The 54,943-nt window shown below is 72.6% G+C and carries 53 protein-coding genes (1 of these 53 cut by a window edge); 31 read left to right on the top strand and 22 right to left on the bottom strand.

Going from position 1 to position 54,943, the window contains the following annotated elements:
* Together ASG32_RS05915 and ASG32_RS05910 are read left to right on the top strand one after the other, a co-directional pair.
* A protein-coding gene (locus ASG32_RS05915; RefSeq protein ID WP_056523472.1) for a LysR family transcriptional regulator crosses the window boundary here: on the top strand, positions 1-541 show its 3' portion. Its footprint begins 350 nt before the window's first position; the window shows 541 of its 891 coding nt (coding positions 351-891); the start codon falls outside the window, past its left edge; its stop codon occupies positions 539-541.
* A gap of 99 nt (positions 542-640) precedes the next feature.
* Positions 641-1,933, top strand: a complete 1,293-nt coding sequence (locus ASG32_RS05910) for an ArgE/DapE family deacylase (RefSeq protein WP_056523469.1) — start codon at positions 641-643, stop codon at positions 1,931-1,933.
* 110 nt (positions 1,934-2,043) lie between these two features.
* On the opposite strand, the gene ASG32_RS05905 is transcribed toward ASG32_RS05910, so the two are convergent.
* A complete protein-coding gene (locus ASG32_RS05905) occupies positions 2,044-3,105 on the bottom strand; it encodes an SDR family oxidoreductase (RefSeq protein ID WP_056523467.1) in 1,062 nt (353 codons plus the stop codon).
* Positions 3,106-3,346: 241 nt separating this feature from the next.
* Positions 3,347-4,681 (bottom strand): aspartate aminotransferase family protein, encoded by a 1,335-nt coding sequence (locus tag ASG32_RS05900; RefSeq protein ID WP_056523465.1) that lies wholly within the window; start codon positions 4,679-4,681, stop codon positions 3,347-3,349.
* Between the two features lie 167 nt (positions 4,682-4,848).
* Here ASG32_RS05900 and ASG32_RS05895 point away from each other — a divergent pair, with 167 nt between their 5' ends.
* From ASG32_RS05895 to ASG32_RS05885, 3 genes are all read left to right on the top strand, one after another.
* On the top strand, positions 4,849-5,409 hold the full coding sequence (locus tag ASG32_RS05895) for a cupin domain-containing protein (RefSeq protein WP_020092415.1): 561 nt from the start codon (positions 4,849-4,851) through the stop codon (positions 5,407-5,409).
* A gap of 118 nt (positions 5,410-5,527) precedes the next feature.
* Entirely contained in the window at positions 5,528-6,847 is a 1,320-nt protein-coding gene (locus ASG32_RS05890; protein ID WP_056523463.1) for an MFS transporter, read from the top strand.
* A 68-nt stretch (positions 6,848-6,915) separates the two neighbouring features.
* Complete coding sequence (locus tag ASG32_RS05885; RefSeq protein ID WP_056523461.1) at positions 6,916-7,113, top strand: hypothetical protein; 198 nt, start codon at positions 6,916-6,918, stop codon at positions 7,111-7,113.
* Between the two features lie 39 nt (positions 7,114-7,152).
* On the opposite strand, the gene ASG32_RS05880 is transcribed toward ASG32_RS05885, so the two are convergent.
* The 3 genes from ASG32_RS05880 to ASG32_RS05870 all read right to left on the bottom strand — a co-directional run bounded on the left by ASG32_RS05880 (position 7,153) and on the right by ASG32_RS05870 (position 9,993).
* Complete coding sequence (locus tag ASG32_RS05880; protein WP_056523460.1) at positions 7,153-8,022, bottom strand: amidohydrolase family protein; 870 nt, start codon at positions 8,020-8,022, stop codon at positions 7,153-7,155.
* Between the two features lie 2 nt (positions 8,023-8,024).
* Positions 8,025-9,329 carry an MFS transporter gene (locus ASG32_RS05875; RefSeq protein WP_056523458.1) on the bottom strand — a complete coding sequence of 435 codons (1,305 nt, stop codon included), beginning with the start codon at positions 9,327-9,329 and terminating at the stop codon, positions 8,025-8,027.
* 139 nt (positions 9,330-9,468) lie between these two features.
* Entirely contained in the window at positions 9,469-9,993 is a 525-nt protein-coding gene (locus ASG32_RS05870; RefSeq protein WP_020092410.1) for a hypothetical protein, read from the bottom strand.
* 223 nt (positions 9,994-10,216) lie between these two features.
* Here ASG32_RS05870 and ASG32_RS05865 point away from each other — a divergent pair, with 223 nt between their 5' ends.
* Positions 10,217-10,966 (top strand): phosphodiester glycosidase family protein, encoded by a 750-nt coding sequence (locus tag ASG32_RS05865; protein ID WP_107351927.1) that lies wholly within the window; start codon positions 10,217-10,219, stop codon positions 10,964-10,966.
* 9 nt (positions 10,967-10,975) lie between these two features.
* Here ASG32_RS05865 and ASG32_RS05860 read toward each other — a convergent pair whose 3' ends face one another.
* Positions 10,976-12,094 (bottom strand): NADH:flavin oxidoreductase/NADH oxidase, encoded by a 1,119-nt coding sequence (locus ASG32_RS05860; RefSeq protein WP_056523456.1) that lies wholly within the window; start codon positions 12,092-12,094, stop codon positions 10,976-10,978.
* A gap of 186 nt (positions 12,095-12,280) precedes the next feature.
* Here ASG32_RS05860 and ASG32_RS05855 point away from each other — a divergent pair, with 186 nt between their 5' ends.
* Entirely contained in the window at positions 12,281-12,754 is a 474-nt protein-coding gene (locus tag ASG32_RS05855) for a hypothetical protein (protein ID WP_056523454.1), read from the top strand.
* A gap of 58 nt (positions 12,755-12,812) precedes the next feature.
* On the opposite strand, the gene ASG32_RS05850 is transcribed toward ASG32_RS05855, so the two are convergent.
* Positions 12,813-14,741, bottom strand: coding sequence for a propionyl-CoA synthetase (locus ASG32_RS05850; RefSeq protein WP_056523452.1), 1,929 nt, complete (start codon positions 14,739-14,741; stop codon positions 12,813-12,815).
* Positions 14,742-14,946: 205 nt separating this feature from the next.
* The gene (locus ASG32_RS05845; protein ID WP_012318068.1) at positions 14,947-15,129 is read right to left on the bottom strand and encodes a DUF465 domain-containing protein; all 183 of its coding nucleotides are present in this window, start codon (positions 15,127-15,129) and stop codon (positions 14,947-14,949) included.
* Between the two features lie 131 nt (positions 15,130-15,260).
* Here ASG32_RS05845 and ASG32_RS05840 point away from each other — a divergent pair, with 131 nt between their 5' ends.
* From ASG32_RS05840 to ASG32_RS05825, 4 genes are all read left to right on the top strand, one after another.
* Positions 15,261-15,521: a DUF465 domain-containing protein gene (locus tag ASG32_RS05840; protein WP_081636461.1), complete on the top strand. Its 261-nt coding sequence runs from the start codon at positions 15,261-15,263 to the stop codon at positions 15,519-15,521.
* A gap of 78 nt (positions 15,522-15,599) precedes the next feature.
* Positions 15,600-16,100: a 5-(carboxyamino)imidazole ribonucleotide mutase gene (gene purE, locus ASG32_RS05835; RefSeq protein ID WP_020092404.1), complete on the top strand. Its 501-nt coding sequence runs from the start codon at positions 15,600-15,602 to the stop codon at positions 16,098-16,100.
* Positions 16,097-17,209 (top strand): 5-(carboxyamino)imidazole ribonucleotide synthase, encoded by a 1,113-nt coding sequence (locus ASG32_RS05830; protein ID WP_056523450.1) that lies wholly within the window; start codon positions 16,097-16,099, stop codon positions 17,207-17,209. Before purE ends, ASG32_RS05830 begins: the two co-directional genes overlap by 4 nt.
* A 332-nt stretch (positions 17,210-17,541) precedes the next feature.
* Entirely contained in the window at positions 17,542-18,414 is an 873-nt protein-coding gene (locus ASG32_RS05825) for a tetratricopeptide repeat protein (RefSeq protein WP_020092402.1), read from the top strand.
* A 118-nt stretch (positions 18,415-18,532) separates the two neighbouring features.
* Here the strand turns inward: ASG32_RS05825 and ASG32_RS05820 are convergent, their stop codons facing one another.
* The 4 genes from ASG32_RS05820 to ASG32_RS05805 form a co-directional block, all read right to left on the bottom strand.
* Entirely contained in the window at positions 18,533-19,687 is a 1,155-nt protein-coding gene (locus ASG32_RS05820; protein WP_056523448.1) for an acyl-CoA dehydrogenase, read from the bottom strand.
* Positions 19,688-19,761: 74 nt separating this feature from the next.
* Entirely contained in the window at positions 19,762-20,958 is a 1,197-nt protein-coding gene (locus ASG32_RS05815) for an acyl-CoA dehydrogenase family protein (protein WP_056523446.1), read from the bottom strand.
* Positions 20,959-20,960: 2 nt separating this feature from the next.
* Positions 20,961-22,145, bottom strand: coding sequence for an acetyl-CoA C-acyltransferase (locus ASG32_RS05810; protein WP_056523445.1), 1,185 nt, complete (start codon positions 22,143-22,145; stop codon positions 20,961-20,963).
* Positions 22,146-22,159: 14 nt separating this feature from the next.
* Positions 22,160-24,229: a 3-hydroxyacyl-CoA dehydrogenase NAD-binding domain-containing protein gene (locus ASG32_RS05805; protein ID WP_056523563.1), complete on the bottom strand. Its 2,070-nt coding sequence runs from the start codon at positions 24,227-24,229 to the stop codon at positions 22,160-22,162.
* A 337-nt stretch (positions 24,230-24,566) separates the two neighbouring features.
* Between ASG32_RS05805 and ASG32_RS05800 the strand changes: the two genes are divergently transcribed.
* The 4 genes from ASG32_RS05800 to ASG32_RS05785 are packed head-to-tail and all read left to right on the top strand — an operon-like array spanning position 24,567 to position 28,427.
* Complete coding sequence (locus ASG32_RS05800) at positions 24,567-25,607, top strand: nitronate monooxygenase family protein (protein ID WP_056523443.1); 1,041 nt, start codon at positions 24,567-24,569, stop codon at positions 25,605-25,607.
* Complete coding sequence (locus ASG32_RS05795; RefSeq protein ID WP_056523441.1) at positions 25,604-26,341, top strand: enoyl-CoA hydratase-related protein; 738 nt, start codon at positions 25,604-25,606, stop codon at positions 26,339-26,341. The genes ASG32_RS05800 and ASG32_RS05795 overlap by 4 nt, the downstream gene beginning before the upstream one ends.
* Entirely contained in the window at positions 26,338-27,207 is an 870-nt protein-coding gene (locus tag ASG32_RS05790) for an IclR family transcriptional regulator (protein ID WP_244491829.1), read from the top strand. Before ASG32_RS05795 ends, ASG32_RS05790 begins: the two co-directional genes overlap by 4 nt.
* An 11-nt stretch (positions 27,208-27,218) precedes the next feature.
* Positions 27,219-28,427, top strand: a complete 1,209-nt coding sequence (locus ASG32_RS05785) for a CaiB/BaiF CoA-transferase family protein (protein WP_056523439.1) — start codon at positions 27,219-27,221, stop codon at positions 28,425-28,427.
* 31 nt (positions 28,428-28,458) lie between these two features.
* Here ASG32_RS05785 and ASG32_RS05780 read toward each other — a convergent pair whose 3' ends face one another.
* Both ASG32_RS05780 and ASG32_RS05775 read right to left on the bottom strand, forming a co-directional pair.
* Positions 28,459-28,836 carry a PH domain-containing protein gene (locus ASG32_RS05780; RefSeq protein ID WP_020092393.1) on the bottom strand — a complete coding sequence of 126 codons (378 nt, stop codon included), beginning with the start codon at positions 28,834-28,836 and terminating at the stop codon, positions 28,459-28,461.
* A 74-nt stretch (positions 28,837-28,910) separates the two neighbouring features.
* Positions 28,911-29,366 (bottom strand): Rrf2 family transcriptional regulator, encoded by a 456-nt coding sequence (locus tag ASG32_RS05775; protein ID WP_056523560.1) that lies wholly within the window; start codon positions 29,364-29,366, stop codon positions 28,911-28,913.
* A gap of 88 nt (positions 29,367-29,454) precedes the next feature.
* Between ASG32_RS05775 and ASG32_RS05770 the strand changes: the two genes are divergently transcribed.
* Positions 29,455-30,234 (top strand): class I SAM-dependent methyltransferase, encoded by a 780-nt coding sequence (locus ASG32_RS05770; RefSeq protein ID WP_056523437.1) that lies wholly within the window; start codon positions 29,455-29,457, stop codon positions 30,232-30,234.
* 27 nt (positions 30,235-30,261) lie between these two features.
* On the opposite strand, the gene ASG32_RS05765 is transcribed toward ASG32_RS05770, so the two are convergent.
* Positions 30,262-31,290, bottom strand: coding sequence for a GDP-mannose 4,6-dehydratase (locus tag ASG32_RS05765; RefSeq protein WP_056523435.1), 1,029 nt, complete (start codon positions 31,288-31,290; stop codon positions 30,262-30,264).
* Between the two features lie 26 nt (positions 31,291-31,316).
* Positions 31,317-32,555 (bottom strand): complex I NDUFA9 subunit family protein, encoded by a 1,239-nt coding sequence (locus tag ASG32_RS05760; protein ID WP_020092389.1) that lies wholly within the window; start codon positions 32,553-32,555, stop codon positions 31,317-31,319.
* Between the two features lie 271 nt (positions 32,556-32,826).
* Between ASG32_RS05760 and ASG32_RS05755 the strand changes: the two genes are divergently transcribed.
* Positions 32,827-33,009, top strand: a complete 183-nt coding sequence (locus ASG32_RS05755) for a hypothetical protein (RefSeq protein WP_020092388.1) — start codon at positions 32,827-32,829, stop codon at positions 33,007-33,009.
* Between the two features lie 9 nt (positions 33,010-33,018).
* Here the strand turns inward: ASG32_RS05755 and ASG32_RS05750 are convergent, their stop codons facing one another.
* The 3 genes from ASG32_RS05750 to ASG32_RS05740 all read right to left on the bottom strand — a co-directional run bounded on the left by ASG32_RS05750 (position 33,019) and on the right by ASG32_RS05740 (position 38,101).
* Complete coding sequence (locus ASG32_RS05750) at positions 33,019-33,960, bottom strand: MBL fold metallo-hydrolase (protein WP_020092387.1); 942 nt, start codon at positions 33,958-33,960, stop codon at positions 33,019-33,021.
* A 205-nt stretch (positions 33,961-34,165) separates the two neighbouring features.
* On the bottom strand, positions 34,166-35,359 hold the full coding sequence (locus ASG32_RS05745) for a murein L,D-transpeptidase family protein (RefSeq protein WP_056523432.1): 1,194 nt from the start codon (positions 35,357-35,359) through the stop codon (positions 34,166-34,168).
* Positions 35,360-35,515: 156 nt separating this feature from the next.
* A complete protein-coding gene (locus ASG32_RS05740) occupies positions 35,516-38,101 on the bottom strand; it encodes an ABC transporter ATP-binding protein/permease (RefSeq protein ID WP_056523430.1) in 2,586 nt (861 codons plus the stop codon).
* A gap of 354 nt (positions 38,102-38,455) precedes the next feature.
* Here ASG32_RS05740 and ASG32_RS05735 point away from each other — a divergent pair, with 354 nt between their 5' ends.
* The 14 genes from ASG32_RS05735 (at position 38,456) to ASG32_RS05670 (ending at position 52,530) form a co-directional block, all read left to right on the top strand.
* The gene (locus ASG32_RS05735; protein ID WP_020092384.1) at positions 38,456-39,115 is read left to right on the top strand and encodes a cytochrome c3 family protein; all 660 of its coding nucleotides are present in this window, start codon (positions 38,456-38,458) and stop codon (positions 39,113-39,115) included.
* Positions 39,112-42,081: a TAT-variant-translocated molybdopterin oxidoreductase gene (locus ASG32_RS05730; RefSeq protein ID WP_056523428.1), complete on the top strand. Its 2,970-nt coding sequence runs from the start codon at positions 39,112-39,114 to the stop codon at positions 42,079-42,081. Before ASG32_RS05735 ends, ASG32_RS05730 begins: the two co-directional genes overlap by 4 nt.
* Positions 42,082-42,083: 2 nt before the next feature.
* A complete protein-coding gene (locus ASG32_RS05725) occupies positions 42,084-44,081 on the top strand; it encodes a DUF3341 domain-containing protein (RefSeq protein WP_056523426.1) in 1,998 nt (665 codons plus the stop codon).
* Positions 44,078-44,644 carry a cytochrome c gene (locus ASG32_RS05720; protein WP_056523424.1) on the top strand — a complete coding sequence of 189 codons (567 nt, stop codon included), beginning with the start codon at positions 44,078-44,080 and terminating at the stop codon, positions 44,642-44,644. Before ASG32_RS05725 ends, ASG32_RS05720 begins: the two co-directional genes overlap by 4 nt.
* Positions 44,641-45,702 (top strand): hypothetical protein, encoded by a 1,062-nt coding sequence (locus ASG32_RS05715; RefSeq protein ID WP_056523422.1) that lies wholly within the window; start codon positions 44,641-44,643, stop codon positions 45,700-45,702. Before ASG32_RS05720 ends, ASG32_RS05715 begins: the two co-directional genes overlap by 4 nt.
* Positions 45,699-46,187, top strand: coding sequence for a hypothetical protein (locus tag ASG32_RS05710; protein WP_056523420.1), 489 nt, complete (start codon positions 45,699-45,701; stop codon positions 46,185-46,187). The genes ASG32_RS05715 and ASG32_RS05710 overlap by 4 nt, the downstream gene beginning before the upstream one ends.
* The gene (coxB, locus tag ASG32_RS05705; RefSeq protein ID WP_056523418.1) at positions 46,184-47,173 is read left to right on the top strand and encodes a cytochrome c oxidase subunit II; all 990 of its coding nucleotides are present in this window, start codon (positions 46,184-46,186) and stop codon (positions 47,171-47,173) included. Before ASG32_RS05710 ends, coxB begins: the two co-directional genes overlap by 4 nt.
* Positions 47,170-48,846, top strand: a complete 1,677-nt coding sequence (locus ASG32_RS05700; RefSeq protein WP_056523416.1) for a cbb3-type cytochrome c oxidase subunit I — start codon at positions 47,170-47,172, stop codon at positions 48,844-48,846. The genes coxB and ASG32_RS05700 overlap by 4 nt, the downstream gene beginning before the upstream one ends.
* Entirely contained in the window at positions 48,843-49,502 is a 660-nt protein-coding gene (locus ASG32_RS05695; RefSeq protein ID WP_056523414.1) for a cytochrome c oxidase subunit 3, read from the top strand. Before ASG32_RS05700 ends, ASG32_RS05695 begins: the two co-directional genes overlap by 4 nt.
* Position 49,503: 1 nt before the next feature.
* On the top strand, positions 49,504-49,815 hold the full coding sequence (locus ASG32_RS05690; RefSeq protein WP_020092375.1) for a hypothetical protein: 312 nt from the start codon (positions 49,504-49,506) through the stop codon (positions 49,813-49,815).
* A 78-nt stretch (positions 49,816-49,893) separates the two neighbouring features.
* Complete coding sequence (locus ASG32_RS05685; protein ID WP_020092374.1) at positions 49,894-50,679, top strand: class II glutamine amidotransferase; 786 nt, start codon at positions 49,894-49,896, stop codon at positions 50,677-50,679.
* Between the two features lie 163 nt (positions 50,680-50,842).
* Entirely contained in the window at positions 50,843-51,583 is a 741-nt protein-coding gene (locus ASG32_RS05680; protein ID WP_020092373.1) for a NepR family anti-sigma factor, read from the top strand.
* A gap of 126 nt (positions 51,584-51,709) precedes the next feature.
* Positions 51,710-52,123, top strand: coding sequence for a DUF1236 domain-containing protein (locus tag ASG32_RS05675; protein WP_020092372.1), 414 nt, complete (start codon positions 51,710-51,712; stop codon positions 52,121-52,123).
* 131 nt (positions 52,124-52,254) lie between these two features.
* Positions 52,255-52,530: a hypothetical protein gene (locus ASG32_RS05670; RefSeq protein WP_020092371.1), complete on the top strand. Its 276-nt coding sequence runs from the start codon at positions 52,255-52,257 to the stop codon at positions 52,528-52,530.
* A 4-nt stretch (positions 52,531-52,534) separates the two neighbouring features.
* On the opposite strand, the gene mscL is transcribed toward ASG32_RS05670, so the two are convergent.
* The 3 genes from mscL to ASG32_RS05655 all read right to left on the bottom strand — a co-directional run bounded on the left by mscL (position 52,535) and on the right by ASG32_RS05655 (position 54,617).
* Positions 52,535-52,954: a large conductance mechanosensitive channel protein MscL gene (mscL, locus tag ASG32_RS05665; RefSeq protein ID WP_020092370.1), complete on the bottom strand. Its 420-nt coding sequence runs from the start codon at positions 52,952-52,954 to the stop codon at positions 52,535-52,537.
* A gap of 69 nt (positions 52,955-53,023) precedes the next feature.
* Positions 53,024-53,899, bottom strand: a complete 876-nt coding sequence (locus tag ASG32_RS05660; protein ID WP_020092369.1) for a phosphatidylcholine/phosphatidylserine synthase — start codon at positions 53,897-53,899, stop codon at positions 53,024-53,026.
* A 7-nt stretch (positions 53,900-53,906) separates the two neighbouring features.
* The gene (locus ASG32_RS05655) at positions 53,907-54,617 is read right to left on the bottom strand and encodes a phosphatidylserine decarboxylase (protein WP_020092368.1); all 711 of its coding nucleotides are present in this window, start codon (positions 54,615-54,617) and stop codon (positions 53,907-53,909) included.
* Positions 54,618-54,943: the final 326 nt, after the last annotated feature.

Here is a 54,943-nt window from a genome sequence, read left to right as displayed (position 1 = left end):
GGACGTGGACATCGAGCTGGAGACCGGCCCGACCGAGCACCTGATCGCCCGGGTCCTCGACCGGAGCCTGGAGGGGGCCTTCGTGGCCGGCCCGGTCGCGCAGGCCGACCTCGTCGGGATCCCGGTCTTCACGGAGGAGCTGGTGCTGGTGGCGCACCCGGCCGTCGGCGACCTCGCGGCGCTGCTCGACCGGCTGGCCCGGGCGCGCGACGCGAAGGTGCTCGTGTTCCGGGCCGGCTGCTCGTACCGGAGGCGCCTGGAGGCGTTCCTGGCCCGCCAGGGCCTCGTGCATGTGCGACGCATGGAATTCGGGACCCTCGACGGCATCCTCGGCTGCGTGGCGGCCGGCCTGGGCGTGACCCTGGTTCCGCGGGCCGTGGCAGAGCCGGCGCACCGCGCGGGCCGGGTCTCGGTTCACCCGGTGCCCGACGGGGACGGGCACGTCCCGACGCTGCTGGTCCGCCGCGCCGACGACCGGCCGAGCGCGGCCTTCGCGCGGTTCGCCGAGCAGGTCCGGACGGCCCTCCCGGATGTGACCTAGGACCCCGGTTCCGGCACGCGCCATGCTCTCGGCAACCGCCGGTTGACAGCGGCCCAAGCCCGGGCGCTTCCTCCCGGCCGCAGACGGTTCGGAGTTTCCATGGCCCTCGACCCCACCCTCGCCGCCGAGATCGAAGCCTCCGTGGCGGAGGGCTTCGCCGATCAGGTCGCCCACACGCAGGCGCTTGTCCGGTTCGCGTCCCTGCGCGGGGAGGAGCATGCCTGCCAGGACTACGTCTTCGACCAGTTCCGCGCCCGCGGCTACGCCACAGAGCGCTTCGCCATGGATCGGGACGCCATCGCGGCCCATCCGGGCGGCTCGAAGATCGACGCGGCGCACCACTCGGACGCGCCGATCGTGGTCTGCCACCACCGGCCGAGCACCGAGACCGGGCGCTCGCTGATCCTGCAGGCCCATGTCGACGTCGTGCCGCCGGGGCCCCTTGACCTCTGGACCCATCGGCCCTTCGACCCGGTGATCCAGGGCGACTGGATGTACGGCCGCGGCGCCGGCGACATGAAGGCCGGGCACGCCGCCAACCTGTTCGCCCTCGACGCGCTCGCCCGCCTCGGCCTCCAGCCGGCGGCCTCCGTGACGGTGCAGTCGGTGGTCGAGGAGGAATCCACCGGCAACGGCGCCCTGATGACCCACCTGCGCGGCTACCGGGCCGACGCCGTGCTGATCCCCGAGCCGGAGGACGAGAAGCTCGTGCGCGCCAATACCGGCGTGCTCTGGTTCACTGTCGAGGTGCGGGGCGTCCCGGTCCACGTCCGCGAGATGGGCGCGGGCGCCAACGCCATCGACGCCACCTACCGGGTGATCGGCGCGCTGCGCGCCGTCGAGGCCCGCTGGAACGCCGAGAAGGCCGCGCACTCGCATTTCGAGACCGAGGACCACCCGATCAATCTCAACATCGGCAAGATCGAGGGCGGCGACTGGGCCTCCTCGGTCCCGGCCTGGTGCCGGATCCACTGCCGGGTGGCGCTCTACCCGGGCGTCACCGCCGCGCAGGCCGCTGCCGAGATCGAGGCCGCGGTGGCGGGCTTCTCCCGCACCGACCCGTTCCTGGCCAACAGCCCGCCACGGGTGGTGTTCAACGGCTTCTTCGCCGAGGGTTACGTGCTGGAGGAAGGCTCGGAGGCCGAGGCCGTGCTCGGCCGCGCCCACGAGCGGGCGATCGGGTCGCCGCTCCAGAGCTTCATGACGGCGGGCTACCTCGATACCCGCGTCCACGCTCTCTACGATCGGGTGCCGGCCCTCTGCTACGGCCCGACCTCTCAGAACATCCACGGCTTCGACGAGCGGGTCAGCCTCGCCTCGGTGAAGCGGATCACGACCACCATGGCGCTGTTCGTGGCCGAGTGGTGCGGGACGGAGCGGAAGGCGGGGTGAGCCGCCGTCCTTGCGAGCGCAGCGAAGCAATCCAGGGTAGCGCTGCGCTCACGGGCGTCGTGCATCCCTGGGTCGCTTCGCTGCGCTCGCGATGACGGTGGTGTCCTCCGTCAGGGGATCAGCCGGTCCGCGCGGAGCTGGGCGAACAGGTCGTAGAACGCGTCGTCGGTCGGCTGGTAGGTCGTGAAGCCGAGGCGGCGGCTCTTGCTCATGTCGGTGACGACCTCGATCGGCCGGCCGAGATCGGCATCCGTGTGCCAGGGCGAGGCCAGCTTGGTGAGATCCGGCTCGGCGAGGCCGTAGCGCGCCGCGATCTCGGCCCAGGCCGAGCCGTCCTGCGCCATCCGGGGCTCGAGCGGCCGGTGCGTGCCGTCGAACGGCACCGCCTCGATCCCGAACCAGGCGGCGATCCGGCCCCACATCCAGCTCCAGCGGAAGACGTCGCCGTTCACGACGTTGAACGCCTCGTTGGCGGCCCTCGGCTCCGTCGATGCCCAGAGCAGCTGGCGGGCGAGGAGCCGCGCGTCGGTCATGTCGGTCAGGCCGTTCCACTGCGCGGCCGAGCCCGGGAAGACGAACGGGCGTCCCAGCTCCCGGCACAGGGTGGCGTAGCAGGCGAGCGTCGTGCCCATGTTCATGGCGTTGCCCACCGCCTTACCGATGATCGTGTGCGGGCGGTGGACGCTCCAGGTGAAGCCGTCGCGGGCGGCGGCCGCGAACACGGCGTCCTCCTGCGCGTAGTAGAAGTTCTCGATGTCGAGGCGGCCCTGGTCCTCGCGGAACGGCGTCTGCGGCAGGGTGCCTTTGCCGTAGGCCTCGAACGGGCCGAGATAGTGCTTCAGCCCGGTCACCAGGGCGACGTGGCGGACGCTCTTCTTCGGCCGGAGCGCGTCGAGCAGGTTCTCGACCATCGCCCGGTTGACGCGGATCATCTCCGCCTCGGTCGGGCGCCGCTGCCAGGTCGCCAGGAACACGTGGCTCGGGGCGAGGTCGGAGAGCGCCTCCTCCAGGGAGGCCGGATCCTGCAGGTCGCCCGCCACCGGCGCGACGCCGTCCTGCTGCACCGGGTGACGGGCGAGGCCCGCGACCATCCAGCCTTCCTGGGTCAGCAGCGCCGCGGTGGCGCTGCCGACAATCCCGCTGGCGCCGACGATCAGGGCGGTGTTCGACATGGAAACCCTCGTGCCCGGCCCAAATCCGGGTCCGGGGCAGATGGGCACAGGCGGTGTCGCTACAACCCCGCCGGGCAGCGGGGACGAATGTGCGGCGCGCAAGGGTTGTGTGATCGCGTCGCCATCTCCGTCATCGCGAGCGCAGCGAAGCGACCCAGGGCGGCGCGACACCAGCAAGCGTGGCGCTATCCTGGATTGCTTCGCTCCGCTCGCAAAGACGGTGGGGCAGCCGAGAAAGCTCTCAGGCGACCCGGTCGATCGCCGCGCCCAGGATGTCGACGATCTCGCCGATCTGGCCGCGCTCGATGATCAGCGGCGGCGACAGGGCGATGATGTCGCCGGTCACCCGGGTGAGCAGGCCGCGCTCGAAGCAGTCCACGAACACGTCGTAGGCGCGCTTGCCCGGCGCGTCCGGCCGCGGCGCCAGCTCGACGCCGGCGACGAGCCCGATGGTGCGGATGTCGATGACGCCCTTGCGCCCGCGCAGATCGTGGATCGCCGCCGCCCAGTCGTCGGCGATGTCGGCGACGCGGGTGAGCAGACCCTCCTCCCGGTAGATGTCGAGCGTCGCGAGGCCGGCCGCGCAGGCGATCGGGTGCCCGGAATAGGTGTAGCCGTGGAACAGCTCGATCCCGTCCGGGCCCTGCATCAGCGCGTCGTGGACCGCGCGGCTCGCGAAGACCGCCCCCATCGGTACCGTGCCGTTGGTCAGGCCCTTGGCGCTGGTCACGAGGTCCGGGACGACGCCGAAGAAGTCGGTCGCGAACGGCGCGCCGAGGCGGCCGAACCCGGAAATCACCTCGTCGAAGATCAGCAGGATGCCGTGCTTGGTGCAGATCTCGCGCAGGCGCTCCAGGTAGCCCTTCGGCGGGATCAGCACGCCCGTGGATCCCGCCACCGGCTCGACGATGCAGGCCGCGATGGTCTCGGCGCCGTGCAGCGCCACCAGCCGCTCCAGATCCTCGGCGAGCTCCGCCCCGTGCTCGGGCTGACCCTTCACGAAGGCGTTGCGGGCCGGGTCGTGGGTGTGGCGCAGGTGGTCGGTGCCGTTGAGCTGCGGGAAGACCCGGCGGTTCGACACGATGCCGCCGACCGACAGGCCGCCGAAGCCGACGCCGTGATAGCCGCGCTCGCGCCCGATCAGCCGGGTGCGGGTGCCCTGCCCGATCGCCCGCTGGTAGGCGAGCGCGATCTTGAGGGCGGTGTCGACCGATTCCGAGCCGGAATTGGTGAAGAACACCCGGTCGAGGCGCTTGTCGGGACCGCCCGGGGCGATCTCGGCCAGCCGCTCGGCGAATTCGAAGGCGACGGGGTGGCCCATCTGGAAGGTCGGGGCGAAGTCGAGGGTCGCGAGCTGCCGCTCCACGGCGGCCGCGATGCCCCGCCGCCCGTGGCCGGCGTTGACGCACCAGAGGCCCGCGGAGCCGTCGAGGACCTTGCGGCCGTCGTCGGCGGTGTAGTGCATGCCCTCGGCCGACACGAGCAGGCGCGGCGCTGCCTTGAACTGGCGGTTGGCCGTGAACGGCATCCAGAAGGCGTCCATCGCGGGCGTGTTGCGGAGCGGATGATCGGTCATGGGGCGGTTCTCCGGGGCAGGCGGCGCGGCTCGGGCGGCGGGACCAGGGGACACCTTCGCCGATCGGGCAACAAGTCCTTTTCTGGTCGCCGCCAACCCCTTGCAGGACCGGGGCCACGGGTGGCACCGTTGCGGGATCCGCAACACCTGAAACGGGCCAGAGCCGGATGAGCATCGATGTCGGCGCGCGCCTGCGCTTCGTGCGCGCCCGCCACGGCCTGTCGCAGCGGACCCTCGCCAAGCGCGCCGGCGTGACCAACTCGGCGATCTCGCTGATCGAGGCCAACCGGGTGAACCCGTCGGTGGGCGCCCTGAAGCGGATCCTCGACGGGGTGCCGATCGGCATGGCCGAGTTCTTCGCCCTGGAGCCGGAGCCGGAGCGCAAGGCGTTCTTCGCCGCCGAGGACCTCACCGAGATCGGCCGCCGTGCCGCCAAGGGGGCGATCTCGTACCGTCAGGTCGGCGACAGCCTGTTCGGGCGCAAGCTCCAGATCCTCAAGGAGCGCTACGAGCCGGGCGCCGATACCGGCCGGGTGCCGCTCTCCCACGAGGGCGAGGAGGGCGGCATCGTGCTCTCCGGGCGACTGGAGGTCACAGTGGATGCCGAGCGCCGGATCCTCGGCCCCGGCGACGCCTACAGCTTCGACAGCCGCCGCCCGCACCGATTCCGCTGCGTCGGGCCCAACCCCTGCGAGGTGGTGAGCGCCTGCACGCCGCCGAGCTTCTGAGACGGAGCCCGGCTGCGGCGGATGAAACGCCCGCCCTGTCGCGTGCAGGCGTTGCGGTCGGCCGGCAGACTGGCGCATGCAGGGCGGCGTTTGAATTCATAATGCCGCGCGAGGATCGATGGCCGTCACCACCGCCGCCCCGGCCGCCGGGCCCGGACAGAACCAGTCGGCGCGCGCGGCGCTGGCGGCCTTCGTGGGCACCACGATCGAGTGGTACGATTTCTTCATCTACGGCACGGCGGCGGCCCTGGTGTTCGGGCCGCTCTTCTTCACGACCGAATCCCCCTACATCGCGACGCTCTCGGCCTTCGGGACCTTCGCGGTCGGCTTCCTCGCCCGGCCGCTGGGCGGTCTGATCTTCGGGCATCTCGGCGACCGGTTCGGGCGCAAGCGCGCCCTGGTGGCGACGCTCGTGATGATGGGCATCGCGACCTCCGGCATCGGCCTGCTGCCGACCTACGCGTCGATCGGGATCTGGGCGCCGGTGATGCTGGTGGTCCTGCGGTTGATCCAGGGTCTCGCGGTCGGCGGCGAGTGGGGCGGCGCGGTGCTGATGGCCGCCGAGCACGCGCCGGCCGGGCGCAACACCTTCTTCGCCTCCTTCGCGCAGCTCGGCAGCCCGGCCGGGCAGATCCTGTCGCTGCTGGCCTTCCGGCTCGCGGGCCTCCTCGACAAGGAGAGCTTCCTAACCTGGGGCTGGCGTGTGCCGTTCCTCGTCAGCATCCTGCTGCTCGGCGTCGGGCTCGCGATCCGCCTCGGCGTCGCGGAATCCCCGGCCTTCGAGAAGGCCCGGGCCGCCGGCGGGCCGCCGCCGGCGCCGGTGCGCGAGGTACTGACGACCTGCCTGAAGCCGGTGCTGCTGGCGGCGGGGGCCAACACCTTCGCGATCGCCTCGGTCTACCTGTTCAACACCTTCATGATCGCGTTCACCACGCAGTATCTCGGCATCGCGCGGGCGACGATCCTCGACGCCCTGCTGATCGCCGCCGTGGTCCAGCTGGTGATGACCCCGGTGGGCGCCCGGATCGCCGAGCTGATCCGCAACGAGCGGCTGTTCCTCCAGGGGACGCTGGTCTGGGCGATGCTGGCCCCCTACCCGCTGTTCTGGCTGGTCGAGACCAAGTCTGTGCCGCTGATCGTGCTGGGTCTCGCCCTCAACGTGGTCGGCAGCGCGACCTTCTACGCGGTGATCGCCGGCTACCTCGCGGGCGCGTTCCCGACGCGGGTGCGCTACACGGCGATCTCCATCGCGTACCAATTCTGCGGGGCGCTCGCCGGCGGCTTGACGCCGATCGTCGGCACCGTGCTGGCTGAGCGCTTCCAGGGCCACTGGTGGCCGATCGCGGTGTTCGGCACGGCGCTGGCCGGCGTGTCGTTCCTGTGCGTCACGGCGATCGGCGGCTACCGGGCGCGGCAGCGGGGTTTCCTCGACGGGTGAGCGCGACCGGTCAAAGGCGCCGGATCCGGGTAACGCGGGATTCAGACCGGTGGTCCAGGATCGGCGGCATGGATTCGATCGCCGCAGCCGCCGTCCAGATGCTGGGTTCGTCCCAGAACCAGCAGATCGGCATCGCCGTCGCCAAGCAGCAGCTCTCCGCCGACAAGGCGGTCGCCGGGCTGGTGGCGGACAGCGCCGCCCAGGCGGCGAGCGTCGGCCCGCCGGCCCCTCCCGGACAGGGCCAGAGCGTCGACCTGCGGGTGTGACGGCGGCGCCCCGCGCGCCCGCCGCCCATCGGTCCGCCCTTACCCGAAGCCGTAGAGCCGCCGCGGGTTGTCGACGAACACCATCCGGCGCCGGTCCGCGTCCGGCACCCAGTCGGCCATCAGGTCGAGGAGCTCCCGCGTCCGCGGCGGCCCGCCCCAGGCGGCCACGTGCGGCCAGTCCGAGCCCCAGAGGCAGCGGTCCGGCGCGGCGTCGTTGAGCGCCCGGGCGAAGGGGATCGTGTCGGCGTAGGGGGGGCCGGTGACGGAGTCCCGGAAGGCGCCCGAGAGCTTCACCCAGTTGCCGTCGGCGACGAGGCCGAGCAGTGCCCGGAACCCCGGATGGTCCACGCCCGCCGAGGTCGGCATGTGGCCCATATGGTCGAAAACCAGCGGCACGGGCAGCCGCGCCAGGCGGCCGGCGATCGGCGGCAACTCGCGGGCATCGAGCAGGAACTGGAGGTGCCAGCCCATCTCGCGGGCGAGCGCCCCGTAGGACTCGACCGCGTCGAGCCCGACCCCGCCGCCGAACAGGACGTTGAGGCGCAGGCCGACCACGCCGGCCTCTTTCAGCGCGGCGAGCTCGGCGTCGGGCAGGCCGAGCGGGATCACCGCGACGCCGCGCAGGCGCCGCCGGTGGGCGCGCAGCGTCTCGACCATCAGCCGGTTGTCGGTGCCGTGCACGCTGACCTGGATCAGCACGCCGTTGGCCATGCCGGTCCCGTCGAGCATCGCCAGATACCGCTCGGCCGGCGCCGCCGGGGGCGTGTAGCTGCGGTCCGCCACCAGGGGATAGTCCGGCGGCAGGCCGATGACGTGGGCGTGCGTGTCGACCGCGCCCTCCGGCACGGCGTAGCGGGTTGGGCCTTCCGGATGCGGGTCCGGGGCGGGGCAGTCTCGGATCTCGGGCATGATCAGGAATCCGCGTGGAGGACCTTGCCGCGCGTCTCGGGCAGCGCGAAGGCCGCCAGGAAGAAGATCCCGTAGGCGACGGCCGCGAAGATCGCGATGGCCGAGGCGAGACCGGCGCGCTCCGCGAGGTAGCCGACCAGCGCCGGGAACAGGGCGCCGATGCCGCGGCCGAAATTGTAGCAGAACCCCTGCCCCGAGCCGCGCAGGCGGGTCGGGTACAGCTCGGTCAGGAAGGCGCCCATGCCGGAGAAGTAGCCGGAGGCGAAGAAGCCCAGCGGGAAGCCCAGCACCCAGAGCACGCCGTTCGAGAGCGGGATCTGCGTGTAGGCGACGATCACCGCGATGGCGCCCAGTGAGAAGATCAGGAAGAGCGGCCGCCGGCCGAGCCGGTCGGCGAGCCACGCGCCCACGAGGTAGCCGGTGAACGAGCCGATGATCAGGGCCGCGAGGTAGCCGGTGGAGGACACGATCGACAGGTGGCGCTCGGTGGTCAGGAAGCGCGGCACCCAGGTGGTGATCGCGTAGTAGCCGCCCTGGCAGCCCGCCGCCGCCAGGGAGGCGAGCAGGGTGGTCTTGAGGATCGGCCCGGAGAAGATCTCCCAGATCTGCGGCCGGTCGCCCGTGGCGGCGGCCCGGGCACGGGATTCGGCGGCGACCTCCGGCTCCTTCACGTAGCGGCGCAGGTAGAACACCAGCAGCGCCGGCAGCGCGCCCACCGCGAACATCCAGCGCCACGCGGTCTCGGGCGGCAGAAGCGAGAACAGCACCGCCTGCGACAGGACCGCGAGGCCCCAGCCGATCGCCCAGCCGGACTGGACCGAGCCCACCGCCCGGCCGCGATACTCGGCCCGGATCGTCTCGCCGATCAGCACGGCGCCGGCCGCCCACTCGCCGCCGAAGCCGAGGCCGAGGAGCGCGCGGGCGACGAGGAGCTGCTCGAAGTTCTGCACGAAGGCGCAGAGCAGGGAGAACAGCGAGAACCAGAGGATCGTGATCTGCAGCGTCAGCACCCGGCCGATGCGGTCGGCGACGAAGCCCGCGAGCCAGCCGCCGAGCGCCGAGGCCAGCAGCGTCACCGTGGCGGCGAGCCCGGCTGTGCCGGCATCGACGTGCCACAGGGCCATGATCGTCCCGATCACCAGCGGGTAGATCATGAAGTCCATGCCGTCGAGGCACCAGCCGGCGGCGCACGCCCAGAAGGTGTGCCGCTCCGGTGGCGTCATCGATCGGTAGAAAGCGGTGAGGCTGGCGTCGCGGATCTCGACCGCGTCCACGCCCGTGGGCCCCTGCCCGGTTGCTGAACTCATCACCGCCTCCCGCCGCCCGATACCAGTATCAGCGTCCCAGGCAGAGCTGTCCAACGATGCGGCGGGTCACGCAAGGAACCGGAAAGGAAAAGGCCGCCCGGAGGCGGCCTGTCCCGTTCTTTTCACGCTCGATCGACGCTCAGTAGCAGCGCTCGACCAGAACCCGCCGGTAGCCGTAGGGAGTCCAGCGCACCCGCGGGACCGTGTAACAGCCGCCGCCGTAGCCGTAATCGTAGGCCGCCGGGGCGTAGTAGCCGCCGTAGCCGTAACCCGGATAGCCGTAGCCACCGTAGCCGCCGTAGAGGCCGCCGGCCGCGAGGCCGAGCCCGACACCGAGGCCCAGGCCGCCGAGCCCGTAGCCGTACCCGCCGCGGTAGCCGTACCCGCCGCGCCAGCCGTAGCCCCGGCCGTAGAAGCCGCGGCCGTAGCCGAAGCCGCCCGGACGGAAGCCGACGCCCCGGAAGCCGCCGCCGAAGCCGCCGTTGCGGAACCCGCCGAAGCCGCCGCCGCGGAAGCCGCCGCCGAACCCGCCACCGTGGAAGCCGCCGCCGAAACCGCCGCCATGGAAGCCGCCGCCGCCGAAGCCGCGCGCGTCCGCGCTGGCCGGCGCCAAGGCCAGAGCACCCGCCGCCAGCAGGGCCGAGCCGAGCACTGCACCCTTCATCACGTCATCTCCGTGGAAACACGCCCTCTGCGGCTAAGAACGCTCGAACCGGTAAAACGGTCCAGCCCCGGCCGCGGCGCGCGGTCGCGAGACGCACCCGGCCGCGTCCGGACCCATCCGGGCGCGGCTCGGACACGAAATTCGCCGCTTTCCAGGGCGAAGGGCGGCCCGAACGAGCTTCGCCGTCCCCGACTCGCCGTCCCCGAGCTGCCTGGAACGAATGATGATGCTGCGCCCGGCTCACGCCCTCTTGATCACGCTGCTCGCCCTCGCGGCCCCGGCCCGGGCGGCCGCCCCGGCCGCGACGGAGCCCTGCCGGGCGGTCGAGGCGCAGGGTGAGACCTTCACGGTCTGCACCATCGACCTCCGGAAGCAGCGGCTGCGGCTGTTCTGGCTCCAGGACGACGGCAAGCCCTACGGCGCCCTCGGCACCCTCGCCGAGAAGCAGGGCGGTCGCCTCGCCTTCGCGATGAACGCCGGCATGTACGACAAGGACCAGGCGCCGGTCGGCCTCTACGTCGAGAACGGGCAAGAGCTGAAGCGCGTCTCCACGGCGGACGGGCCGGGCAATTTCCACCTGAAGCCCAACGGGATCTTCTGGCTGAAGGGTGAGCGCGCCGGGGTGGTCGACACGTCCCGCTACCTGCGGGCGAAGATCCGGCCGGATTTCGCCACGCAGTCCGGGCCGATGCTGGTGATCGACGGCCAGATCCACCCGAAGATCGCCGCCGACGGGCCGAGCCAGAAGATCCGGAACGGCGTCGGCGTGCCCGGCGACGGGCACGTGGCGATCTTCGCGATCTCCGAGCGCCCGGTGACCTTCGGCGCCTTCGCGCGGCTGTTCCGCGACGATCTCGGCTGCCGCAACGCCCTGTTCCTCGACGGCTCGGTCTCCAGCCTCTACGCGCCGAACCTCGGCCGCACCGACATCAGCCGCCCTCTCGGGCCGCTGGTCGGCGCGCTGCCGCGGTGAGGGCGGCCCTCAGCGCTGGCCGAAGGCCGTGTCCTTGAACAGGTCCTTGTACTCCCGCGGCTGCGAGCGCCAGTACTGCTTGGGCGCCCGCACCCGGGCACCGAGCTCGGCCGCCGCGTGCCAGGGCCAGCGCGGATCGTACAGCATGGCGCGGGCGAGCGAGATCGCGTCCGCCCGGCCCTCCTGCAGGATCGTCTCCGCCTGGTGCGCCTCGGTGATCAGCCCGACCGCGATGGTGGTGAGGCCCGTCTCGGCCTTGATCCGCTCCGCGTAGGGCACCTGGTAGCCCGGCCCGAGCTTGATCGCCTGCTTGGGCGAGACGCCGCCCGTGGAGACGTGGATCGCCGGCGATCCCGCCCGCTTGAGCGCCTGGGCCAGCTCCACCGTCTCGTCGAGATCCCAGCCGTCCTCGACCCAGTCGGTGGCCGAGACCCGCAGCCAGACCGGGCTGCCGGCGGGCACGACATCCCGCACCGCGTCGTAGACCTCCAGGGGGAAGCGCATGCGGTTGGCGAGGCTGCCGCCGTATTCATCTGTCCGCTTGTTGGCGATCGGCGACAGGAACTGGTGCAGCAGGTAGCCGTGGGCGCCGTGCAGCTCGACGGCCTCGATACCGAGGCGCACGGCCCGCTTGGCGGTGGCCACGAACTGGTCGCGGACGCGCTTCAGGTCGGCGGCGTCGAGGGCGTGGGGCGGGACCTCGCCCTCCCCGTGCGCGACCGCCGAGGGCGCCTCGGTGCGCCAGCCGTAGGCGTGCTCCGGCGCGATCTGCTGGCCGCCGGCCCAGGGGGCCTCGCTGGACGCCTTGCGCCCGGCATGGGCGATCTGGATGCAGACCGGGATCGGCGCGTACTCGCGCACGGCGTCGAGCACCCGGCCCAGCGCCCGCTCGCAGCCGTCGTTGTAGAGGCCGAGATCCCAGGCGGTGATCCGCGCCTCCGGGGAGACCGCGGTGGCCTCCAGGGTCAGCAGGCCGGCCCCCGACATGGCGAGCTGGCCGAGATGCATCATGTGCCAGTCGGTCGCCTCGCCGTCCCGCGCCGAGTACTGGCACATCGGCGCGACGAGGATGCGGTTCTCGAGCGTGAGCGCGTCGAGTGTCAGCGGTTCGAACAGGCGAGCGGTCATCGGCAACTCCTGGTGGAGGGTTCACTCTGGCCCAGGACGGGCGCGGCGGCCAGTGCGGTGCGGCAGAGCACCTCTGCGGGCGGGCGTTGCGGAACTTGCGGATGTGGCCGTCCGTTTCCTGGCCTGTCGCCGCATCGCGGCAATCGACGCGAACCGCCTGAGGGGGCGAGATCGCCCGAGGTCCAGATGATGCTCACCAGACTCGCCGTCCCGCTCGCCCTGGCCGCCGGCTGCGCCGCCCTCGCGGGCACCGCCCAGGCCCAGCCCGCCGCCTTCGGCGGCCCCAAGATGCTGATCCACGGGAATTACTGCGGACCGGGCAACAACGCGCCGCTCCCGCCGATCGACGCCCTCGATGCCGCCTGCGCCCGCCACGACGCCTGTACGCCGAACGGCGGCCTGCCTTCGGAGGCCTGCAATCTCCGCCTGCAACAGGAGGCCGCGCTGATCTCCCGCGACCCCCGTCAGCCGGACGATGTCCGGTCCCTCGCCGGCCTCGTGGCCGCCACCGCGACGCTGATCCCCTCCGAGCCGAACGCCCGGCGCGTGCCGGCCTCGGTCACCACCGGTCCGACCGCGGGCACCTACGCGCCCGCCCTGACGCGGCCGGCGCCGACGGTCGATATCGACACCGACGACGACGGCGCCGACGCGGATTGAGGCGGATTGAGGCGGGCCGCGACCGCCCGTCGACGCGCCGCCAGCGCGGTCCGGCACCCTACCGGGCCGCGCCGATCCCCCGATCCTTCAGGCTGTCGCCGATCTCGTCGAGGGCCGCCGCGTCGTCGATCGTCGCCGGCATCGTCCACGGCTCGTGATCGGCGATGTGCTTCATCGTGGCCCGCAGGATCTTGCCCGACCGGGTCTTGGGCAGCCGCGGCACGGTCAGCGCCAGCTTGAAGGCGGCCACCGGGCCGATCTCGTCCCGCACCTTGGCGACGAGTTCCCGCTCGATCGTCTCGGTCGGCCGGGCGACGCCGGCCTTCAGCACCACGAACCCGCAGGGCACCTCTCCCTTCAGCGCGTCGCGGATGCCGATGACCGCGCATTCCGCCACGTCCGGGTGGCTCGCCAGCACCGCCTCCATGCCGCCGGTGGACAGACGGTGGCCCGCGACGTTGATGATGTCGTCGGTCCGTCCCAGGACCGTGATGTAGCCGTCGGCGTCGATCACCCCGGCATCCGACGTGTCGTAGTAGCCCGGGAAGGTGGCGAGGTAGCTCGACCCCATCCGGTCGTCCGAGCCCCAGAGGGTCGGCAGGCAGCCGGGCGGCAGGGGCAGGCGGATCGCGATCGTGCCCATGGTCCCCGCCGGAACCGGCTTCCCGCCCTCGTCCAGGACTTCGACCCGGTAGCCCGGCATCGGCACGCAGGTGCTGCCGTGCTTCACCGGCAGGAGGCCGAGGCCCATCGGGTTGCCGGCGATCGGCCAGCCGGTCTCGGTCTGCCACCAGTGGTCGACGACCGGTCGGCCCAGTACGCGCTCGGCCCAGGCGACCGAGTCGGGATCGGCGCGCTCGCCCGCCAGGAACAGGCTGCGGAAGGCCGAGAGGTCGTGATCGGCGATCCGGGCACCCTTCGAATCCTCCTTCTTGATCGCCCGCAGGGCCGTCGGCGCGGTGAACAGGCAGACCACCCCGTACTCGGCGACCACCCGCCAGAAGGCGCCGGCATCGGGCGTGCCGACGGGTTTCCCCTCGTAGAGGACCGTGGTGCAGCCGTGCAGGAGCGGCGCGTAGACGATGTAGGAGTGGCCGACGACCCAGCCGATGTCGGAGGCGCAGAAGTAGGTCTCGCCGGGCTGGACGCCGTAGAGGTTCGGCATCGACCAGGCCAGGGCGACGAGGTAGCCGCCGGTATCGCGGACCACGCCCTTCGGCTTCCCGGTCGTGCCGGAGGTGTAGAGGACGTAGAGCGGGTCGGTGGCGGCGACCGGCACGCACGCCGCGCTCCGCCCCGCCGCCCGGGCGGCCGCGACGGTCTCACCCCAGTCGCGATCCCGGTCCGCGACGAGGGTCGCGGGCCCTTGCGGGCGCTGGAGGATCAGGCAGGCCTCCGGCTTGTGCCGCGAGGCCGCGATCGCCGCGTCGAGGAGCGGCTTGTAGGCGACCACGCGGTTCGGCTCGATCCCGCAGGAGGCGGCGAGCACCACCTTCGGCGCCGCGTCCTCGATCCGCACCGCCAGCTCGTTGGCCGCGAAGCCGCCGAACACCACCGAGTGGACCGCGCCGAGCCGGGCGCAGGCCAGCATGCCGAACAGCGCCTCGGGCACCATCGGCATGTACAGGATCACCCGGTCGCCCTTGCCGACGCCGAGGTCGGCCAGCACGGCGGCCAGCACCGCCACCTCGTCGCGCAGCGCCCGGTAGGTGATGCTGCGCTTGGTCCCGGTCACGGGCGAGTCGTAGCGGATCGCCAGCTGATCCGCCCGACCCCCGTCCGCGTGGCGGTCGACCGCGTTGTGGCAGGCGTTCAGGGTGCCGTCCGGGAACCAGCGTCCGTAGGGGCCGGAATCCGGCGCGAAGGCCCGCTCCGGCGCCCGCGCCCAGTCGAGGGCCCGCGCCGCACCGAGCCAGAACGCCTCGGGGTCGCGGCAGGCCGATTCGTAGATCTCCGGGTAGCGGCCCGGCAGGCTGGCTCTCGTCATCGGTTGGGCGTTTCCTCGCGGACCGCTCTCCGGCGGCGGGCCGCAGAGTAGCCCATTCTCGCGCGCACGGGAGTGGCCACGGGAGGGAGTGGCCACGGGCGTGACGGCCGCGGCTCGGTGCCCCCCATGAGAAAACCGCCGCACCGGGGCTCCCGATGCGGCGGTCGTCAGCGTGAATTCGCTATCAGATTGGACGTCTCAGGCGTCAGTGCAACGTGTCGTTGCCCGCCTGAAGCTTGTTGATCTCGTCCTTGAGGAGGAGTTTCCGTCGCTTCAGCTCGGCGATGTGGAGGTCGTTCGCCGAAGGTCTGTGGATCGCTTCCTGAATCTCGCGCTCGAGGGCTTCGTGCTTCCGGGCGAGTTGGTTCAGATGCGTCTGCAGCGACATGAGTCGAATCTCCTGTCATCGTTTCGACACAACGAGATTGGCACAGGATGCCGGACCTGTCGAAGCGTTTTCTGCTGCTAAGTCTGATGATTGCTTACCGCGCCGCCTTGTCCGGCGCCGGAGCGTGACGCATGCTCTCAGGCGACGAACGGTCTTCGGGTTCTCAGGTGACGATGGCGGACGAGGCGGGTGAGGGTGCGCAGTCGGACCTCCTGGGCGAACTGGCGCGGCTGCGCGAGGAGCACCGGGATCTCGACAGCGCCATCGAGGCGCTGGAGCGCAGCGTTGCCGGGGACCAGCTCCAGATCCAGCGCCTGAAGAAGCGCAAGCTCACGCTGCGCGACCGCATCTATCACATCGAGGACGCGCTCACGCCGGACATCATCGCCTGATGCCGGTGGACGCCCTCCGGCCCCGCCTTGCCGCAGGCCCGCGCCGCCTGTAAGCGCCCTCTTTTGCCGGGATCAACGATGGCGTCGCCTCCTCCGGTCGCGATCATCATGGGCAGCCAGTCCGACTGGGCGACCATGCGTCATGCCGCCGAGACGCTCGACGCGCTCGGCGTACCGTACGACGCGCGCATCGTGTCGGCCCACCGCACGCCGGACCGGCTCGTCGCCTTCGCCAAGGGCGCGGTCGCGGCCGGCCTCAAGGTGGTGATCGCCGGTGCGGGCGGCGCCGCGCACCTGCCCGGCATGGCGGCCGCGATGACCCGCCTGCCGGTCTTCGGCGTGCCGGTGGAGTCGAAGGCCCTCTCCGGCCAGGACAGCCTGCTCTCCATCGTCCAGATGCCGGCCGGCATCCCGGTGGGGACCCTGGCGATCGGCCGGGCCGGGGCGGTGAACGCGGCCCTGCTCGCCGCCGCCGTCCTGGCGTTGACCGACCCGGACTTGGCGGAGCGCCTGGAGGCGTGGCGCGCGGCCCAGAGCGCCTCGGTGGCCGAACGGCCGGTGACGGAAGAGAACGCGTGACGGACAAGATCCTCGGCCCCGGCTCCATCCTCGGCATCGTCGGTGGGGGCCAGCTCGGGCGCATGATCGCGCTCGCGGCGGCCGATTACGGCCTCAAGGCGCATGTCTACGCGCCCGACGCGGACAGCCCCGCCTTCGACGTGGCCGCCCGGACCACCTGCGCGGCCTACGACGACGCCGCGGCGCTGGCGGATTTCGCCCGCGGCGTCGACGTCGTGACCTACGAGTTCGAGAACATCCCGCACGCCACCGCCGACGTCCTCGCCCGGCACGCCGCCCTGCACCCGAACGCGCGCGCGCTCTCGACCACGCAGGACCGGCTCTCCGAGAAGGAGTTCATCAACGGCCTGGGCATCCCGACAGCGCCGTTCCGGGCGGTGGACACGCCCGACGACCTCGACCGGGCGATCGAGGTGATCGGCCTGCCGGCCGTGCTCAAGACCCGCCGCTTCGGCTACGACGGCAAGGGGCAGCGCATGCTCCGCGAGCGGGCCGAGGGCGACCGCAACGCCCTGTTCGCCGAGTTCGGCGGCGCGCCGCTGATCCTGGAGGGCTTCGTGCCGTTCGAGCGCGAGGTCTCGGTGGTGGGCGCGCGCGGGCGCGACGGCAGCTTCGCGGCCTACGACCTCTGCGAGAACGAGCACCGCGACCACATCCTCGCACTGACCCGGGTGCCGGCGCCCGGCGTGTCCGCCGAGACGGGCCGCGCCGCCGTCGAGATCGCCCGGCGCATCGCCGACGCCCTCGACTATGTCGGCGTGCTCGCCGTCGAGATGTTCCTCGTCCGCGAGGACGGGGCGGAGCGGCTCGTGGTCAACGAGATCGCGCCCCGGGTGCACAATTCCGGCCACTGGACCAGCGAGGGCGCGCTGACCTCGCAGTTCGCCCAGCACGTCCGGGCCGTCTGCGGCTGGCCGCTGGGCGATGCGGGCCGGGTCGGCGGCCTGCCGGTCGAGATGCGCAACCTGATCGGCGCCCAGGCCGACGACTGGCACGCCCTGCTGGCCGAGCCCGGCGCCCACCTGCACCTGTACGGCAAGGGCGAGGCGCGCCCCGGCCGCAAGATGGGCCACGTCACGCGCCTCGGGCCGGGCCCGAACGGATCCTGAGGCTTCGAGGGCACACCCGCGTCGCCGCGTGATCGCCGGAGGGCCGTCCGCGGCCCCGCGGAACGGTCGAGCCATACCTTCGCCACATCCCGCCGCTTCCACGACAGTGTGGTCGGTTCCGAATGCTGTCGCTCGAGCCCGCCCGCACCGCTTGGTCCCGCCGGGACCGGCGGGGGCCGGATCACGACGCGGCGCTTCTTAAGCCGGCCTTCACCGTGATGCGCGACGGTGCCCCGAATTCGGGCGTGCCCGGCGCTCGGCGCGGGCTCTTGGACTGTGAGGGGCGGGGCGGGCGCGCGCGGAGCGGGCGACGCCTCGGGGAGAGTGGGGCAATGAACGTACGCAACCGGCTGGGACGGAAGACGGCACTGATCGGCGCGGCCTTGGTCTCGGCTGCCGGCCTCGCGGGCTGCGAGACCGTCGGCAGCGCGGCCGGCCCGCGGCAATACGCGGTCCTGGAGAAGGACACGACCGGCGCCACGAACGTCAACATCGCCTCCCTGACCGAGGTCGTGCAGCGCAACCCGAACGACGCGGCGGCCTACAACACCCGCGGCGCCGCCTACGCCCGCGCCGGCCAGTTCAACGACGCCATCGGCGACTTCACCAAGGCGATCCAGCTCGATCCGAACTCCGCCTCCGCCTACAACAACCGCGCCCTGGCGAACCGCCAGATCGGCCGCGACGGCCCGGCGCTGCAGGACTTTTCCAAGGCGATCGGGATCGATCCGAATTACGGGCCGGCCTATATCGGCCGGGCCAATGTCGAGCGCGCGCAGGGCAACCTCGACCAGGCGCTGAACGACCTCAACGTCGCGATCCGCCTGAGCCCCGAATCCGCGCAGGCGTACCATGCCCGCGGCCTCGTGAAGCAGAAGCAGGGCCAGGACACACAGGCGATCGCCGATTTCGACGCCGCCATCGACCGCGACCCGTTCGTGGCCGCGCCCTACGCGGCCCGCGGCCAGAGCCTGATCGCGACCAATCAGTACGCGAAGGCGATCGAGGACTACAACGCCGCGCTCAACGTGAACGCCAAGGACGCCACGTCCTGGGCCTATCGGGGCCTCGCCTACGAGAAGCAGGGCCAGCGCAAGGAGGCGATGGAGAACTACCAGCGCGCCTCGACGATCGACCCCAACAACACCGTCGCGCGGGCCGGTCTCGGCCGCGTCCAGGGCGGGGTCGGCACGCTGTTCAACTGACCGCTCCGTCATCGCGCGCGGAGCGAGGCGGCCCGGGGTTGGCGCAACGTTCTCAAGCGTAGCGCCCTCTGGATTGCTGCGCTCCGCCCGCAACGACAGTGTCGGCGCCCGAACCGGACTACGCCGCCAGCAGCCCGTTCTCGTCCTGCGTGATCCGGCGCAGGTGGTGGGCGGTGTCGCCGAGCTGGTACTCGATCATGGCGAGCCGCTTGAAGTGGTGGGCGCCGATATACTCAAGCGTCATGCCGATGCCGCCGTGGAGCTGCACCGCCTCCTGGCCGACGTAGCGGCAGGCCTTGTTGATCTGCACCTTCACGGCCGAGAGGGCCGCGGCCCGCGCGCGCGGCTCGGGTGTGTCCACCATCATGGCGGCGTAGAGCGCCATGGAGCGGGCCTGCTCCAGCTGGATCAGCATGTCGACGGCCCGGTGCTGCAGCGCCTGGAACGAGCCGACGCTGACGCCGAACTGCTTGCGGGTCTTCAGGTACTCCACCGTGAGCTTGTGGAGCGCGTCCATGGAGCCGACCGCCTCGGCGGCGAGCGCCGCGATCCCGTGCTCCACCACCCGCTCCAGGAGCGGCAGGCCGCCCTCCGGGTCGCCGAGCGCGGCGTCGGCCGGGAGCGTCACGTCTGAGAAGGACACCTCGGCGGCCCGGCCGCCGTCCTGGGTCGGGTAGGCCTCGATGGCGACGCCGGGGGCGTCGGTCGGGACGAGGAACAGGCCGATCCCGCTCGGGTCGCGCCGCTCGCCCGAGACGCGGGCCGAGACCACCATCAGGCCGGCCGCGTCGGCGTTGGGCACGACGCTCTTCGCCCCGCTCAGCACGTAGCCGTCGCCGCTGCGACGGGCGATCGTCGCCACGTCGGCGAGGTCGTAGCGGGACTGGCGCTCGGTGTGGGCGAGGGTCAGGCGCAGGTCGCCGGCGACGAGCCCCGGGACGAGGCGCTCCCGCTGCGCGGCGCTGCCGCCGAGCCGCAGGGCCGTCGAGCCCAGCACGAGGCTCGCGAGCAGGGGCTCGACCACGAGGTTGCGGCCCACCGCCTCCATGACCAGCATGGTCTCGACCGGGCCGCCGCCGAGGCCGCCTTCGTCCTCGGAGAAGGGCAGGCCGGCGACGCCGAGTTCCGCGAAGGCCGCCCAGCCGTCCTCGGGGAAGCCGAGGGGCGCCTTCAGCCGCGCCTGCCGGCTCTCCAGCGACGGGTAGAGGTCGGCGGCCAGCCGCTCGACGCTGTCGCGCAGGAGCGACTGGTCCTCGTTTAGGTCGAAATCCATGGTGTTCCCTCGCGGATGTCGTCGGAGGCGCCCGGAACCTCAGGATGAGGGGGAGGACGGGGCGAGGCGACCGCTCACAACCCCAGGATGCCCTTGGCGATGACGTTGTGCTGGATCTCGTTCGAGCCGCCGTAGATCGAGACCTTGCGGTTGTTGAAGTAGCTCGGCGCCGCCGCGTCGACCCAGTCGAAGCCGCCGGGCAGGTTGTTGGCCCCGGCCCCGCGCGCGGGCGCCGCCAGGGCGAAGGGCCCGGCGAGCTCCACCAGCAGCTCGGTCGCCGCCTGCTGGAGCTGCGAGCCGCGGATCTTGAGCAGCGACGAGGCCGGGTCCGGCTCCACCGAATCCGCCCTTCCCTGCTTGGCCGCCACCCGCATCTGGGTGATCTCCAGGGCCTTCAGCTCGACCTCGACCTCCGCGACGCGGGCGCGGAAGGCGGGATCGTCCCACATCGTGCCGGACCCGGCCGGCATCTCGCGGGCCAGCCGCTTGATGCGGGCGATCCGCTCCTTGGTCAGCCCGATCCGGGCGATGCCGGTGCGCTCGTTGGCGAGCAGGAACTTCGCGTAGTCCCAGCCCCGGTTCTCCTCGCCGACGAGGTTCTCCACGGGCACGCGCACGGCGTCGAAGAAGACCTCGTTGACCTCGTGCCGCCCCTCCAGCGTCAGGATCGGCCGCACGGTGATCCCGGGCGTCGTCATGTCGATGAGCAGGAAGGAGATGCCGCGCTGCTTCTTGGCCTCGAATTCGGTGCGCACCAGGCAGAAGATCCAGTCGGCGTGCTGGCCGAGCGTCGTCCAGGTCTTCTGGCCGTCCACGACGTAGTGGTCGCCGTCGCGCACCGCCCTGGTCTTCAGCGAGGCGAGGTCCGAGCCGGCGCCCGGCTCGGAGAAGCCCTGGCACCACCAGTCGTCGAGGTTGGCGGCGCGCGGCAGGAAGCGCGCCTTCTGGTCCTGCCGCCCGAAGGTCGCCAGCACCGGGCCGAACATGTAGCAGTTGAACTGCTGGGGTAGCGGCACCGCCGCCTGGAACAGCTCCTCGGTGTAGATGTAGCGCTGGATCGGGGTCCAATCCCGGCCGCCCCATTCCTGCGGCCAGTGCGGCACCGCCCAGCCCTTGGCGTTGAGGATCCGCTGGCTCGTGACGTAGTCCTCCTTCGAGAGGCTGCGCCCCTCCGAGACCTTTTTCCGGATCTCCGCCGGGATTTCTTCGCGGCAGAAGCTCCGGACCTCGTCGCGGAACGCGATCTCTTCCGGCGTAAAGCGGAGATCCATCGTCAGCCTCCGATCTCGAACAGGCCGGCGCAACCCTGGCCACCGGCGACGCACATGGTCACGACGGCGTAGCGCGCGCCGCGGCGGCGGCCCTCCAGCAGGGCGTGTCCGACAAGCCGCGCCCCCGACATGCCGAACGGGTGGCCGACCGCGATGGCGCCGCCGTTGACGTTGACCTTCTCGGGGTCGATCCCGAGCGTGTCCCGGCAGTAGACAGACTGGGACGCGAAGGCCTCGTTCAGCTCCCACAGGTCGATGTCGGCGACGCGCAGGCCCTGGCGCTCGAGGAGCCGCGGCACCGCGAAGACCGGGCCGATGCCCATCTCGTCCGGCCCGCAGCCCGCCGAGGCGAAGCCCCGGAAGGTGCCCAGCGGTTCGAGGCCGCGCCGCGCAGCCTCGTCGGCCGACATCAGCACGCTGGCCGAGGCCCCGTCCGAGAGCTGGCTGGCATTGCCCGCCGTGATGAAGGCCCCCTCCCCGCGCACAGGCTTGAGCTTGGCGAGACCCTCCAGATTCGTGTCCGGGCGGTTGCCCTCGTCCTTGGCGAGCCGGGTCTCGACCTCCCGGGTCTCGCCGGTGGCCTTGTCGGTCACCGCCATGACGGCGGACATCGGGACGATCTCGTCGTCGAACAGCCCGCGCGCCTGGGCATCGGCCGTGCGGCGCTGGCTCTCCAGGGCGAAGTGGTCCTGCGCCTCCCGGGAGATCCGATAGCGCTCCGCCACGATGTCGGCGGTCTCGATCATCGGCATGTAGATCGCCGGCAGATGGGCCTCCAGCCAGGCGTTGCGGGTCAGCTCCCGCTGGACCTTCGGCTGGACGAGGCTGATCGACTCGACGCCGCCCGCCACCGCCACCGGCACGCCGTCGAGGATGATCCGGCGCGCCGCGCTGGCGATCGCCTCCAGGCCCGAGGCGCAGAAGCGCGAGACCGTGACGCCGGCCGACTCGACCGGGATCCCCGCCACCAGGGCCGCGTGGCGGGCGACGTTGCCGCCCGTGGCGTTCTCGGGATAGCCGCAGCCGAGCACCACCTCCTCGACGGCCGCGGGCTCCAGGCGCGCCCGGTCCAGGGCGCCGCGGATCGCGTGGGCCGCGAGGTCGGCGCCGCGGGTGAGGTTCAGCGCGCCGCGATGCGCCTTGCCGATGGGCGTGCGGGCGGTCGAGACGATCACCGCGTCGGTCATGATCGCTCTCCCGCTCAGGCGTTCTTCAGGCCGGCGAAGCTGCCGCCCTCGGCGGCGAGCTTCTTGAGGAGCGGCGCCGGCTCCTGGCTGTCGTCGCCGGTCTCGGCCGCGAAACGCGACAAGGCTTCGGCGACGGTCTTCAATCCGACCGTGTCGGCCCAGTGCATCGGGCCGCCGCGCCAGGCGGGCCAATTGTAGCCGTTGATCCAGATCGTATCGATGTCGCCGGGCCGGGCCGCGATGCCCTCCTCCAGGATCCGCGCGCCCTCGTTGACCATCGGGTACATGAGCCGCGCGACGATCTCGTCGGCCGTGAAGCTGCGGCGCGCGACGCCGTGCTCGGCGGCGACGCGCGCGATCAGCGCCTCCACCTCCGGGTCGCGCGTGCCGGCGCGGGCGCCGTCCGGGTACAGATAGAAGCCGCGGCCGGTCTTCTGGCCGAACCGGCCCTGCTCGGCGAGCGAGTCCGCCACCGGCGCCCGGCCGCCGAAATCCTTGCGCGAGCGCCAGCCGATATCGAGTCCCGCGAGGTCGCCCATGGCGAAGGGGCCCATCCGGAAGCCGAAGCCGGTCACCGCCGCGTCGACCTCGTGCGGCAGCGCGCCCTCGAGCAGTAGCCGCTCGCCGGCCCGGCTGCGGCGCTCCAGCATGCGGTTGCCCACGAAGCCGAAGCAGACCCCCACCGTCACCGGCAGCTTGTTGAGGCGCTTGCCCAGGTCCAGCGCGGTGGCCAGCACGTCCGGCGCGGTTCTCTCCGCACGGACCACCTCGACGAGGCGCATGACGTTGGCCGGGCTGAAGAAGTGCAGGCCGAGCACGTCCTGCGGCCGGTTGGTCACCGCCGCGATGGCGTTCACGTCGAGGTAGGAGGTGTTGGTGGCCAGGATCGCGCCGGGCTTGGCGACCTGATCGAGTTTGGAGAAGATCTCGCGTTTGACGCCCATGTCCTCGAAGGCCGCCTCGACGACGATGTCGGCCTCCCCGGCGTTCTCCAGGCCGAGCGCGCCCGTGATCCGGCCGACCCGCTCGTCGCGCTGGGCCTCGGTGATCGAGCCGCGCTTGGCCGAGCCGGCGTAGAGCCCCCTCACCCGGTCGAGGCCGCGCGCCAGGGCGCCCTCTTCCGTCTCGATCACCGTCACGGGGATCCCGGCATTGGCGAAGCACATGGCGATGCCGCCGCCCATCGTGCCGGCGCCGATCACCGCGGCCGTGCGGACGGGGCGGCGCGGCGTGTCCTTCGGCAGGCCGGGCACCCGGCCGGCCTCGCGCTCGGCGAAGAAGGCGTAGCGCAGGGCCTTCGAGCGCGGATCCTCCACCAGGGCGCGGAACTCGGCCCGCTCCACCGCCACGGCGGCATCGAAATCCTGCTCCAAGCCCGCGCGGACCGCCCGCGCCAGGGCGTGGACGTTGGTGGCGTCGGGATCGCGCTTCACCGCCTCGGCGGCCTGCGCCTCGAATTTTTCCCGCGCCTCCGGCGTCAGCGTCTCGGACCGATCGCGCGCGCGTGGCAGGGCGCCGGAATCGGCGAGTTCCAGGGCGCGGGTGCGCGCCTCCGCGACGAGGTCGCCGAGCACCACGGCGTCCACGATGCCCAGCGCCGCCGCCGTCTCGGCGGAGACCGGCTCGCCGGTGAGCATCATCGGGAAGGCGGCGTCGGGCCCGATCAGGCGCGGCAGGCGCTGCGTGCCCCCCGCCCCCGGGATGATCCCGAGCTTGATCTCCGGCAGGCCGATCCGGGCCGACGGGGCCGCGACGCGGCCGTGGCAGGCCATCGCCAGCTCCAGGCCGCCGCCGAGGGCCGCGCCGCCGATCGCCGCCACCACCGGCTTCGTGCTGGCGTCGAGCCGGTCCAGGATGTCCGGCAGGCTCGGCGGGCGCTGCGGCTTGCCGAACTCGCCGATGTCGGCGCCGCCGACGAACACCTTGCCCTCCGCGGCCAGGACGACGGCCCGGACCGACGCGTCCGCGATGGCGTTCGTCAGGGCCTCGTCGAGGGCCGCCCGCAGCGCGGCGCCCAGCGCGTTGACCGGCGGGTTGGCGAGCGTGAGCACGGCCACGCCGCCGTCGACCTCCTGACGAACCACCCGATACTCCCCGTTGTTCTGCAATGCAGAATAAGTGTCCGCGTTTCGGCGGGATGTTGGTCCGAGTGCCCGCCAGCGTCAAGGACGGGCAAGGTCTGTCATCGGGGTGCGGCCAACTGTTCTGCAATGCAGAAAAGTATCGCCTCGGCCGTTTGACCCGCGGCCCGGGGCCATGCCATCACAACGGCCCTGAACGAGACTCGGTTGCGGACGCCGCCCGGCGCGCGAAGGCCGGGCCGCCGGAGGCACGGGGGAGGATCGCGGTGCGCGGCAAGGATCGGGGCGAGCGGCCCGGGGGCGCCTGTCCGGCGCGAGTTCCGGCAGCGGGGAGCGGGCGGTGAGCGACGGTCCCGAGCGCGACCCGGGCGGGCGCCTGCCCGGGATCCTGCGCGGCCAGCTCGCCCTGCCGGTGATCTGCGCCCCGATGTTCATCGTCTCCGGCCCGGAGCTGGTCATCGCCCAGTGCCTGTCCGGGGTCGTCGGCTCCTTTCCCGCGCTGAATGCCCGGCCGGCCGAACTCCTCGACGCGTGGCTCGCGCGGATCACGCAGACGCTCGCACAGGCCCGCGCCGCCGACCCGTCGCGGAAGATCGCGCCGTTCGCGGTGAACCAGATCGTCCACGCCTCCAACGACCGGCTGGCGCAGGATGTCGAGGCCTGCGTCCGGCACCGGGTGCCGATCATCATCACCTCCCTGCGGGCGCCGGACGCGGTGATCCGCCCGGTCCACGCCCATGGCGGGGTGGTGTTCCACGACGTCACCAATGTCCGCCACGCCGAGAAGGCGCTGGAGGCCGGCGTCGACGGGCTAATCCTGGTGTGCGCCGGGGCGGGCGGGCACGCGGGGACACTGAGCCCCTTCGCCCTGGTGGGCGAGATCCGGCGGTTCTACGACGGGCCGCTGATCCTGTCGGGGGCGATCACCTCGGGCTCCGCGATCCTGGCGGCCCAGGCCATGGGTGCCGACCTCGCCTACATGGGCACCCGCTTCATCGCCACCCGGGAGGCGAACGCGGCGGCGGCCTACAAGGACATGATCGCCGGCAGCGCGGCCTCCGACATCGTCTACACCCCCTACTTCACCGGCGTTCCGGGCAATTACCTGACGCCGAGCATCCGCGCCGCCGGGCTCGATCCCGAGGCCCTGCCGGTGCGCGACAAGACCGCGATGAACTTCGGCAGCGCCAGCGTGAAGGCGTGGCGCGACGTCTGGGGCGCCGGCCAGGGTGTCGGCACCATCGCGGACGCGCCGGCGACCGCCGACCTCGTCGCCCGGCTCGCCCGGGAATACGCGGCGGCGCGGGCGCGGACGGCCGGCAGCTCCGCGGACTACGCCGCGGATTTCGCCGCAGACCGCGACGGCGGGGCCGTTCCGTGAGCGTCCGCCTCGCCGATCCGGAGCCCGGGATCCGGCTCGTCACGATCGACCGGCCGGACCGGCGCAACGCCCTCGACCGGGCGACCTACGCGGGCCTGACCGACGCCCTGGAGGCCGCGGGACGGGACGCGGAGGTGCGCGCCCTGGTCCTCACCGGCGCGGGCGGCTGCTTCACCGCCGGCAACGATCTCAAGGATTTCCAGGACGTCGAGACCGGGGGCGACAGTCCCGGTCTCACCTTCCTCAAGGCCCTGCGCGCCTGCCCGCTCCCGGTCGTGGCCGCCGTGGAGGGCCACGCGGTCGGCATCGGCACGACGCTGCTGCTCCACTGCGACCTCGCCTACGCGGGGGACGGGGCGCGATTCCGCCTGCCCTTCACGGCCCTGGGCCTCAGCCCGGAGGGCGGGTCGAGCTACCTGCTGCCCCTGGTGGCGGGATCGAAGCGCGCCGCCGAGCTGCTGATGCTCGGCGAGCCCTTCACGGCCGCGGACGCCGCCGCGGCCGGCCTGATCAACGCCGCCGTCCCGGCCGGGACGGCCCTGGAGACCGCGCTCGCCAAGGCGCGCGCGCTCGCCGCCCTGCCCCGGGTCTCGATCGCCGCCACCAAGCAGGCGCTGCGGCGCGGCCACGACGACAGCGTCGCCCGCGCGCTCGACGCCGAGGCGGAGGTCTTCCACGCTCTCCGCCGCGGTCCGGCGGCGCAGGCGGCCTTCGCGGCGTTCCTGCGCCGATGAGCGGGCGGATGGAGGTGGAGGCCGGCCCGCGCGCCGGATCCGACATCGGGCTCGACACGGCCGAGCCCGACACGGCCGAGCCCGACGCGGCCGGCGCCGGCGCGAAGGAGGACCGGCACTTCGTCACGGCCCTGGCCCGGGGGCTGTCGGTGCTCGCCTGCTTCGGCCCGGGGCGCACGAGCCTCGCCAACCACGACATCGCGGAGGCCTGCGGCCTGCCGCGCTCCACCGTGTCGCGGCTGACCTACACGCTGACCAAGCTCGGCTACCTGCAGCACATGCCCGAACTCGGCCGCTACCGGCTCGGCACCGCCACCATCGCGCTGAGCTCGGCCGCCCTGGGCGGCCTCGACGTCCGCGCCATCGCCCGGCCGGTGCTGCGCGCGGTCGCGGAGGCGGCCAACGCCTCGGTCGGCCTCGGGGTGCGGGACCGGCTCAGCATGCGCTACGTCGACTGCCAGCGCGGCCCGGCGGCGATCTCGCTCAACCTCGACACCGGCTCGCGCATCTCGCTGGCCCGCAGCGCCATGGGCCGCGCCTACGTGGCGGTCTGCCCGGACCGGGAGCGCGCGGGCATCTACGAGGACCTGAAGGCGCTGGATCCCGTGGCCTGGCCGGTGCTGCGCGCCGGCCTCGACCGCGCGGTGGAGGAGCACCGGGAACTCGGCTGCTGCACCTCGTTCGGCGAGTGGCAGGAGACGGTCTGCGCCATCGCGGTGGGGTTCCATCCCGGCGGCGGACTGCCGCCCATGTCGGTCAATTGCGGTGCCCCCACCGTCATCACCGACGCGCGCTTCCTCCTGGAGGTGGCGCGCCCGAGACTGATCGACGCCGTGCGCAGCCTCGACGGCGTCATGGGAGCCTGAGGACCATCGCGATGGATGCCGTTGCCGACCTGCCGCTCGCCGGAATCCGCGTCCTCGACCTGTCCCGGGTCCTGGCGGGACCCTGGTGCGCGCAGGTGCTGGGCGATCTCGGCGCCGACGTGATCAAGGTGGAGCACCCGGAGCGCGGCGACGACACCCGCGACTGGGGCGTGCCGACGAGCCCCGGCAACACCTCGTATTTCGACAGCGTGAACCGCAACAAGCGCTCGATCGGTGTCGACCTCGCCACGCCGGAGGGGCTGGCGATCGTCAAGGCGCTCGCCCGCGAGAGCGACGTGCTCGTCCAGAACTTCAAGACCGGCGGGGCCGAGAAGCTCGGCCTCGGCTACGCGGACCTGTCGGCGGAGAATTCCGGCCTGATCTACTGCTCGATCGCCGGCTACAGCTCCGACGGCTCCGAGGCCGGCCGGCCCGGCTACGACCTCGTGGTCCAGGGCGAATCCGGCGTGATGGCGCTCAACGGCGAGGCCGGGGGACCGCCCCTCAAGTTCGGGGTCGCGGCGGTCGACCTGTTCACCGGCCAGTTCGCCGCCCAGGCGGTGCTGGCGGCCCTGTACCAGCGGGAGCGGACCGGGCGCGGCCGGACCGTCGACCTCGCCCTGTTCGACTGCGGCGTGGCGCTGACCTCCTATTACGGCCTGGAGGCGCTCGCCCGGGGGATCGATCCGCCCCGCTACGGCAACGCCCACCCGTCGATCGTGCCCTACGGGGTGTTCGAGGCCGGCGACGGGCCGGTGGTGATCACGGTCGGCAACAACGGGCAGTACCGCCGCTTCTGCGAGCAGGTGCTGGAGCGGCCGGACTGGGTCGCGGACCCGCGCTTCGCCACCAACCTCGACCGGTCGCGCAACCGCGCCGCCTTCATCCCCGTGCTCGAGGCCGAGCTCGCCAAGTGGGAGCGCGCGCCGCTGATCGCGCGGCTGAGGGCGGCGGGCATCCCCTGCGGCGAGGTGATGGGCCTGCGCGAGGCGCTCACCTGCGACCGCGCCCGAGAGGCCGGGCTGGTGGTCGCGGCACCGGAGGCGGCCTCCGCGAACGCCCACGTCATCGCCCCGCCCTACCGGCTCGACGGCCGCCGGCTGCCGGTGCGGCGCATGCCGCCCGGCCTCGGGGATTCGAGCGCCGAGATCCTGGCCGAGCACCTGGACTACCCCGAGGCCGCGCGCGACGCCCTGCGGGCCAAGGGCGTGGTCCGCTAGGCGGCCGCCGCCCGCCGGCGCGCGCCCCGGGCTAGCGCAGCACGCCCTCGGCGAGGGCCCGCTGGATGCCCCGGACATCCGCGCCCTTCTTCAGGGTGCGCTGGATCGGCTCCGCCGCCCCCGAGACCCAGATCTTCAACTCGGCGTCGAGGTCGAACGTGCCGGCGGTCTCGACCGAGAAGCGCACGATCGCGCGGTACGGCACCGACAGGAACTCGACCTTGCTGCCGGTCACGCCCTGGACGTCGATCAGGATGACGCGGCGCTCGGTGAACACGAACACGTCCCGGATGATCTTGAAGGCGAGCCGCGCCGTCTCGCCCTCGATCAGGATGCCGTCGAGCCGGCGCTCCAGGGAGGCCGCGTCGACGGCCGAGCCGTGTCCGAGCAATCCGTCCAGTAGGCCCATGGCCGCTCATCTCGTGCTGGTCCGCGTCGATGCCGAGGATGGCGCCTGAGCGTCGCCGCGGCAACCGCCCGCCGTCAGGCGCAGGTCGAGGCGTCCGACGGCCTGTCGGGCCGGCACCGGGCGTCGAAGCTTCGCGCGAGCTCGGCGAGGCTGACGGAACCGAGCCGCGCGACCAGGAGCGCCTCGGCCTCGCGCAGCGTGTCCTCGACCGCCGCGTTGACGACCTGCTCGACCGCGCAGGCCGGGTTCGCGCGATCGCTGCCGATCGCGAAGATGCGGGGGCCGCCGACCGCGCGGTGGACGTCGAGCAGCGAAACCGCGTTCAGGTCCGCCGCGATGGACCATCCGCCGCCGTGCCCCTTCTCGGATTTCACGTAGCCCGCGTTCCGGAGCCCGGCCATCGTCCGCCGGACGACCACCGGGTTCGTCCCGAGCATCCGCCCGATCGCCTCGGACGTCATCGGTCCGTCGTGGCGGGCCATGTGAAGCAGCACATGGAGCGTCCGGGAGAGGCGGCTGTCGGTGCGCACCCGCCGATCCATCACACCGGGCCCGGGATTGGCAACCGTGCCCGATCACGATACTTATCAAGTTACGTGATGGAGCGGAGCCCGAGCGGTGCGCGAGTTCGAGAACCCCGATCGGTGGGACAAGGTCGCCGAGCACTACGCGACGACCGCCCACCCGTTCACCGCGCGCTTCGCGGAGGCGGCGCTCGCGCGGGTGCCGCTGACCGGGCGCAGCCGCGTCCTCGACGTCGCGGCCGGCACCGGTGCCCTGGCGCTGGCCGCGGCGCGGACGGGGGCGCAGGTCCTCGCGGTCGACTTCGCGCCCGGCATGGTCGCGCGCGTCGCCGGGGCGGCCCTGCCCAACGTCGACGCGCGGGTCATGGACGGCCAAGCCCTCGACCTGCCCGACGGCGGCTTCGACGCGGTGTTCTCGATCTTCGGGGTGATCATGTTCCCCGACTGGCGGAAGGGCCTCGCCGAGATGGCGCGCGTGACGCGACCCGGGGGGCGGGGCGTCGTGGCGACCTGGCAGGACCAGGGCGCGGCGACGTTCCTGCTGCTCGGCGAGATCCGCCGCCGGCTGTTCCCCGAACGCGAGAGCCGGGCGATGCCCGACGGGGTGCGGGCGCTCGGCGATCCGGCCGGGTTCACCCGGGAACTGGTCGCGGCCGGGTACGCGGCCCCGCGGATCGACCGGGTGACCTTCGACTACGCGCTCGACGTCGCCCTGCTCGACGACCCCGACACGGTGTTCGGCCTGTCGCCGGACTGGGTCGACCTGAGCGCGGACGACCGGGCCGCGGTGATCGCGGAGGCGCGGCGCATGGCGGCCGGACGACCCGTCCTGCCGATCCCCTCCACTGCCCTGATCGGCGTCGCGGAGCGCTGAGCGCCGCTTCGCGCGGGGCCCGGCGCCTCAGCGGGTCTCGCGCGCGTCCGCGAGCCGCGCCCGCGCGTCGTCCAGAACCCGGGTCAGGGCCGCGTCCCACGAGACCCGCGGCTGCCAGCCGGTGGCGGCGTGGAGGCGGCCGGCATCGCCCGCGGCCAGGGGGATCTCGGTCGGCCGCACCCGCTCCGGGGCGATGCGGATCTCGAACGGCACCCGGGCCCGCGCGCGCAGGTCCTCGAGGACGCTGGCGATCGTCCGCGGTTGGCCCGAGCTGATGTTGAACACGCTCCCGTCTGCGAGGGAGTCCGCGCGGCCGATCAGGTCGGCGTAGGCGCTCGCCACGTCGGCGACGTCGAGGAAGTCGCGGTAGGACGAGAGGTTGCCGACCTCCAGGCAGGGCGGCACGAGGCCGGCCTCGATCCGGGCGATCTGTCCCGCGAAGGAGGCCACGACGAAGCGCTCGTCCTGGCCGGGACCGATATGGTTGAACGGCCGCAGCACGACGAGCTTCACGCCGATGCGGGGCAGCAGGTCGCGGAGCAGCTGCTCGCCGACCCATTTCGACCGGGCGTAGGTGTTGCGCGGCAGCGGCTCGACCGCCTCGCTGAGGGTGTGGCCGGCGAGGAACGCGCTGCCGTAGACCTCGCCGGAACTTACGAAGAAGAAGGTGCAGCCCGGCACCGCCTCCACCGCGGCCACGAGGTTCATCAGGCCGTTGACGTTGACCCGCCACGCTTGGCCCGGGCCGCTCGCGGAATCCGCCACCGAGGCGAGGCCCGCCAGGTGCAGGATCGCGGTCGGCCGGAACCGCGCCACGAAGCCGCCGAGCGCGGCTTCGTCGAGGAGGTCGATCGCCGCGTAAGTGACGCCCTCCGGCAGGCGCGGCGACCGCCCCCGCCCGATCCCGGCCACGCAGTCGCCCGCCCTCGCCGTCGACCCCGCCGTCGCCCCCGCCAGGAGCGGCAGGACGTGGCCGCCCACGAAACCGGCCGCCCCGGTGACGAGGACGCGCCGCGGGGCCGGGCCGCCGGACCCGTGGGGAGAGGGCGCGCTCACGGCGCGATCCGGGCGGGGAGCGTCACCTAGCCCGGGTTCCGGGTTCCCCAGCGCACGCCCATGCTGCCCTGCCCGGCCCCCGGCGAGCTGCCGGCATCGGCGCCGATCGCCGGGCCGGAGGCGGTCTTCGGCCGGTGCTGCGAGCCGGCCGCCAGGGGCTGCGACGCCAGCGTGTCGGGCACCTCGGACAGGACTTCCTCGTCGCGATCGGTGGCGAACTGGCCCGCCTTGCGGAAGGTCCAGAGATAGCCCGGCACCACCGCCTCCGCGGCGGTCGGCGTGATCCCGATCCCCTCGAAGGTCCGGCCCTCGGCCTTGGCGGCCTCCGAGACGACGTTGTCGTTCTGGAGCAGCGTGACCTGATCGCGGGTCAGCTTCAGCGAGTCCGGCAGCAGGCCGAAGGTCAGCGTGTCGGCGATCTCCAGCATGCGGGCCTGGAGCTTGGCCGCCGGCACGGGCAGGTCCACGACGACCCGCTTCCGCCGGATCGTCTTCAGCATGTAGCGCACGAAATGCTCCAGCGTGCCCACCTCCGGGCCGCCGAGCTCGTAGACCTTGCCGGGCGCCAGCGTGCCGTCGACCGCGCGGGCGATCGCCTCGGCGACGTCGCCCACGAAGGCCGGCTGGAAGCGGGACTGGCCGCCGGCCAGCGGCAGGACCGGGAGCGCCCGGGCGAGGCCGGCGAAGCGGTTGAAGAAGCTGTCACCCGGCCCGAAGATCAGCGAGGGCCGGAACACGACCGCGTCCGGGCAGGCGGCGAAGACCCGCGCCTCGCCCTCCGCCTTGGTGCGCGCGTAGAGCGACGGCGAGGCCGGATCGGCGCCGATCGCCGAGACCTGGATCATCCGGGCGCCCTGGCGCGCCGCGGCGCGGGCGATCGCCTCGGCCCCGTCGACTTGAAGCCGCGCGAAGCTCTGGGAGCCGGTCTCCTGCAGGATGCCGACGAGGTTGATCAGCACGTCCGACCGCTCGGCGGCCCGGGCCACCGAGTCCGGGTAGCGCAGGTTCGCCTGGACGGCGACGATCTGGTTGACCTTCCCGAGCGGCTGCAGGAACAGCGCGAGGTCCGGCCGGCGCACTGCGACGCGGATCCGGTAGCCGCGCTTGGCCAGCGCCCGCACCACGTGCCGGCCCAGGAAGCCGGAGCCGCCGTAGATGGTCACGAGCTGGTCCTGCGGGCGCAGGGGGCCCGGGGCGGCGGCGGAATGCGTCTGCTCGCTGGTGTGCGCCGTCGCGGACGCCGTCGTGTTGTCTTGGCCGCTCATCGCCGTGGTCTCGAGCTCCTCGCGCGCCTCGGGGCGCCGTCAGGCGGCCTACTTAGCCTAACTTCGGCGCGATGGGAGCCGCCGAATGCGCCGCCGCGCCATTCCGGTGAACAGCGCGGGGCGGATGATCGCGGCCGAGGGACCGCGCGCCGGCTCGCGGCAGGCTGATCACGGGGCTGGAACGGGTGCCGCCGCCGTGCATTCTTCCCCACCATACGGCCCTGCCGAATCGCGCGGATGGGACGCGCCGGGGACTTCGATGATTGTAGGGATGCTCGTTTCCGCGGCGATCGCGGTGCTCGGCCTGCTGGTGGCGCTCGGGTACGTCGGCCACCCGATCGACGCGCAGCTCGTCAGCAACTACGGCTGGAGCATCCTGATCATCGGCGTCGCGCTGTTCGTGCTGTTCACCTGGGCCCGGTACAGCCGGACGCGCCGGCGGCGCTCCGTCTGACGCCCGGCCTCAGGCGACCTTGATTCGGCGGCGCATCTCCCGCGCCACGGCCGGGCGCGCGCTCGGCCGGCCGCTCACCGCCCGCGGGGCGCCGACGATCAGGCTCTGGCGCTCGCGCGCGATGAACGCCGTCGGCATCTCGGCCTGGAGGTCGGCCTCCATGTCGCGCAGCGCCGTGTCGGAATGGGCCGGGTGCAGGTGGATGATCCCGAGCGCCTTCACGCCGGCGTTCCGGGCGAGCTCCACGCCCTTCTGCCAGGTCGAGTGCCCCCAGCCCCGGCAGGTCGGATATTCCCCGTCGGTGAACATGCCGTCGTAGACCATCAGGTCGGCGTCGGCGACGAAGGCGGCGAGCTCCGGATCCGGCCACGGGTCGCTGTGCTCGATGTCGCTGATCAGGCACAGGCGGCGGCCGCCGTGCTCGAACCGATAGCCGACCGATCCCTGCGGATGGTTCAGCAGGATCGTGGCGACGCGCGTGCCGTCCGGGAAGGCCAGGGTCTGACCCGCCTCGAAGCCGTGGTGGTGGAAGGTGCAGCACAGCTTGTCGAGCGTAACCGGGAAGAGCGGCGGCGCGAACAGGCGGTCGAGGGTCGGCCCGGCCGATTCGCCGCCGAGGTTGCCGCAATAGGTATTGATCACCCGGTCGGGATCGAGAACCGCCGGCTTGAAGAAGGGCAGGCCCGCGGTGTGGTCGAGATGCAGGTGGCTGAACAGCAGGTCGACTTCCTGGGGCAGATCGGTCCGGTGACCCTGCCCGAGGTTGTAGATGCCCGAGCCCGCGTCGACGATGAACATGCGCTGGCCGCACCGCACCTCGATGCAGGGCGTGCTGCCGCCGAACTCGGCGTATTGCGGGCCGCTGACGGGCGTCGAGCCGCGGACGCCCCAGAAGCGCAGTGCGAGGTCCTGGTCGGCCGCCAGGATGGTCGGCTCGGAACTGTTCGACATGGCGATCACGAATCCGCGGACAGTCGGTCCCGATCACTTATGATCGAAACCCCGTCGCCGTTCCGGGAAGGTAGCTCTGAATACGGCAGGCCGACGGAGCAGGTGTACCGCTCATCCCCTGCCGTATCATGAATTGGTGTGCCGCACGCGGTCGTGATGTGCGTCCGCGCACACGCACGGGCCGCCGCGAAGGGCCTTCGCATGCTCAGAGGGGCTCCGCGGCGGCCAGGAGACCGGCCGGCGACCCGGCCAGAATCGGGCGGCCGGTCGCCGATCCGGCGAGTCCCGCTGCCAGCCAGGACGGGAGTGCGTCGCTGTACCGCGTCGGGAGCGGCGCGACCAGGGCCTCGAACGGGTCGGGCGCCCGCTCGTAGACCGGCACGAACCCCGCCATCTGCCGCGGCGACAGGCCCGATCCGGGTGCGGCCCAGCCGGCCCAGACCGTCTCGGGCACCGGGCGATGGACGCGATGGCCGGGCACGACCACCACCTCCTGCCCGGCGAAGGCCAGGGCCTCCGGCCGGCTGATGTCCCCCACCGCGCCGCCCCGGGCCGTGTAGGCCGCCCAGAAGGCGTTCTGCCCGCCGTCGGAATAGGTGGTGCGCACGGCCGGCTCGCCCGCCTCGGCGAGCGCGGCCATCCGCGCCTCCTCGACCGCCCGGCGGGTGGTGACGGCCGCCTCGACGGCGGGATCCCGGGCGGGCGCGAAGGCGTACCGGCCCGCGACGACCGAGACCTGCAGCTCCTCCCGGCTGGCCTCGAACCGGTCGGAGCCGGCCTTGAGCTCCCGCCAGAAGGCGATGTTGGGATCGGTCCGGTGGCGGGCCATGTTCTCGGCCGTCATCCGGAACGGGTAGGACTGGAACTGGAAGGCCGCCTGCCCGCCGTTCAGCGCGTCCCGGGCGATGGCGTAGATCTCGCCGACCGTGCCGTTGGTCATGGCGAAGCAGCCCATGGACGAGCAGATCCCGTGCACCATCACGGCGGAGCCGGTGCCGCCATGGGCCCGGTCGTAGGCGTTGGGATAGCCGACGTCGAAGGACAGATAGTAGTGCGAGTTCGGGTTCATCTGGCGCCGGGGCACCGCGTAGAACCCCTCCGGTGTCTGACGGTCGCCGGTCTTGCGCTTGGGCCCGAGCTGACCGGACCAGCGGCAGATCGGGAAGGTCTTGATGTAGACGTAGCCCGCGGCGCCCTTCTTCCAGACCTCGATCTCCGATTCCTTCTTGTAGGCCCGGAACAGGACCGGCGAGGCGGCCGTCACGCCCTTCTGCGCCATCAGCGCGAGGGTCGCGGCCGGAATCGGCGCCTCGGCCTTGCCCGCCTGCGCGGCGGCCGGGCCTGCGAGGGCCAGCAGAACGAGGCCGGCGGCGAGGGGAAGCGAGGTCGACAGGGGCATGAACCGTCCGCGCTGGATCGGCCGGGATGGCTGCCGGACGGGCGCGGCCTCGCGACCTGACGGAGTATTGCGGCGGCCGTGAGGCTGCGTCCTGCCCGCCCGTCGCTCCGCGGAGGCGCCCCCTCCCCCGCGGACGGGCACCGCCGCCGGTTCCCCTCAGGCCGCGGGTTCCGGCTCCCGCTCGGCATCCGCCGGCACGGGCGCGACGACCGCGCTGTTCTCCACGGCGATCACCGCGTCGAACGGCGCGGCGCACTCGGCGAGGCCCGTCTCGGACAGGAAGACGATGAGGCCGCGCCCGGCCCGCGCCTGCCGCAGCTGGGCGAGACGCTCGCGCGCGCCCTCGGCCTTCCGCTCGTCCATCGCGACCGCCACCACGAGGATGTCGGGGTCGCGGGCGAGGCACCGGCTCAGCTCGATCGCCACCCGCTCGCGGGCGTTGATCGCGCCGTCCGCCAGCGCCCCGGTGCTGGGCTGGATCTCGACCTTGCTGTCGAGGCCGAGGCCGTAGACCGAGGCCTCGAGGCCCTCGTCGGCCAGCACCCGGCGCACCAGCTCGCGCACCCGCGGCTCGGCATTGGCCTCGCCGAGGCTGATCCGGCCGAACAGCAGGTTCTCCTCCAGGCTCGCGGCCGGATTGACCCGCGAGGGATCGTGGAACACCACCGCGCCGGCGAGGTGGGCCGGCAGCATCCGGGCGAAGGACCGGCGCGCCTGCACGAGGCGCTCCTCGAACGGGCCGTCGATCAGGCCGAAGCGGTGGCGGGACTCGTTGTAGCGCAGCGCGAGGCCGATCAGCCGCGCGCGGTCGCGCTGGCCCGCCGGTCCCCGCCGCAGGCTCGCCGCCCCGGGCAGGCGCGCCACGAGATCCTCGAAATAGCCCCGCTCGGCCGCCTGGAACAGCGAGTAGGCGTCGAACAGGGGGTGGTCGTTGGGCAGGTCGGCGAAGATCTCCACCGTGCTGCGGGCCACCGACAGGCCGATCTCGGTGAGCGGCCGGACCAGCCCCTCGGCCTCCAGGACCGCCCGCAGGTAGGGGTGGCGGGCGAATCGCAGGGGCGCGAAGGTGCCGCCCACCGGCTCGCCGAACAGGATGTTCTCGCCGATGCTCGCCTGGTTGTTGTAGCGGTCGGGGTCGAAGGGCTCGACGAGGCGCTCGGCGCCCTTGGCGGCCAGCGCCACCCGCATGGTGCGGCGCGCGGCGACGATCGCGGCGGCGAGCCGCGGCTGGGCGGCCGGGTCGAGCCGCCCGGTCAGCCCGCGGGCGTACACGAAGCCGTCGAGGCCGGTGAGCCGGCTGATGCCGATCAGCGCGATGTCGTCGGGCGCGGTCGCCGGATCGGTGCCGTAGAGCAGGTTCTGCCGGAGGGAGCCCTCCATCAGGATCGCCTCGCCCGACGTGAAGGCGATCCGCCGGGCGCGCTCGGCGGCGTCGAAGTCGCGCAGGTCCGTGCCCGCGTAGGTGACGGCGCCGGCCGTCGGCTCGACCTGGCCGGCCAGCACCGCCGCGAGCGCGCGGGCGCCGCTGCCGCGGCTGCCCGTGATCGCCACGTGCCCCGGCATCGACACGGCCACGTCGACGCCGGTCAGGCGCTCGCCCGTGGCCGGATCGAAGGCGCCGACGCCCTCGGTGGCCAGGATCCCGGACCGGGGCAGCGGCAGGGCGGCGGCGCCGCTGCGGGCGGCCCGGGCCCGCCGCCCCTCGAGGGCCGCGATGGTGCGGGCGAGGTCGCGCAGGCGCGGGCGCACGGACCTGCGGACCATCCAGAGCCGCGCGCAGATCGCCGCGAGCCAGCCGGCGAGGCCGAAGGCGCCCACGGCCGCCACGAGGGTGGCCGGATCCACCGGGGCCGCGGGCGGCTGGCCCGGTCCCGAGCGCCACAGCGCGGTGCCGGCGGCGATCGCCGGAAGGATTACCGCCAGGGCCAGGGCCGGCGCCCGGGCATAGGCCAGCCGCGCCTCGGCCCGCCCGACATTGGCCCGCATCGCGGCGACGCGGGCGGCGATCCGGCGGCGCTCGATGGCCGCCGCGCCGTGGTTGCGCACGGCGGGCAGCCGCCGGACGAGGTCGTTCAGGCTCTCCTCGGCGCGCGCGCTCGAGCGCAGGCGCAGATCGTGCCGGTCGCGCGCGCGCTCGAGCACCAGCCCGTAGGCGAGGCCGATCGCCGCGAGGCCGATCACCGCCGCGGGGACCAGCCTGGGCGCGGCGAGCGCCGCGAAGCCGAGGGCCAGGATCAGGGCCGCGAGGGTCATCGCCGGCAGGACGATGCCGGCGGCCAGCAGGCGGTCGGCCCGGGCCAGCACCTCGCCGACGATCCGGGTGAGGCCGCGCGCCTCGTCCCGCGCGCCCGCGGGGGCGTCGAGGATCGCCTGCAGCACGCCCTCGCGGACGGCGTCCCCGGCCCTGTTCTGCGCCTTGAAGCACAGGCGCGCCACGAACCAGCCGACCCCCGCCAGCGCCAGCGCGCAGACCGCGATGCACAGGAAGGCCGTGAGTTCGAGTTCGGCGGGGCGCATCGGGATGCCGGGGACGAGCACCAGTTCCCGGCCCGGGAGCTCCGCCGCCACGCGCAGGAACGGGAGGACCGGCGCCTCGTCGCGCGGCAGGACCGCGATCAGGTCGCGCAGGCACAGGAGCGCGAGCGCGCAGAGCGGCGCGCCGACCCCGACCGCGAGGGCCGCCGCGACGGTGTGCTGAGGCCGCGCGGCGCGCCACGTCAGGAGGAGAGGATCGGATTCCATGCGTCTCCGGACAGCATCGGGCGGGTCCGCCGCGGTCCGCCGCCGTCCGCGGCATAGGCCTTCGGGGCCGCGGCGGAAAGGGCGGCCGGCGCGGCCCGGCCCCGTGCGACATGTCGGCCGGACTGATCCAAGTTCTAGCCCTGGTCTGGAAGCGCTCTAGGTTCGATTCTCTGCACGCGGCGCGATCCGGAGCGTGCCGCGAGGTCCGGTCGCCGCGTCCGCCCGGACCGCATCGCGTGGGCGTGCCGGCGCAGCCGATCTCGGGCGGGACCAGAGGATGGGGTGACGCGTGCGGCGAGGGGCTGAGCAGACCGAAGGGCACGGCACGGCCGGCTCGACGTCCGGGACGGCCTGATGGCGCAGCTGTTCACCCCCGGCGCCGACGCGCTCTACCGCCTCGCGCTGATGACCGGCGTGGCCTGCCTGGTGGGCGTCCCGGTCCTGGCGGCCGGGATCGTGCGCTCGAACTACGTCACGGGCGTCGGGATCGCGCCGGCCCAGCCGCTGCCGTTCAGCCACAAGCACCATTCCGGCGAGCTCGGCATCCAGTGCCGCTACTGCCACACCACGGTCGACCGGGAGGCCACCGCCGGCATCCCGCCGACGCACACCTGCATGACCTGCCACTCGCAGATCTGGACCGGCTCCGAGATGCTCAAGCCGGTGCGCGACAGCTACGCGCAGGACAAGCCGCTGGAATGGAAGCGGCTGAACAAGCTGCCGCAATACGTCTACTACAACCACTCCGTCCACGTGACGAAGGGGATCGGCTGCTCGACCTGCCACGGCGACGTCACGTCGATGCAGATGACCTACCGGGCCAACGCCTTCGAGATGCAGTTCTGCCTCGATTGCCACCGGGCCCCGGAGAAGTACGTCCGCACGCCGGATCAGGTCTGGAACATGACCTGGAAGCCGCCGGCCGACCAGGCGAGTCTGGGCCCCAAGCTCGTGGCCCAGTACCACATCCGCGGCGGGGAGCGTCTGACCGAATGCGGGATCTGCCACCGATGACCGGCGCCCCCGACATCGCGGCCCTGCGCGAAAAACTCGCCGGCGGCGACGGACCGCGCTTCTGGCGCAGCCTCGACGCCGTGGCCGACAGCCCCGAGTTCCGCGCCTACCTGGCGGCCGAGTTCCCGTCGGCGTCCCGGCTCGCCGCCGCCCCGGAGCGGCGCGGCTTCCTGAAGCTCATGGCCGCCTCCTTCGCGCTGGGCGGCCTCACCGCCTGCGGCGGGGGCAGCGGCCGCGACTACGAGGTGCCCTACGTCAACCAGCCCGAGCGGATCGTGCCCGGCACGGACCTGTCCTACGCCTCGTCGGCGGTGTTCGACGGCTTCGGCAACGGCATCCTGGTCACCACCCGCAACGGCCGCCCCCTGAAGATCGAGGGCAACCCCGAGCATCCCTGGAGCCGCGGCGGCACCGACGTGCTGGCCCAGGCCTCGGTCCTCGGGCTCTACGACCCGTTCCGCTCCCAGGCGGTGCAGCATCTCGGGCGGCCGAGCTCCTGGCCGGCGTTCCGGGCGGATCTCCAGGCGCGGATGCCGGGCTGGCGCGAGAGCCGGGGCGAGGGTCTCGCCCTGCTCACCGGCCCGGTGACGTCGCCCGGCGTGGCGGCCCAGATCGCGCGGCTGCGGGCCGCCTACCCGGCTCTGCGCTGGTACACCGGCGCCGGGGCCGGCCGCGGCGGGATCTACGAGGGCGCCCGCCAGGCCTACGGCCGGCCGCTGGAGACCATCCCGGATTTCGGCCGCGCCCGCACCATCGTGGCGCTGGACGGCGATTTTCTGGACCTCGGGCCCGGCCAGGTCGGCCTGGCGCGGCGCTGGAGCGAGGCGCGGCGCGCGGCCTACGCGGAGGGGCGCCTCCTCACCCTCCACGCGGCGGCGCCGACGCCGACGCTGACCAGCGCCAAGGCGGATTACGGTCTCGCGGTCCCGGCTGGCCGGCTGGAGGATCTCGCCCGGGACCTCCTCGCCCTGGCCGCGGGCGGCGCGGCGCCGATGGGCGACGACCCCGTCGCGCGCTGGACGCGGGGCGCCGGCACGGCGCTCACCGAGGCCCGGGGAAGCGGCATCGTCACCGCCGGCCTGACCGCGAGCCCGGAACTGCACGCGCTAGTCCACCGCCTCAACGGCGCCCTCGGCAACACCGGCACGACCCTGGTCCACAGGGCGCCCGCGGAGGAGCCGGGCGCCGGGACCCTGGCAGAGCTCGCGGAAGCCATGGATCAGGGTGCCGTCAAGGCGCTCGTCGTGCTCGGCGCCAACCCGGTCTACGAGGCGCCAGGCGCCCTCGACTTTGCCGCCCGGATGGCGCGCGTCCCGCTCAAGATCCACGCGGGACTCTACTACGACGAGACCGGCGCGCACGCCGACTGGCACCTGCCCGCCGCCCACCCGCTGGAATCCTGGGGCGACATCCGGTCCCTCGACGGGACCGTGGGGCTGATCCAGCCGACCGTCGCGCCCCTCTACAACGGGCGGACGCCCTCGGAGATGCTGGCCTTCCTGGCCGGCGGCGAGGGCGGGGAGAGCGGCCAGGACGCCCTCGACCTCCTCAAGGCGGGCGCGCGGAGCGCCGGCGAGGACGACGCGGCCTTCGAGGCCCGCTTCACCGAGGCCCTACGCCTCGGCTTCTGGGCGGGCAGCGCGCGCCCGGCCGAGACCGTCGCGCTGACGCAGGCGGCCCCCGCGGCCGCCCCATCGCCCGCGTCCGCCGGCGAGGTCGAGGTGCTGTTCCGGCCCGATCCGACGATCTGGGACGGCACCCACGCCGACCTCGCGTGGCTGCAGGAACTCCCGAAGCCCCTGACCAAGGTGGTCTGGGAGAACGTGGTCGCGGTGAGCCCGCGCCTCGCCGAGCGCTCGGGGATCGCGACGGGCGACATCCTGCGGGTCGAGGCCGGCGGCCGCGCGGTCGAGGGGCCGGCCTGGATCCTGCCCGGCCAGGCCGACGACACCGTCACCCTCACCCTGGGCTACGGCCGCGACGTGCCGGACCACCTCGCCCGCGGCCTCGGCTACGATTCCGCGCCCCTGCGCCCGGCCGGTTCGACTTGGCGCCTCGCCGGCGCCCGGCTGACGAAGACCGGCCGCGTGCGCAAGCCGGTGACCACCCAGCACCTCGGCACGATGGAGGGGCAGGATCTCGTGCGCGTGCAGGCGCTCGGCGCCGCGCCCGCGGGCGACCCGAAGGGCGCGCCGACCCCCGCCTCGTTCTACCCGCCCCCGGAGAGCCAGGACCGCTGGGTCGCCGCGCAATGGGGCATGGCCATCGACCTCGATGCCTGCATCGGCTGCAACGCCTGCGTCACCGCCTGCCAGGCGGAGAACAACATCCCCGTGGTCGGGCGCGAGGAGGTCGCGCTCGGCCGCTGGATGGGCTGGCTGCGGGTCGACCGCTACTACGCGGGCGGCCTCGACGCCCCGACCACGCATTTCCAGCCGGTGCCCTGCATGCATTGCGAGCAGGCGCCCTGCGAACTCGGCTGCCCCGTCGAGGCGACGCTCCACGACAGCGAGGGCCTGAACCTGCAGGTCTATAACCGCTGCGTCGGCACCCGGACCTGCCAGAGCTACTGCCCCTACAAGGTCCGGCGCTTCAACTACCGCGACTATACCGGCGGCACGACCCCGGTGGAGCAGCAGCAGCGCAACCCCGAGGTCACGGTCCGGTCCCGCGGCGTGATGGAGAAGTGCACCTACTGCATCCAGCGGATCACGGCGGCGCGGATCACCTCGGCCAAGGACGCCCACGCGCCGATCCCCGACGGGAGCGTCGAGACCGCCTGCCAGGGCGCCTGCCCGACCCGGGCGATCACCTTCGGCAACGTCGCCGACCCGGGGAGCCAGGTCTCGGCCGCCCGACGGGACACCCGGGAATACGCGCTCCTCGGCCACCTGAACACGCGGCCGCGCACCACCTACCTCGCCGGGCTCGCCCCGGCCGCGGATCCGAACGGACGGGAGGGCTGAGCATGTCCGGCGCCCTGATCCGGCCCGACGCGACCCTCGAGGACATCGGCGGCGCGGTCGCGGAGATCCCGCTGACGCATCCCGGCAATCGGCGCTGGTGGATCGCCTTCGCGGGGGCGGCCTCGCTCCTCGGCCTGTTCCTCCTCACCCTCGGCTACCTGCTCTACGCCGGCCCCGGCATCTGGGCGAACAACAACGCCGTCGTCTGGGCGCTGGACATCGCGAGCTACGATTGGTGGATCGGCGTCGCCTCCGGCAGCCTGCTGGTCTCGGCGATCCTGCTCCTGCTCGGCGCGGAGTGGCGCGGGGCGGTGAACCGCGTCGCCGAGACCCTGGCGCTGCTCGCCACCGCGGCCGCCGGCCTCTACCCGATCATCCATCTCGGGCGGCCCTGGTTCTTTTTCTGGAACCTGCCCTACCCCAACACCTACGATCTCTGGCCGCAGTTCCGCTCGCCGCTCCTGTGGGACGCGATCGACATCGTGTCGTTCCTGGTGATCTGCGTCAGCCTCTGGTTCATCGGCCTGCTGCCAGACCTCGCGACGCTGCGCGACCGGGCCCACGTCGAGGCGCTCCGCCAGTTCGACGCGAAGGCGCCGACCCGCAAGCTCGCCCTCCTGCGCGCGCAGGTCTACGGCATCCTCGCCTCGGGCTGGCGCGGCTCGGCGGCCCACTGGCAGATCTGGGTCCAGGCCTACCGGACGGTGGCGCTCCTCGGCGTGCTGCTGGTGGTCTCGGTCCAGACCGGGGCCTCGGTCATGCTGGCGGGCTCGCTGATGCCCGGCTGGCACAGCACGCTGCTGCCGGTGAGCTTCCTGGTCAACGCGGTCTATTCGGGCGTCGGCGTCACGGCGGTGACCGTGATGCTGATCCGCCTCGTCTACGGCCTCGACGCCCTGGTGACGGACCGCCATCTCGACGTCCTCGGGCGGCTGCTGCTCTGCCTCGGCTGCGCCAGCGCCTACTGCTACGCGGCCGAGTACTTCGACACCTTCCTCAACGGCGACGCCGAGGGGCGCGGCGTCCTGGTCCGGCGCATGACCGGCGACCACGCCCTGGTGTCCTGGACGGCGGTCCTGTGCCTTGTCCTGCCCGCGCAGATCCTGTGGTCGGCCCGCGCCCGCACGGCGCCGCCGGCGATCGCGGCGGTGGGGCTCCTCGTGGCGATCGGTGCCTACGCCGACCACGTCATGGTCCTGGTCGTCACCCTGACGCAGGACTTCCTGCCCTCCTCGAGGCTGCCCTACACGACCGACATCTGGGGCATCGCCACCTTCGCGGGCTCGATCGGGCTGTTCCTGACCCTGCTGCTCCTGTTCCTGCGCTACCTGCCGGCCGTCTCGATCGTCGAGAGCCGCCGCCTCGCCCTGACGGCGTCGCCGGCCGCGCAGGAGGCCGCCCGCGCGGCCGCGTCCGGGGCCACGGGTCGCCCCGAGGAGAACCCGGTCACCGCGCCCCTGTGGGGCGTGTCCGCGACCTTCGCGAGCCAGGGCGATCTCGCCGCCGCCCTCCAGGCGGTCTCCGGGATCGGCCCGGACCACGTCCATCTCGACGGGCACGGGCCGGTGCCGATGCCCCGCACCCTGCGGCCCCTGGGCCTGGAGGGGCGCTCGATCCTGCCCTACGCCCTGGCGGGCGCCCTGCTCGGCGGCTCCGGCTTCTTCGCGCTGTGCATCTACGCCACGGCCTACGACTACGTGTTCCTGATCGGCGGCCGCCCGCGCCTGTCCTGGCCGTCCTTCGTGGTCCCGAGCGTCTCCTTCGCGATGATGGCGGGCTGCGTGGCGATCCACCTCGCGCTCCTCGTGCTCAACCGCCTGCCCCGGCTGAACCACCCGGCCTTCAACATCCCGGGCTTCCTGCGCGCCTCGGAGGACCGGTTCTTCCTCTCCGCCGAGGCGCGGGGCGACCGGTTCGACGCGGCGCGGATCGAGCGGCGGCTCGCCTCCCTGCCGGCCGAGGCCGGGCGCCCCCTCGAGATCCGGCGGATCCCGCGATGAGGCGCGCCGTCCGCCGCACCGCCCGCCGCGCCGGGCCGCGCGCCCTCCTCGCCTGCCTGGCCCTCGCGCCGCTCGCCGCCTGCGGCGAGGCCGACATGGCCGATCAGGCGCGAGCCAAGACCTGGGACAAGAACCCGTTCTTCCCCCGCGAGATCACGATGCGCCAGCCGGTGGCCGGCACCGTGCCGCGGAGCGATCCGGCCCGCGCGGCGCCGCAGCCGCAGACGATCAGCCGGGCGCTGCTCGACCAGGGCCGCGAGCGTTACGGGGTGTTCTGCACCCCCTGCCACGGGCAGGACGGCCGCGGCGCCGGGATGATCGTGGCCCGGGGCTTCCCGTCCGCCGGCGACCTCACCGCCGGGCCGGTGCGCGCGGCCTCCGCGTCCGACCTCTACGACGCCATCTCGAACGGCCGGAAGGCGATGTTCGGCATGGCCCAGATGATCCCCTCCGCCGACCGCTGGGCGATCGTCGCCTACGTCCGCGCCCTCCAGCTCAGCCAGGACGCCCCGGTGGCGAGCCTGCCCGAGGCGGATCGCGCGCGGCTGGAGGCGGCGCGGTGAGGCGCCCCGCCCTGCTCGGCCTCGCCGGCCTCGTCCTCCTGGCCGTCTGCCTGATCGCGGGCGGCTGGCGCGGAGCCGCGGCCTCGTATCTCGCGGCGTGGCTGGTCCTCCTCGCCCTGCCGGTCGGCGCCCTGCCGGTGGTCATCGTGGCCGAGCGCTTCGGCAAGCGGGTCCGCGAGCGCGGCGGCATCGAGATGCTGGCGGGCCTGCGCCGGCTGACGGCTCTGATGCCGGTCGCGGCCGTGCTGGCGCTGCCGCTGCTGGCCGCCGCGCCGCTGCTCTATCCCTGGGTGAGCGCCCCGGCGCGCACGCCGCTGGCCGCCCTGTGGTTCACGGTGCCGTTCTTCGCGGTCCGGGTCATCGCCTACCTCGCGGCCTGGACCTGGCTGGCGCTGCGCTTCGCCAGGCCGTTCGACGCGCCCGGCGAGGGGCGGACCGTGCCGGCGGTGGGCCTGCACGCGGTCATTGGCACGCTGTTCGTCACCGACGTCGTCGCCTCCCTGGATCCGCGGCTCGACTCCACCCTCCTGGGTCTCCTAGTGATGACGGCGTGGAGCGGCCTCGCCTTCGCGGCGGCGATCCTGCTGGCCTGGGAGGAGCCGGAGCCCGTGGGTCGCGGCCGCACGGCCCCCGGCCGGGGCCGGCTCGTCCCCCTCGTCGTGCTCCTCGGCCTCTGGGCCTACATGCACTTCGTGCAGTTCCTGATCGTCTGGTCGGCCAACCTGCCGCCCGAGGTGGCGTGGTACCTCGCCCGCGGCGGCTGGGTCGGGCGGGCGCTGGCGATCGTGGCCGGCGCGGTCGTGGTCCTGGCGGGGCTCGCGACCCTGCGGCCGGGCCGCCCGACCACCCGGATCCTGGCCGGCGCGGCGCTCGCCGTCCACGCCCTGGAGATGTTCTGGCTGATCACCCCGGCGGTGCGCGACCGCTTCGTCCTCCGGCCGAGCGACGTGCTGGCCGCCGGCGCCGTGGCCTGCCTCGCGGCCGCTTTGCGCCCGCTGATGCGTCCGCGCGCCGACCGCGCGGCCTCGACCGCCCGCCGCGCCGGGAGGCCGGCATGAGCGCGGACGGACCCACCGGCCTGATCCCGGCGATCCTCGCGGGGCTGACCCTGCGCGGCAGCGGCCTCCTGAACGGGCGGCCGCCGCGCCCGGCGGCCAACACGCAGCGCCATCCCGACGATCCCGGGCACGAGACGCGCGACGTCAACGTCCGCAACACCGTGCTGGTGATGGCGGGCCTCGCGCTCGCGGCGCTGGCGGTCGTCGGCGCGATGGTCTGGCTGATGGGCACCTTCGCGGCGAGCCAGCGCCGGGCGCTGCCCGCCCTGACGCCGCAGCAGACGACGCGGCTGGCGCCGCCGCCGCCGAACCTGCAGGCCGACCCCTACGCCGACCTCGACCGCGAGCGGGCCGAGGCCGCGGCGCGCCTCTCCGGCTACGGCTACCGGGACGAGGCCCACACCCGCGTTCGCATCCCGATCGGGCGCGCCATGGACCTGACCGTCGGCCGCTCCCTCGAACCGGCGGAGCCCGCTGCGCGATGACGCCGAGCCACGATTCCCTCCAGCTCTGGCCCGCCGCGGTCTCCGCCACGGCGATCGAGACCGATTGGCTGATCCTGGCCTTCACGGTGCTGACGCTGCTGCTGACCGTGCCGGTCTTCGTGGCGATCACCTACTTCGCCCTGCGCTACCGCGAGGGCTCCGAGGCGGACCGGAGCCCCTCGGGCATCCGGTCGAACCTCATCGAGATCAGCTGGATGCTGATCCCGTTCCTGCTGACGCTGATCTTCTTCGTCTGGGGCGCCCGGCTGTTCGTCGAGTCGAAGAACCCGCCCCCCGACGCCATGGTGGTCGAGGTGATCGGCCGGCAGTGGATGTGGAAGTTCCAGCACCCGACGGGCCAGTCCGAGATCAACAACCTGCACCTGCCGATCGGCCAGCCGATCCGGCTGCACATCATCAGCCAGGACGTGATCCACGCCCTCTACCTGCCGGCCGTGCGGATGCAGGTGGCGGCCCTGCCCGACCGTTACACCGACCTGTGGTTCAAGGCCGAGAAGACCGGCACCTACCATCTCTACTGCTCGGAATATTGCGGCACCGACCATTCCGTGATGGGCGGCGAGGTCACCTTCATGAATCCCGGCGACTACCAGGACTGGCTGACCCACGCCGGCGCGCAGCAGGGCAAGGTCGCGGCGGGCCGGGCGCTCTACGAGGCCTATGGCTGCGCCGGCTGCCACGACCCCGGTTCGTCCGTGAAGGCGCCGAGCCTCGCGGGCCTCTACGGCAGCCAAGTCAAGCTCGCGGACGGGCGCACTGTCACCGCCGACGACGCGTGGCTGCGCGAGAAGATCCTGAACCCGAACGGTGACCGGCTCGCCGGCGGTGGCAAGCAGGTGATGCCGAGCTTCGCCGGCCGGATCCCGGCGGACGAGCTCGGCACGCTGATCGATTTCCTGAAATCCTACGCGGGTCCGGCCTCCGGCAAGGCCGCGGACGCGGCGCTGCCGGGAGCGACACGATGAGCGCATCGGGCAGCGTCGGCGGCACCGCCCGCCGGGAACCCCACGCCCCGGAATCCACGATCGGGCGAAAATCCGACTACCTGCACGCGGAATCGACCCTGCGCTCGTGGTTCCTCACCACCGATCACAAGCGCATCGCGATCCTCTACCTCGCCTCGATCACCGGCTTCTTCGTGATCGGGGCCCTGGCGGCCGGCGTGGTGCGCCTCGCGCTCGTCGTGCCGAACGGCGCGATCATGACCAACGACACCTACAACAAGGCCTTCACCATCCACGGGGTGGTGATGGTCTGGTTCTTCCTGATCCCGTCGATCCCCGCGACCTTCGGCAACTTCCTGATCCCGCTGATGATCGGGGCCAAGGACCTCGCCTTCCCGAAGCTCAACCTGACGAGCTGGTACGTGTTCATGGCCGGCGCCCTGTTCACCCTGGTCTCGGTGGTGCTCGGCGGCGTCGACACCGGCTGGACCTTCTACGCGCCGCTCTCCACCGCCTTCTCGAACACCTGGGTGCTGCCGGCGCTGATCGGCGTCACGATCGTGGGCTTCTCGTCGATCCTGACCGGGCTCAATTTCGTGGTCACGATCCACACCATGCGGGCGCCCGGCATGACGTGGTTCAAGCTGCCGATCTTCGTCTGGTCGCACTACGCCACGAGCCTGATCTTCCTGCTCGCCACCCCCGTCATCACCACCGCGCTGATCCTGCTGATCGCGGAGCGTGCCTTCCATATCGGCGTGTTCGACCCGGCCTACGGCGGCGACCCGGTGCTGTTCCAGCACCTGTTCTGGTTCTACTCGCACCCGGCCGTCTACATCATGGTCCTGCCCGGCATGGGGGTGATCTCCGAGATCGTCCCGGCCTTCGCGCAGAAGAAGCTGTTCGGCTACCGCTTCGTCGCCTACGCCTCGATCGGGCTGGCCTCGGTGACCTTCTTCGTGTGGGGCCACCACATGTTCGTCAACGGCCAGAGCGACCTGGCCTCGCTGGTGTTCTCCGCCCTGTCCTTCGCGGTGGCGGTGCCCTCCGCCGTGAAGGTCTACAACTGGACGGCCACGATCCATAAGGGGGCGCTCCGGCTCGACACGCCGATGCTCTACGCGATGGGCTATATCGGCCTGTTCGTGCTCGGCGGGCTCACCGGGCTCTACCTCGCGACGCTCGCCATCAACCAGCACATCCACGCGACCTACTTCGTGGTCGCGCATTTCCACTACATCATGGTCGGCGGCACGGTGCTGGCCTTCCTCGGCGGCCTGCACTTCTGGTGGCCGAAATTCACCGGCCGCATGTACAGCGAGCCCTGGGGGCGGGTCTCGGCGCTGCTGATCTTCCTCGGCTTCAACGTGACCTTCTTCCCGCAGTTCATCCTCGGCTATCTGGGGATGCCGCGGCGCTACGCGACCTACCCGGCCGAGTTCCAGCTCCTGAACGTCCTGTCCTCGGCCGGCGCCACGATCCTGGCGGCGGGCTACCTCTTCCCGATGCTCTACCTCGTCTACTCCCTCTGGTTCGGGCGGAAGGCGCCCGCCAACCCGTGGAACGCGAAGGGGCTCGAGTGGGAGACGTCGTCCCCGCCGCCGACGCACAATTTCCTGTCCCCGCCGGAGGTGCCGCGCATCCCCTACGACTACCCGATCCAGGCCCAGGAAGCCCGGGACCAGCACGGATGAGCGAGCCCCTCGCCGACGGCGTCGGGGTCGCCCGCGCCCACCATTTCGAGAGCGTGGCGCAGCAGCGCGAGGCGGCGACGCTCGGCATCTGGGCGTGGCTGATCACCGAGTTGCTGCTGTTCGCGGCCCTGTTCCTGGTGGCGCTTATCACCCGGATCCAGCACCCCGAGGCGACGGTCGCGGCGGCCAAGCACCTGAAGTTCTGGATCGGGGCCACCAACACCGTGGTGCTGATCTGCTCCAGCTTGACCATGTCGATGGCGATCGAATTCTCGCGCATGGGCTGGCAGCGCGCCATGGTCCGGGCGATGCTGGCGACCGCGGCTTTGGGCGGCCTGTTCCTCGTGCTCAAGGGCTACGAGTACTACGCCGACTGGGCCGAGCACATGATGCCGTTCCTCAGCGACAGGCCCTTCGCCCTCGCCGAGACGCCGGCGGCGCGGCTGTTCGTGAACCTCTACTACGTCGCGACGCTGCTCCACGCGCTGCACCTGTTCACCGGCATCGCGCTCCTGCTCGGCATGACGTGGATGGCCGCCAGGGCCGGGTTCCTCGCCCGGCACCAGAACTGGATCGAGGTCTACGGCCTGTACTGGCACTTCATCGATCTGGTCTGGATCCTCGCCTTCCCGATCCTCTACGTGGTGAACCGGTAGGATGCGGAACCCCCTCGCGACCCTGAGCGCCGACGACCGCGCCCTGCTCCGGAAGCGCCTGCGCACGCCCGTCCTCACCTTCCTGGCGCTGCTCGCCCTGCTCGCCGTCAACGTGACGCTGGGCGCCACCCTCCCCTTCGCGCAGGTCTGGATCGTGGAGCTCGCGGTCGTCGCCGTGATGGTGGCGCTGATCCTCCTCGTCTCCATGGAGGTGATCCACGAGCCGCCCCTGATCCGGCTGTTCTCGGGGCTCGGCTTCTTCTGGGTCGCCATCATGGTCGGCATGACGCTGACCGACTATCTCGCCCGCTGACCCGCGCGAAAGCCGTTGTCGGGACGGCCGAACGCTCCTAAACGGGGCCGCTTCCCCGCATGGCCCGGCTGAAAGACGATGTGCGAACTGCTCGGCATGAGCGCCAACGTGCCGACCGACATCCGCTTCTCCTTCGCGGGCCTCGCCCGGCGCGGCGGCGAGACCGGGCCGCACGCCGACGGCTGGGGTATCAGCTTCTACGACGGCCGCACCTGTCGCAGCTTCCACGAGCCGGAGCCCAGCGCCCGCTCGCAGCTCGCCCGGCTCCTGCGCGACATGCCGATCAAGAGCCGGATCGTGGTCGCCCATGTCCGCAAGGCCAACCGCGGCCGGGTCAGCCTGGAGAACACCCACCCGTTCTCCCGGGAATTGTGGGGCCGCCGCTGGACCTTCGCGCATAACGGTCAGCTCAAGGGCGTGAAGCGGCTGCCGCTGGGCGGCTTCATGCCGATCGGCTCCACCGACAGCGAGCACGCCTTCTGCTGGATGCTCGGCCGGCTCCAGGCCCGGTTCCGCGCCCTGCCCCGCCCCGAGACCCTCGACCGGGCGGTGGCCGACCTCGCGGGCGAGCTGCACGCGCTCGGCGTGTTCAACATGCTGCTCACCGACAGCCGCACCCTCTACGCCCATTGCGGCAAGCGCCTCTGCTACCTCACCCGCTGCGCCCCCTTCGGGAAGGCCACCCTGATCGACGAGGACTGGCAGGTGGATTTCGCCCAGGAGACCACCGAGCACGACGTGGTGACGGTCATCGCCACGCAGGCGCTGACCCGGGACGAGTGCTGGACCGATCTCGCCCGCGGCGACGTCCTGACCCTGCGCGACGGGGCGATCCGGCTGTTGAGACCGGCGAACTTAGCTTAAGTGTGTTTTGCCTGAGGGTGCATGGCCGCGCCCGATGCGCTAGAACTCCGGTAACAGGAGCGCATCGGCCGGACTTCCGCACCGGGTCGAGCCGGCAAGCGCTCCGCCTCGACCCGCTCCGGACCACAGGTCGAGCCACGATGAGTTGACGAGCGCGACACGCATGACCCGCGACGACACCGACACCGTCCTGTCCCAGGAGGACGGGACTCGGGATGGCCGCCCGAACCTGGCGCCCGGCATCCGCACGCATCTCGGGGAGCACCTGCGCACGGTCTACGACCGGATCGGCGAGGAGACGCTGCCGTCCCGCTTCGCCGAGCTGATCGAGAAGCTCGAGGCGGCGCTGCGCGCCCGGGGCGAGGCGATCGAGCCCGAATTCCGCAACGGCCTGCTCGCGGCCGTGCCGTCGCTGCGCGCCTTCGCGCTGTCGCTGACCTCGAACCCTGCCCGCTCGGACGACCTCGTCCAGGACACCCTGCTGAAGGGCTGGCAGCACCGCGCCCGGTTCCAGCCGGGGACGAACCTGAACGCGTGGCTGTTCACGATCCTGCGCAACATCTTCTACTCGGACCATCGCAAGCGGGTCCGCGAGGTCGAGGACCAGGACGGGTCCTACGCGGCCCGGCTCGCCACCGCGCCGCACCAGGGCGACAGGCTCGACGTCGAGGACCTGCAGTCGGCGCTCGCCAAGCTGCCGCCGGACCAGCGCGAGGCGCTGGTGCTGGTCGGCGCCGAGGGCGTCTCCTACGAGGAGGCCGCGACGATCATGGGCTGCAAGGTCGGCACCGTGAAGAGCCGCGTCAGCCGCGCCCGCGGCCGCCTCGCGGAGCTTCTGGGCTACGACGAGGAGGATCTCGGCTCCGACCGGTTCATCCAGTCGGCGATGCCCAAGGACGCGTAGGCGCCCGGGCCGCCGCGGGCCGGCGCTCCACAAAAAAAGATGCATCCGATTCCGGGGATCGGGCGTTACCGGCCCGAGCTTCGCTGCGCCAGCGCGGCGAAACACCACGGAACGGAGACGCACCGCATGACCTTCAAGACCCTCATCGCCGCCTCGGCCCTCGCCCTCTCGCTGCCGCTGGCCGCCCAGGCCCAGGGCACCATCCCTGGCGCCGAGCGCGGCGCGGCCGCGGGTGCCGACGCGGCCGGCCCGATCGGCGGCATCGTCGGCGGCGCGGTCGGCGCGGCCACCGGCACGGTGGGCGGCATCCTCGGCGTCGACATGGCCCCGCGCTTCCGCAGCTACGTCCGCGAGCGCAACGTCCGCTCGTACGACTACGACGGCCGCGTCGCCGTCGGCACCACCCTGCCGAACTCGGGCGTGACCTACTACGACGTGCCGAGCGAGTACCGCGTGCAGCCGGGCTACCGCTACACCGTGGTGAACGACCGCCCGGTGCTGGTCGACCGCGGTCACCGCATCGTCGAAGTCATCGACTAAGACCCTGGGCCGGTCTCGTGCCGGCCCGAACGCCCCCGGAGCTTGGCTCCGGGGGCATTCCCGCAGACGCGGCCGCCGGCGCAACGCTTCATCCGTCCGGCCGTTGAGACGGTTCGACCCGTGAGGCGATCATGAGCGACACTCCCACCGATCCGAAATCCACGCTCCCCGAGCCGGTGCGCGATCATCTCGGCCAGCAGCTGCGCAGCGTCCTGCCGGTCGGGACCGACAAGCCGCGCTTCCTGGGCGACGACCCGGTGCCGGACGCGTTCGAGCCGCAGATCCGCAGGCTCGAGACCCGCCTGAAGACCCACGAGGAGGGCACCGGCGCCGTCGGGCAGGCCCTCGACCAGATCCTCGACGCCTTCGGGGTGAAGCCGTCGGACGACGACACGCGCGCGGGCTGAGCCGTCAGACGCGCGGCTTCGTCGCCAGCAGGTCGCGGATCTCGGAGAGCAGCTTCACGTCGGCCGGAACCTCGTCGGGCTTCTTGACCTCGGCGTGCTGCAGACGATTCATCGCCCGGATCACCAGGAACAGCACGAAGGCGACGATGGCGAAGTTGAGCGTCAGCGTCAGGAACTGGCCGTAGCCGAGGACGGCGCCCTGCTTCTTCGCGTCCACGTAGGGCAGACCGGCCTGCACCTTGGACGAGAGCGGGATGTAGTAGTTCGAGAAATCGAGCCCGCCCGTGATCGCGCCGATCACCGGCATGAAGATGTCCTGCACGGCCGAATTGACGATGGCCCCGAAGGCCGCGCCGATGATCACGCCGACCGCGAGATCGACCACGTTCCCGCGCAGCGCGAATTTCTTGAATTCCTCGAGCATCTCCGGAACCCCCTCCACGAACGCTGCCAAGGTAGGGGAGAATCCCGCGGCGGCCAGCGCCCGGTCCGGCTAGACGGCCGGCGGCCGCGCCTCCGCACCGCTCTCGGGCTGCGCATCCGCCCCGGCCGCGGGCCGCTCCCCGGCCGGGAGCGCCGGCTCCGCCTTGAGCCGCCGGCGATACTGGGCGGCGACGACCGGGATGGTCAGCAGGTAGCCGCCGCTCACCGCCACCAGGGCCTCGAACGGGTAGCTGATCAGGATGCCGAAAGCCGCCACGCCGAACAGGAAGATCGGCAGGACGAGGCTGCGCGGCACGCGCTTGCCCATGGTCTTGCCCGAGTAGGTCGGGACCGTGGAGACGACCAGCAGGGCGATGCACAGCACGTAGATCAGGACCGCGGGCGCCGCCCAGGTCTCGATGCCGAAGCCCAGGAAGTGCAGGTAGAGCGGCAGCATCGCGGTGAGCGCCCCCGCGGGGGCCGGCATGCCGACGAAGAAGTCCTTCTTCCATTCCGGCCGGTTCGGGTCGTCCAGCATCGCGTTGAAGCGGGCGAGGCGGAGCGCCATGGCGATGGCGAAGATCAGCGCCACGATCCAGCCCACCGACTTCAGGTGGAACAGCACGAAGCCGTAGAGGATCAGGGCGGGAGCGCAGCCGAAATTCACGAAGTCGGCGAGCGAGTCGAGCTCGGCGCCGAAGCGCGACGTGCCCTTGAGCAGCCGCGCCACCCGCCCGTCGATGCCGTCGAGCACGCCGGCCACCACCACGGCGATGACGGCGGGCTCGAACTTGCCCTCGAAGGCGAGCCGGATCGCCGTCAGCCCGAGGCAGAGCGCCATCAGGGTGATCATGTTGGGCGCGATCATCCGGAACGGCACCGGCTTGAACCGGCGCGGCCGCGGCTCGTTCGGGTCGGGCGCGAAGGGCGGGAAGAGATCGTCCATGGCCGCCTCAGATCCGCTTGAACAGCCGCTCCGGGCCGCCGCCGAGATCGGCCAGCACCGTCTCGCCGGCCACGGCCTTCTGGCCGAGGCCGACCAGCACGGTCGAGCCGGCCGGAAGGTACACGTCCACCCGCGAGCCGAAGCGGATCAGGCCGAACCGCTCGCCGACGCCGAGCACGTCGCCCGCCGCGACGAAGCCGACGATGCGCCGCGCCACGAGGCCGGCGATCTGCACCACGCCGACCCGCTTCGGCTGGCCGGCATGGGTCGTCTCGATGACCATGCCGTTGCGCTCGTTGTCGTCGCTGGCCTTGTCGAGCTCGGCGTTGAGGAACAGGCCCGGCGTGTAGTGGATCTGGCCGATCCGGCCCGCCACCGGCACCCGGTTCACGTGGCAGTCGAACACGTTCATGAACACGGAGACCCGCAGGGTCGGCACCTGCGGCAGGTCGAGCTCGGGCGGCGGCAGGACGGTGGCGATGAGGTTCACGCGCCCGTCGGCGGGCGAGATCACGAGCCCGTCCGCCACCGGGGTGACGCGCTCCGGATCGCGGAAGAAGTAGCACACCCAGAGGGTGAGGATCAGGAAGATCCAGCCGAAGAACTGGGAGAAGTAGCCCGCCAGCACCGTCAGCACGATGCCGATCAGGATGAAGGGATAGCCCTCCTTGTGGATCGGCACGAGCGTCCGGCGGATCGTCTCGATCAGGTCGGTCATGGGCTCTTCGGACTCGAGGATGTCGCGGGCGCGGATCGCGGGCGGGCGGACGTGTCGGACGGGCGGATGGCAGTCCGCCGGGCCGCCGTCAACTTTCCAGGGGTCGCGGGTCGCCGCGGGCCTGGGCGCCCGCTCCGGCCGGGGGGCTCTCCGGCGCCGATTCGGGCGCGAAACGCCGAGGCTCGCGGACACGCGTGATCGTCCCCGCGCGCGCGTGGCGCCGGGGGCATGGCCCGGGAGGCGAGCACGAGGGACGCGGGACGCCGCGGGAACCCAGGTGTCGGCCAAGTACGCGCGGGCCCAGGTGTCGGCCAAGTACGCGCGGG

Source organism: Methylobacterium sp. Leaf361 (genome assembly GCF_001424445.1).
Classification (GTDB): domain Bacteria; phylum Pseudomonadota; class Alphaproteobacteria; order Rhizobiales; family Beijerinckiaceae; genus Methylobacterium.
Note: the sequence above shows the minus strand (reverse complement) of the source record. Positions and strands in the feature narration are given on the sequence as shown.

What these genes read in the sequence shown, in the direction of transcription:
- ASG32_RS05790 (WP_244491829.1), top strand. Translation starts at nt 26,338, where the DNA reads ATGAGCGGGCGGATGGAGGTGGAGGCCGGCCCGCGCGCCGGATCCGAC.
- ASG32_RS05870 (WP_020092410.1), bottom strand. Translation starts at nt 9,993, where the DNA reads ATGAAGGGTGCAGTGCTCGGCTCGGCCCTGCTGGCGGCGGGTGCTCTG.
- ASG32_RS05860 (WP_056523456.1), bottom strand. Translation starts at nt 12,094, where the DNA reads ATGACCGCTCGCCTGTTCGAACCGCTGACACTCGACGCGCTCACGCTC.
- ASG32_RS05730 (WP_056523428.1), top strand. Translation starts at nt 39,112, where the DNA reads ATGACCGGCGCCCCCGACATCGCGGCCCTGCGCGAAAAACTCGCCGGC.
- coxB (WP_056523418.1), top strand. Translation starts at nt 46,184, where the DNA reads ATGACGCCGAGCCACGATTCCCTCCAGCTCTGGCCCGCCGCGGTCTCC.
- ASG32_RS05905 (WP_056523467.1), bottom strand. Translation starts at nt 3,105, where the DNA reads ATGTCGAACACCGCCCTGATCGTCGGCGCCAGCGGGATTGTCGGCAGC.
- ASG32_RS05785 (WP_056523439.1), top strand. Translation starts at nt 27,219, where the DNA reads ATGGATGCCGTTGCCGACCTGCCGCTCGCCGGAATCCGCGTCCTCGAC.
- ASG32_RS05725 (WP_056523426.1), top strand. Translation starts at nt 42,084, where the DNA reads ATGTCCGGCGCCCTGATCCGGCCCGACGCGACCCTCGAGGACATCGGC.
- purE (WP_020092404.1), top strand. Translation starts at nt 15,600, where the DNA reads ATGGCGTCGCCTCCTCCGGTCGCGATCATCATGGGCAGCCAGTCCGAC.
- ASG32_RS05895 (WP_020092415.1), top strand. Translation starts at nt 4,849, where the DNA reads ATGAGCATCGATGTCGGCGCGCGCCTGCGCTTCGTGCGCGCCCGCCAC.
- ASG32_RS05655 (WP_020092368.1), bottom strand. Translation starts at nt 54,617, where the DNA reads ATGACCGACCTGATCGAGACGATCCGCCGGACGCTCGTGCCGATCCAC.
- ASG32_RS05755 (WP_020092388.1), top strand. Translation starts at nt 32,827, where the DNA reads ATGCTCGTTTCCGCGGCGATCGCGGTGCTCGGCCTGCTGGTGGCGCTC.
- ASG32_RS05865 (WP_107351927.1), top strand. Translation starts at nt 10,217, where the DNA reads ATGATGCTGCGCCCGGCTCACGCCCTCTTGATCACGCTGCTCGCCCTC.
- ASG32_RS05875 (WP_056523458.1), bottom strand. Translation starts at nt 9,329, where the DNA reads ATGAGTTCAGCAACCGGGCAGGGGCCCACGGGCGTGGACGCGGTCGAG.
- ASG32_RS05910 (WP_056523469.1), top strand. Translation starts at nt 641, where the DNA reads ATGGCCCTCGACCCCACCCTCGCCGCCGAGATCGAAGCCTCCGTGGCG.
- ASG32_RS05675 (WP_020092372.1), top strand. Translation starts at nt 51,710, where the DNA reads ATGACCTTCAAGACCCTCATCGCCGCCTCGGCCCTCGCCCTCTCGCTG.
- mscL (WP_020092370.1), bottom strand. Translation starts at nt 52,954, where the DNA reads ATGCTCGAGGAATTCAAGAAATTCGCGCTGCGCGGGAACGTGGTCGAT.
- ASG32_RS05820 (WP_056523448.1), bottom strand. Translation starts at nt 19,687, where the DNA reads ATGGATTTCGACCTAAACGAGGACCAGTCGCTCCTGCGCGACAGCGTC.
- ASG32_RS05685 (WP_020092374.1), top strand. Translation starts at nt 49,894, where the DNA reads ATGTGCGAACTGCTCGGCATGAGCGCCAACGTGCCGACCGACATCCGC.
- ASG32_RS05900 (WP_056523465.1), bottom strand. Translation starts at nt 4,681, where the DNA reads ATGACCGATCATCCGCTCCGCAACACGCCCGCGATGGACGCCTTCTGG.
- ASG32_RS05680 (WP_020092373.1), top strand. Translation starts at nt 50,843, where the DNA reads ATGACCCGCGACGACACCGACACCGTCCTGTCCCAGGAGGACGGGACT.
- ASG32_RS05760 (WP_020092389.1), bottom strand. Translation starts at nt 32,555, where the DNA reads ATGAGCGGCCAAGACAACACGACGGCGTCCGCGACGGCGCACACCAGC.
- ASG32_RS05690 (WP_020092375.1), top strand. Translation starts at nt 49,504, where the DNA reads ATGCGGAACCCCCTCGCGACCCTGAGCGCCGACGACCGCGCCCTGCTC.
- ASG32_RS05850 (WP_056523452.1), bottom strand. Translation starts at nt 14,741, where the DNA reads ATGACGAGAGCCAGCCTGCCGGGCCGCTACCCGGAGATCTACGAATCG.
- ASG32_RS05670 (WP_020092371.1), top strand. Translation starts at nt 52,255, where the DNA reads ATGAGCGACACTCCCACCGATCCGAAATCCACGCTCCCCGAGCCGGTG.
- ASG32_RS05735 (WP_020092384.1), top strand. Translation starts at nt 38,456, where the DNA reads ATGGCGCAGCTGTTCACCCCCGGCGCCGACGCGCTCTACCGCCTCGCG.
- ASG32_RS05660 (WP_020092369.1), bottom strand. Translation starts at nt 53,899, where the DNA reads ATGGACGATCTCTTCCCGCCCTTCGCGCCCGACCCGAACGAGCCGCGG.
- ASG32_RS05695 (WP_056523414.1), top strand. Translation starts at nt 48,843, where the DNA reads ATGAGCGAGCCCCTCGCCGACGGCGTCGGGGTCGCCCGCGCCCACCAT.
- ASG32_RS05720 (WP_056523424.1), top strand. Translation starts at nt 44,078, where the DNA reads ATGAGGCGCGCCGTCCGCCGCACCGCCCGCCGCGCCGGGCCGCGCGCC.
- ASG32_RS05890 (WP_056523463.1), top strand. Translation starts at nt 5,528, where the DNA reads ATGGCCGTCACCACCGCCGCCCCGGCCGCCGGGCCCGGACAGAACCAG.
- ASG32_RS05840 (WP_081636461.1), top strand. Translation starts at nt 15,261, where the DNA reads ATGCTCTCAGGCGACGAACGGTCTTCGGGTTCTCAGGTGACGATGGCG.
- ASG32_RS05815 (WP_056523446.1), bottom strand. Translation starts at nt 20,958, where the DNA reads ATGGATCTCCGCTTTACGCCGGAAGAGATCGCGTTCCGCGACGAGGTC.
- ASG32_RS05880 (WP_056523460.1), bottom strand. Translation starts at nt 8,022, where the DNA reads ATGCCCGAGATCCGAGACTGCCCCGCCCCGGACCCGCATCCGGAAGGC.
- ASG32_RS05700 (WP_056523416.1), top strand. Translation starts at nt 47,170, where the DNA reads ATGAGCGCATCGGGCAGCGTCGGCGGCACCGCCCGCCGGGAACCCCAC.
- ASG32_RS05740 (WP_056523430.1), bottom strand. Translation starts at nt 38,101, where the DNA reads ATGGAATCCGATCCTCTCCTCCTGACGTGGCGCGCCGCGCGGCCTCAG.
- ASG32_RS05710 (WP_056523420.1), top strand. Translation starts at nt 45,699, where the DNA reads ATGAGCGCGGACGGACCCACCGGCCTGATCCCGGCGATCCTCGCGGGG.
- ASG32_RS05885 (WP_056523461.1), top strand. Translation starts at nt 6,916, where the DNA reads ATGGATTCGATCGCCGCAGCCGCCGTCCAGATGCTGGGTTCGTCCCAG.
- ASG32_RS05845 (WP_012318068.1), bottom strand. Translation starts at nt 15,129, where the DNA reads ATGTCGCTGCAGACGCATCTGAACCAACTCGCCCGGAAGCACGAAGCC.
- ASG32_RS05825 (WP_020092402.1), top strand. Translation starts at nt 17,542, where the DNA reads ATGAACGTACGCAACCGGCTGGGACGGAAGACGGCACTGATCGGCGCG.
- ASG32_RS05780 (WP_020092393.1), bottom strand. Translation starts at nt 28,836, where the DNA reads ATGGGCCTACTGGACGGATTGCTCGGACACGGCTCGGCCGTCGACGCG.
- ASG32_RS05810 (WP_056523445.1), bottom strand. Translation starts at nt 22,145, where the DNA reads ATGACCGACGCGGTGATCGTCTCGACCGCCCGCACGCCCATCGGCAAG.
- ASG32_RS05745 (WP_056523432.1), bottom strand. Translation starts at nt 35,359, where the DNA reads ATGCCCCTGTCGACCTCGCTTCCCCTCGCCGCCGGCCTCGTTCTGCTG.
- ASG32_RS05855 (WP_056523454.1), top strand. Translation starts at nt 12,281, where the DNA reads ATGATGCTCACCAGACTCGCCGTCCCGCTCGCCCTGGCCGCCGGCTGC.
- ASG32_RS05750 (WP_020092387.1), bottom strand. Translation starts at nt 33,960, where the DNA reads ATGTCGAACAGTTCCGAGCCGACCATCCTGGCGGCCGACCAGGACCTC.